The 57,671-nt window shown below is 71.5% G+C and carries 47 protein-coding genes (2 of these 47 only partly in view); 20 read left to right on the top strand and 27 right to left on the bottom strand.

Features of this window, described 5'->3' with window-relative positions:
- Positions 1-471, top strand: the 3' end of a protein-coding gene (locus tag OG552_RS34125; RefSeq protein ID WP_329139684.1) for a sensor histidine kinase. The gene continues 1,152 nt to the left of window position 1, outside the view; only the last 471 of its 1,623 coding nucleotides appear in the window; the start codon falls outside the window, past its left edge; it ends in the stop codon at positions 469-471.
- 265 nt (positions 472-736) lie between these two features.
- Positions 737-4,105, top strand: a complete 3,369-nt coding sequence (locus tag OG552_RS34120) for a lectin (protein WP_329139682.1) — start codon at positions 737-739, stop codon at positions 4,103-4,105.
- A gap of 112 nt (positions 4,106-4,217) precedes the next feature.
- Here OG552_RS34120 and OG552_RS34115 read toward each other — a convergent pair whose 3' ends face one another.
- From OG552_RS34115 to OG552_RS34095, 5 genes are read right to left on the bottom strand one after another with little or no spacing between them, the layout of a single operon-like run.
- On the bottom strand, positions 4,218-5,141 hold the full coding sequence (locus OG552_RS34115; protein ID WP_329139680.1) for a Gfo/Idh/MocA family protein: 924 nt from the start codon (positions 5,139-5,141) through the stop codon (positions 4,218-4,220).
- A gap of 36 nt (positions 5,142-5,177) precedes the next feature.
- Positions 5,178-6,386, bottom strand: coding sequence for an ROK family transcriptional regulator (locus OG552_RS34110; protein ID WP_329139678.1), 1,209 nt, complete (start codon positions 6,384-6,386; stop codon positions 5,178-5,180).
- A 22-nt stretch (positions 6,387-6,408) separates the two neighbouring features.
- The gene (locus OG552_RS34105) at positions 6,409-7,275 is read right to left on the bottom strand and encodes a carbohydrate ABC transporter permease (protein WP_329139677.1); all 867 of its coding nucleotides are present in this window, start codon (positions 7,273-7,275) and stop codon (positions 6,409-6,411) included.
- The gene (locus tag OG552_RS34100; protein ID WP_329139675.1) at positions 7,272-8,243 is read right to left on the bottom strand and encodes a carbohydrate ABC transporter permease; all 972 of its coding nucleotides are present in this window, start codon (positions 8,241-8,243) and stop codon (positions 7,272-7,274) included. Before OG552_RS34100 ends, OG552_RS34105 begins: the two co-directional genes overlap by 4 nt.
- A gap of 53 nt (positions 8,244-8,296) precedes the next feature.
- Positions 8,297-9,712: an ABC transporter substrate-binding protein gene (locus tag OG552_RS34095; protein ID WP_329139673.1), complete on the bottom strand. Its 1,416-nt coding sequence runs from the start codon at positions 9,710-9,712 to the stop codon at positions 8,297-8,299.
- A 152-nt stretch (positions 9,713-9,864) separates the two neighbouring features.
- Between OG552_RS34095 and OG552_RS34090 the strand changes: the two genes are divergently transcribed.
- The 4 genes from OG552_RS34090 to OG552_RS34075 all read left to right on the top strand — a co-directional run bounded on the left by OG552_RS34090 (position 9,865) and on the right by OG552_RS34075 (position 15,098).
- On the top strand, positions 9,865-10,911 hold the full coding sequence (locus tag OG552_RS34090) for a zinc-dependent alcohol dehydrogenase (RefSeq protein ID WP_329139671.1): 1,047 nt from the start codon (positions 9,865-9,867) through the stop codon (positions 10,909-10,911).
- Between the two features lie 64 nt (positions 10,912-10,975).
- On the top strand, positions 10,976-11,776 hold the full coding sequence (locus OG552_RS34085) for a sugar phosphate isomerase/epimerase family protein (RefSeq protein WP_329139669.1): 801 nt from the start codon (positions 10,976-10,978) through the stop codon (positions 11,774-11,776).
- Entirely contained in the window at positions 11,773-13,125 is a 1,353-nt protein-coding gene (locus OG552_RS34080; RefSeq protein WP_329139668.1) for an MGH1-like glycoside hydrolase domain-containing protein, read from the top strand. Before OG552_RS34085 ends, OG552_RS34080 begins: the two co-directional genes overlap by 4 nt.
- Complete coding sequence (locus OG552_RS34075) at positions 13,122-15,098, top strand: amylo-alpha-1,6-glucosidase (protein WP_329139665.1); 1,977 nt, start codon at positions 13,122-13,124, stop codon at positions 15,096-15,098. The genes OG552_RS34080 and OG552_RS34075 overlap by 4 nt, the downstream gene beginning before the upstream one ends.
- A gap of 13 nt (positions 15,099-15,111) precedes the next feature.
- On the opposite strand, the gene OG552_RS34070 is transcribed toward OG552_RS34075, so the two are convergent.
- The 6 genes from OG552_RS34070 to OG552_RS34045 form a co-directional block, all read right to left on the bottom strand.
- On the bottom strand, positions 15,112-16,131 hold the full coding sequence (locus OG552_RS34070) for a LacI family DNA-binding transcriptional regulator (RefSeq protein WP_329139663.1): 1,020 nt from the start codon (positions 16,129-16,131) through the stop codon (positions 15,112-15,114).
- A gap of 207 nt (positions 16,132-16,338) precedes the next feature.
- Positions 16,339-16,659, bottom strand: coding sequence for an L-rhamnose mutarotase (locus OG552_RS34065; protein WP_329139661.1), 321 nt, complete (start codon positions 16,657-16,659; stop codon positions 16,339-16,341).
- Between the two features lie 109 nt (positions 16,660-16,768).
- Entirely contained in the window at positions 16,769-17,863 is a 1,095-nt protein-coding gene (rhaS, locus tag OG552_RS34060; RefSeq protein ID WP_443071107.1) for a rhamnose ABC transporter substrate-binding protein, read from the bottom strand.
- A gap of 118 nt (positions 17,864-17,981) precedes the next feature.
- Positions 17,982-19,013: an ABC transporter permease gene (locus OG552_RS34055; protein ID WP_329141345.1), complete on the bottom strand. Its 1,032-nt coding sequence runs from the start codon at positions 19,011-19,013 to the stop codon at positions 17,982-17,984.
- A gap of 1 nt (position 19,014) precedes the next feature.
- Positions 19,015-20,064 (bottom strand): ABC transporter permease, encoded by a 1,050-nt coding sequence (locus OG552_RS34050; RefSeq protein ID WP_443071227.1) that lies wholly within the window; start codon positions 20,062-20,064, stop codon positions 19,015-19,017.
- Positions 20,065-20,066: 2 nt separating this feature from the next.
- Entirely contained in the window at positions 20,067-21,587 is a 1,521-nt protein-coding gene (locus OG552_RS34045; protein ID WP_329139658.1) for a sugar ABC transporter ATP-binding protein, read from the bottom strand.
- A 509-nt stretch (positions 21,588-22,096) separates the two neighbouring features.
- Here OG552_RS34045 and rhaI point away from each other — a divergent pair.
- The 6 genes from rhaI to OG552_RS34015 all read left to right on the top strand — a co-directional run bounded on the left by rhaI (position 22,097) and on the right by OG552_RS34015 (position 30,376).
- A complete protein-coding gene (gene rhaI, locus OG552_RS34040) occupies positions 22,097-23,263 on the top strand; it encodes an L-rhamnose isomerase (protein WP_329139656.1) in 1,167 nt (388 codons plus the stop codon).
- 203 nt (positions 23,264-23,466) lie between these two features.
- On the top strand, positions 23,467-25,521 hold the full coding sequence (locus OG552_RS34035) for a bifunctional aldolase/short-chain dehydrogenase (protein ID WP_329139653.1): 2,055 nt from the start codon (positions 23,467-23,469) through the stop codon (positions 25,519-25,521).
- 157 nt (positions 25,522-25,678) lie between these two features.
- A complete protein-coding gene (locus tag OG552_RS34030) occupies positions 25,679-27,205 on the top strand; it encodes a rhamnulokinase (RefSeq protein ID WP_329139652.1) in 1,527 nt (508 codons plus the stop codon).
- Positions 27,206-27,255: 50 nt separating this feature from the next.
- Positions 27,256-28,068 carry a (Fe-S)-binding protein gene (locus OG552_RS34025; RefSeq protein ID WP_329139650.1) on the top strand — a complete coding sequence of 271 codons (813 nt, stop codon included), beginning with the start codon at positions 27,256-27,258 and terminating at the stop codon, positions 28,066-28,068.
- Positions 28,065-29,675: a lactate utilization protein B gene (locus tag OG552_RS34020; RefSeq protein ID WP_329139648.1), complete on the top strand. Its 1,611-nt coding sequence runs from the start codon at positions 28,065-28,067 to the stop codon at positions 29,673-29,675. The genes OG552_RS34025 and OG552_RS34020 overlap by 4 nt, the downstream gene beginning before the upstream one ends.
- The gene (locus OG552_RS34015) at positions 29,672-30,376 is read left to right on the top strand and encodes a LutC/YkgG family protein (RefSeq protein WP_329139646.1); all 705 of its coding nucleotides are present in this window, start codon (positions 29,672-29,674) and stop codon (positions 30,374-30,376) included. The genes OG552_RS34020 and OG552_RS34015 overlap by 4 nt, the downstream gene beginning before the upstream one ends.
- On the opposite strand, the gene OG552_RS34010 is transcribed toward OG552_RS34015, so the two are convergent.
- Together OG552_RS34010 and OG552_RS34005 are read right to left on the bottom strand one after the other, a co-directional pair.
- Positions 30,368-30,742, bottom strand: coding sequence for a DoxX family protein (locus OG552_RS34010; RefSeq protein WP_329139644.1), 375 nt, complete (start codon positions 30,740-30,742; stop codon positions 30,368-30,370). The genes OG552_RS34015 and OG552_RS34010 overlap by 9 nt on opposite strands.
- A gap of 101 nt (positions 30,743-30,843) precedes the next feature.
- Positions 30,844-32,658, bottom strand: coding sequence for an ABC transporter ATP-binding protein (locus tag OG552_RS34005; RefSeq protein ID WP_443071106.1), 1,815 nt, complete (start codon positions 32,656-32,658; stop codon positions 30,844-30,846).
- Between the two features lie 192 nt (positions 32,659-32,850).
- Between OG552_RS34005 and OG552_RS34000 the strand changes: the two genes are divergently transcribed.
- Complete coding sequence (locus OG552_RS34000; protein ID WP_329141341.1) at positions 32,851-33,351, top strand: MarR family winged helix-turn-helix transcriptional regulator; 501 nt, start codon at positions 32,851-32,853, stop codon at positions 33,349-33,351.
- Between the two features lie 7 nt (positions 33,352-33,358).
- Here OG552_RS34000 and mscL read toward each other — a convergent pair whose 3' ends face one another.
- From mscL to OG552_RS33985, 3 genes are all read right to left on the bottom strand, one after another.
- On the bottom strand, positions 33,359-33,811 hold the full coding sequence (mscL, locus tag OG552_RS33995; protein WP_329139642.1) for a large conductance mechanosensitive channel protein MscL: 453 nt from the start codon (positions 33,809-33,811) through the stop codon (positions 33,359-33,361).
- Between the two features lie 169 nt (positions 33,812-33,980).
- Entirely contained in the window at positions 33,981-35,714 is a 1,734-nt protein-coding gene (locus OG552_RS33990) for a carbohydrate-binding module family 20 domain-containing protein (protein WP_329139640.1), read from the bottom strand.
- A gap of 237 nt (positions 35,715-35,951) precedes the next feature.
- Positions 35,952-36,698, bottom strand: coding sequence for a hypothetical protein (locus OG552_RS33985; RefSeq protein ID WP_329139638.1), 747 nt, complete (start codon positions 36,696-36,698; stop codon positions 35,952-35,954).
- A gap of 197 nt (positions 36,699-36,895) precedes the next feature.
- Here OG552_RS33985 and OG552_RS33980 point away from each other — a divergent pair, with 197 nt between their 5' ends.
- The gene (locus OG552_RS33980; RefSeq protein ID WP_329139636.1) at positions 36,896-38,731 is read left to right on the top strand and encodes an ABC transporter ATP-binding protein; all 1,836 of its coding nucleotides are present in this window, start codon (positions 36,896-36,898) and stop codon (positions 38,729-38,731) included.
- A complete protein-coding gene (locus OG552_RS33975) occupies positions 38,728-40,509 on the top strand; it encodes an ABC transporter ATP-binding protein (RefSeq protein ID WP_329139634.1) in 1,782 nt (593 codons plus the stop codon). The genes OG552_RS33980 and OG552_RS33975 overlap by 4 nt, the downstream gene beginning before the upstream one ends.
- A 47-nt stretch (positions 40,510-40,556) precedes the next feature.
- On the opposite strand, the gene OG552_RS33970 is transcribed toward OG552_RS33975, so the two are convergent.
- Positions 40,557-41,351, bottom strand: coding sequence for a metal-dependent hydrolase (locus OG552_RS33970; protein WP_329139632.1), 795 nt, complete (start codon positions 41,349-41,351; stop codon positions 40,557-40,559).
- A 135-nt stretch (positions 41,352-41,486) separates the two neighbouring features.
- Here OG552_RS33970 and OG552_RS33965 point away from each other — a divergent pair, with 135 nt between their 5' ends.
- The gene (locus OG552_RS33965; protein WP_329139631.1) at positions 41,487-44,000 is read left to right on the top strand and encodes a DEAD/DEAH box helicase; all 2,514 of its coding nucleotides are present in this window, start codon (positions 41,487-41,489) and stop codon (positions 43,998-44,000) included.
- A gap of 136 nt (positions 44,001-44,136) precedes the next feature.
- Positions 44,137-45,003: an acyl-CoA thioesterase gene (locus tag OG552_RS33960; protein WP_329139629.1), complete on the top strand. Its 867-nt coding sequence runs from the start codon at positions 44,137-44,139 to the stop codon at positions 45,001-45,003.
- Here OG552_RS33960 and OG552_RS33955 read toward each other — a convergent pair.
- From OG552_RS33955 to OG552_RS33945, 3 genes are all read right to left on the bottom strand, one after another.
- The gene (locus OG552_RS33955; protein WP_329139627.1) at positions 44,890-46,080 is read right to left on the bottom strand and encodes a DUF6397 family protein; all 1,191 of its coding nucleotides are present in this window, start codon (positions 46,078-46,080) and stop codon (positions 44,890-44,892) included. The genes OG552_RS33960 and OG552_RS33955 overlap by 114 nt on opposite strands.
- 337 nt (positions 46,081-46,417) lie before the next feature.
- A complete protein-coding gene (locus OG552_RS33950) occupies positions 46,418-46,819 on the bottom strand; it encodes a roadblock/LC7 domain-containing protein (protein ID WP_329139625.1) in 402 nt (133 codons plus the stop codon).
- Between the two features lie 163 nt (positions 46,820-46,982).
- Positions 46,983-47,318 (bottom strand): YnfA family protein, encoded by a 336-nt coding sequence (locus tag OG552_RS33945; protein ID WP_329139623.1) that lies wholly within the window; start codon positions 47,316-47,318, stop codon positions 46,983-46,985.
- Positions 47,319-47,331: 13 nt separating this feature from the next.
- Here OG552_RS33945 and OG552_RS33940 point away from each other — a divergent pair, with 13 nt between their 5' ends.
- Together OG552_RS33940 and OG552_RS33935 are read left to right on the top strand one after the other, a co-directional pair.
- Positions 47,332-47,967 carry a class I SAM-dependent methyltransferase gene (locus OG552_RS33940; protein WP_329139621.1) on the top strand — a complete coding sequence of 212 codons (636 nt, stop codon included), beginning with the start codon at positions 47,332-47,334 and terminating at the stop codon, positions 47,965-47,967.
- Between the two features lie 156 nt (positions 47,968-48,123).
- Positions 48,124-49,137 (top strand): hypothetical protein, encoded by a 1,014-nt coding sequence (locus tag OG552_RS33935; RefSeq protein ID WP_443071105.1) that lies wholly within the window; start codon positions 48,124-48,126, stop codon positions 49,135-49,137.
- On the opposite strand, the gene OG552_RS33930 is transcribed toward OG552_RS33935, so the two are convergent.
- The 7 genes from OG552_RS33930 to OG552_RS33900 form a co-directional block, all read right to left on the bottom strand.
- Positions 49,124-50,503 (bottom strand): FAD-dependent oxidoreductase, encoded by a 1,380-nt coding sequence (locus tag OG552_RS33930; RefSeq protein WP_329139617.1) that lies wholly within the window; start codon positions 50,501-50,503, stop codon positions 49,124-49,126. The genes OG552_RS33935 and OG552_RS33930 overlap by 14 nt on opposite strands.
- 43 nt (positions 50,504-50,546) lie before the next feature.
- Positions 50,547-51,149 carry an NADAR family protein gene (locus OG552_RS33925; protein ID WP_329139615.1) on the bottom strand — a complete coding sequence of 201 codons (603 nt, stop codon included), beginning with the start codon at positions 51,147-51,149 and terminating at the stop codon, positions 50,547-50,549.
- A 6-nt stretch (positions 51,150-51,155) separates the two neighbouring features.
- Entirely contained in the window at positions 51,156-51,701 is a 546-nt protein-coding gene (locus tag OG552_RS33920) for an MOSC domain-containing protein (protein ID WP_329139613.1), read from the bottom strand.
- A 68-nt stretch (positions 51,702-51,769) separates the two neighbouring features.
- Positions 51,770-51,952, bottom strand: a complete 183-nt coding sequence (locus OG552_RS33915) for a hypothetical protein (RefSeq protein WP_329139611.1) — start codon at positions 51,950-51,952, stop codon at positions 51,770-51,772.
- A gap of 89 nt (positions 51,953-52,041) precedes the next feature.
- Positions 52,042-54,021: a Xaa-Pro dipeptidyl-peptidase gene (locus tag OG552_RS33910; protein ID WP_329139609.1), complete on the bottom strand. Its 1,980-nt coding sequence runs from the start codon at positions 54,019-54,021 to the stop codon at positions 52,042-52,044.
- A gap of 59 nt (positions 54,022-54,080) precedes the next feature.
- Complete coding sequence (locus OG552_RS33905) at positions 54,081-56,492, bottom strand: Tex family protein (protein ID WP_329139606.1); 2,412 nt, start codon at positions 56,490-56,492, stop codon at positions 54,081-54,083.
- Between the two features lie 39 nt (positions 56,493-56,531).
- A complete protein-coding gene (locus OG552_RS33900) occupies positions 56,532-57,062 on the bottom strand; it encodes a GNAT family N-acetyltransferase (RefSeq protein WP_329139604.1) in 531 nt (176 codons plus the stop codon).
- A 232-nt stretch (positions 57,063-57,294) separates the two neighbouring features.
- On the opposite strand from OG552_RS33900, the gene OG552_RS33895 reads away from it, so the two are divergent.
- A protein-coding gene (locus OG552_RS33895; protein ID WP_329139602.1) for a fatty acid desaturase family protein crosses the window boundary here: on the top strand, positions 57,295-57,671 show its 5' portion. The gene runs 685 nt beyond the window's last position; 377 of the gene's 1,062 nt are visible here — the first part of the coding sequence; its start codon is at positions 57,295-57,297; its stop codon lies off the right edge, out of view.

The raw sequence follows: 57,671 nt of genomic DNA, 5'->3' as shown, positions 1-57,671 counted from the left end.
GCGGGCGAACAGCCGCAGCCGGCCGAGGTCGACCTGGCCGCGCTCGTCGCCGAGGAGATCGCGGAGCGCACCGACGACCGGCTGCGCATCGTCCCCGGCGCCCCCGGCGACGGCCGCGGGCTCGTCATGGGGTCCCGCGTCCAGTTGTCCCGGGTGTTCGGCAACCTCCTCGACAACGCGCAGCGCCACGCCCGGAGCGCGGTCGCCGTTTCCCTGACGTACGACGCAGGCGCCGGTGAGGTCGTCCTCGCGGTGCAGGACGACGGCGCGGGTGTCCCGGCGGCGGAACGCGAGCGGATCTTCGAGCGGTTCGTGCGGCTGGACGAGGCCCGCAGCAGCGACGACGGCGGGGCGGGACTCGGCCTGGCCATCGCCCGTGACGTGGCCGAACGGCACGGCGGCCGGCTGATCCTGGCCCCGGCCGCACACGGGGGCGCGAGGTTCGAACTGCGCCTGCCGCCGCTGCCCTGACCAGGCGGGACACCGGCCCCGGCGGGCAACCGGAGCCACCAACTCCGGTTCCGGCTGGGGCAGATGAGCCTGGACGGACCGACGGTAAAGAGAACACCAGTCCCGGTCGGACGCATTGACATGCCCTCACGGTCCGCGTTCTACTCATCCATCGTGCAGATTGGCAACGTTGTCAGACTGTCTCGTCGCACGGCGCCGATGCCGATCGAGGACGCCACCCGTCCCTGGCACACCTTCTGCGAAGCATGAACTGCGGAGGCAACCGATGGTTGGACCACGGCGCCTGCGAGCGCCCCGTATCAGCAGCAGATTCCGCCGACGCCTGGCCGTGGTGTCGGTGCTGGGCATGGTCGTCCTGCCACTCCAGTCCCTCGCCGGTGCGAACGCGGCGTCCGGCCCGAAACCCGTGGCGGACCCCGCGGCCCTGGTCAACCCGCTCATCGGCACCTCAGGCGCCGTCAACACCTTTCCCGGGCCCGACATGCCCTTCGGCATGATGCAGTGGGGTCCTGACACGACTCCCAGCCGGACCCAGGGCGGCGGCTACGAGTACAACAGCACCAAGATCTCCGGCTACAGCCTGACCCATGTCTCCGGTCCCGGCTGCGACGTCGCAGGTGACGTACCGATCCTGCCGGTCACCGGCGCGCTCACCGGGAACCTCTCCGACCTGTCGTCGCAGTTCAGCCACGACAACGAGCAGACCGGAGTCGGGTACTACGGCGTCAAGGACGCCAAGGGCATCACCACCGAACTCACCGACACCACCCGGGCGGGCCTGGGCCGGTTCACCTTCCCGGCCGGCGCGCAGTCCAGCCTGCTGCTCAAGCTGAGCGGCGGCGCCACCCAGGTGGACGGCACCCGGGTGCGGGTGGTCAGCGACCGCGAGGTGAGCGGCTCGGTCGACAGCGGGCACTTCTGCGGCGCGGGCAACCGCTACACGCTGCACTTCGACATCAAGTTCAGCCGGCCGTTCACCGGCAGCGGCACCTGGGTCGGCAGCACCATCAACCCGGACGCGACCGCGCTCAGCCTCGGCCGGCCGCAGCAGAAGCTGGCCACCCACCCCGGCACCGCGCTGCACGAGCCGCACTTCACCGTGCCGGCCGCGCCGTCGCCGAAGGTCCACCCGAGCGGCACCGCCGCGGGCAAGGCCGCCACCAACACCCCCGCGGCGAGCAGTCCGCCGGTCACCGGCGCCAACGGGATGTACCTGACCTTCGACACCTCCGCGAACGCCGCGGTGACGGCAGCCGTCGGCATCTCCTACACCAGCGACGACAACGCTGCCGCGAACCTGTCGACCGAGGTCAAGGGCTTCAACTTCGACGCCATGGAGAAGGCCAACCACACCGCCTGGAACGACATCCTGGGCAAGGTGCAGATCGGCGGCGGCAGCCAGGACCAGCAGGTGCAGTTCTACACCGCGCTCTACCACTCGCTGCTGCACCCCAACGTCTTCTCCGACGACAACGGCCAGTACATGGGCATGGACAACCAGGTCCACAAGCTCACCAAGGGCCAGAAGGCGCAGTACGCCAACTACTCGGCCTGGGACACCTACCGCTCCCAGACCCAGCTGATCGCCATGGTCGCGCCCCAGCAGACCGGTGACATCGTCACCTCGATGCTCAACGGCTACGACCAGACCGGCCTGCTGCCCAAGTGGGCTTCCAACAACGGCGAGAGCTACGTCATGGTCGGCGACCCGGCCGCCGCGATCATCGCTGACGCCTACGCCTTCGGTGTCCGGAACTTCGACGCGGCGCACGCCCTGGAGGCGGTCGAGCACGAGGCGACGGTGCCCAACCAGGACCGCCCCGGCGAGGCCGTGCGCGACGCCAAGGGTTACCTCCCGCTGGACGGGACGTACGGCTGCTGCAACTTCTACGGCCCGGTCTCGACCCAGCTGGAGTACGACAGCGCCGACTACGCGGTGGCGTCCTTCGCCAAGTCGCTCGGCAAGACCGCGGACTACACCACGTTCGCCACCCGCGCCCAGGACTGGATGAACGTCTTCAACCCGCAGACCGGATACATCCAGGGCAAGAACTCCGACGGGCAGTTCGCCGGCGGCTTCACCCCGGGCACCTCCAACGGCTTCGTGGAGGGCACGTCCGCCCAGTACACGCCGATGGTCCCGTTCAACCTCCAGGAGCTGATCACCGCCCGCGGCGGCCCGGCGGCCTACGCGTCGTACCTGGACAGCCTGCTGAGCAACATCACCGATCCGTCGGACACCAACGCCAACCTGAGCAACGAGCCCAGTCTGGAGATCCCCTGGGAGTACGACTACCTCGGGCAGCCGTGGAAGACCCAGGCCGCCGTCCGCCAGGCGCAGCAGAAGCTGTACTTCAACGCGCCGGTCGGCTCGTTCGGCAACGACGACCTGGGGGCGATGAGTTCCTGGTACGTCTGGTCGGCGCTGGGGATGTACCCGGAGACCCCCGGCACCGACACGCTGGTGCTGGGCAGCCCGGTGTTCCCGCTGGCGAAGGTCACCCTCGGCAACGGCAAGCAGGTCGCGATCAACGCCCCCGGTGCCGCCGTCGACGCCCCCTACGTGCAGGCCCTGGACGTCAAGGGCAAGGCGTGGAAGACCTCCTGGCTGACCTTCGCGCAGTTCGAGAAGGCCGGCACCCTCGACTACAGCCTCAACACCGTGCCGAACACGTCGTGGGCCACCTCCCCCGACGCGGCTCCCCCGTCGGACTCCACCGGCGGCGGGCGGGTGCTCGCGGCGACCGGCCCGACCAGCGACGGACTGATCGTCGCGCCGGGCGCCTCCGGTGACGCCACCTTGCGGGTGACCAACCTGGGTGCCAAGGCCGTCACCGTGGACTGGACCGCCACCGCGCCCACCGGAGTGACACTCGGCACCTCCTCGGGTTCCCTGACCGTGCCGCCGTCGGGCAGCGCGCAGGCCACGGTGCCCGTCACGGCGGGCGACACCGAGGGCTCCTACGCGGTGACCTTCGCCCTCACCGACCACGACAGCGGCGCCGCGCTGACCGGAGCGACCCTCCGGGTGGCCGTCGCGCAGCCCGGCGAGCTGTGGCCGTACGAGTCGAACGAGGGGATCTACCCCGACGGGACCCACTTCGGCGGCGGGTTCGACGACGGCGGCTGGGCGTACTCGCAGAACGCGATGACCGCCGCGGGGATCACCAGCGGCGCGAAGGTCAGCGCGGACGGCATCGACTACACCTGGCCCACCATCGCCGCGGGACGGCCCGACAACCTGGAGGTGGCGGGCCAGACGATCCCGCAGCCCGCGGGCACCTCAGGTGCCTTCCTCGGGCTGCTCGGCTCGGCGACCAACGCGCCGACCGACGGCAGCGGCGTGCCGGGGGCGGTCACCGCCACGTACACCGACGGCACCACCGCCAAGGCGACGGTCACCTTCTCGGACTGGACGCTCAACGGCGGTTCCAGCAAGCCGGTGGCGGGCAACACCACGGCGGTCACCACCGGTTACCGCAACACCTCCAGTGGCGGGACGGACAACGTGAAGGCGTATGTCTTCGCCGTCAAGGTGCCGCTGGATCCCACCAGGACCGTGGCCTCGGTGACCTTGCCGGTCACCGGCGCGACCGGGACGGTCCACCTCTTCGCGATCGGCATCGGCGGATGAGGCCGGCTGCCGGCCGCTGAGACCGGTGACACCTCCGGGCTTCCTTCCCCGCCCACGAGCGGGGAAGGAAGCCCGGAGCCAGTTGGGTGGGACCGGTGGACATAACGCGAGGCTAATCACCTGATCCCATCGCGATGAGTTCCTGGAGACGGAGCCCGCGCGCGGCGTCCAGCGGGCCGCCGACGCCGGTGCGCACCGCCGCGGCGAACTCCGCCCGCAGCAGTGGCCAGCTCTCCCGGTGGCTCGCGCCGGCGCTGTCCCAGGTCAGTTCTCCGGCGGGGCCGAAGAGTTCGATACGGGTACGGGCCCTGGGCAGCCGGACCGCGCCGGACAGCGACGCCTGGCTCACCGCGCCGTTCTCGTGCTCGCAGGTCAGCTCGACCCAGCGGCGGGGGTCACCGGTGGCGCGCAGGGCGGTGATCGGGCCGACCGCGGTGTCGAGCAGGTCCAGCAGGTGGGGGCCGAGGTCGAGCAACGCGCCCTCGGTCAGCCGCCAGCCGGTCGCCATCTCCCCGCCGAGGAAGGCGCCGTGGAGGTAGCAGGACCGGGCGCCGGTCACCTCGGTGCCGCGGGCGGCGGCCAGGAAGTCCCGGGTCGCCGGGTGGTAGCGCTTCGTCAGCACCAGTTGCGACACGACACCGGCCTCAGCGACGGCCGCGGCCACCTCGCGGGCCGCGGCCAGATCGGCGCCCAGCGGCTTGTCCAGCAGCAGGGCCTTTCCGGCCCGGGCGGCGCGTACGGCAAGAGGTGCCTGGACGGCGGGCGGTACGGCGAAGGCCACCGCCTCGCAGGCGTCGAAGAGCTCCTCCGGGGAGGCGGCCACGGCGGCACCGTGCTCGTGGGCGAGCGCCGCGGCGGCGTCCGGCCGCCGGGCCCAGACCGCTGTCAGGGTGGTCTCGGGTCCGGCGGCCAGCATGGGGGCGTGCATGTCCCGGGCCCAGGGCCCGGCGCCGATCAGACCGACGCGGACCGGGGCGGGACGGGGGGAACCCGCGGGGGCGGGAAGAGCGGATGACGCCGATGACGCGGATGACACGGTGGTACTCCTGTCGGGTGGGCCGGGCGGCCCTGATCAGGACGGGGTGAGTTCCCCCGCCGATGCGCCGAGCCGCGCGTCGGCCTGCTCCGGCGCGTAGAGGTGCTCGACGACCATGGCGGTGGCGCCGGTGAGTGCGGCCCGGTCGCCGAGCCGGGCGGTGACCACCTGCAGGCTGCGGGTGGAGCGCGGCAGGGCCCGCTGGTAGAGCAGTTCACGGATGCCGGTGAGGAAGTGGGTCTCCGCGAGGTCGCCGGCGATCATCAGCACGCCGGGGTTGAGCAGGGTGACGGCGGTGGCCAGGACCTCCCCGCAGCGCTGGCCGGCCTCGCGGGTGAGCCGGACCGCGTCGGGCTGGCCGTCGTCCAGGTGGGCGCGCACATCGGTGCCCGACTCGGCGGCGACCCCGAGCGCCGCGAGCTGCCCGGCGACCGCCCGTCCGCTGGCCACCGCGGCCAGGCAGCCGTAGGAGCCGCACATGCAGCGGGCGTCGGGGCGGTCGTGCAGCCGGATGTGGCCGAGGTCGCCCGCGCCGCCGTCCACGCCGCGGAAGACCTCACCGTCGATCACGACGCCGGCGCCGATGCCGGTCGAGACCTTCACCAGGACGAAGGTCGAGCACTCCGGCCAGCCCGCGCGCTGCTCGCCGAGCGCCATCAGGTTGGCGTCGTTGTCGGTCAGCACCGGCAGCTCGGGGCTGGTTCCGGCCTGCTCGGCCAGCGTCCGCCGCAGCCGCTCCCGGATCGGGTAACCGTCCCAGCCGGGCATGATCGGCGGCCGGATGACCAGGCCGGAGTCGAACTCGACCGGGCCCGGTACCGACAGTCCGACCCCGCACACCGCGTGTGCGGCGCGGCCGGTGCGCGCGAGCAGGTCGGCGAACCAGCCGGCCAGCCGGTCCAGCACCTCCTCCGGGCCGTCGGACACCCGCAGCACGCCCCGGTGTTCGGCCAGCACCGTGCCGGCGAGGTCGAGGACGGCGGCATGGCCGTGGGTGGTGTCCAGGTCGGCGGCCAGCACCACGGCGTGGCCAGGGTCGAACGTCAGCCGGACGGACGGCCGTCCGCCGGTGGACAGCCGGCCGGGTGCCTCGGCGAGCCAGCCGGCCGCGAAGAGCTGGTCCAGGCGGTGGCCGACGGTGGAGCGGGACAGCCCGGTGAGACGCTGCAGTTCGCCCCGTGTGCCGGCCTGTCCGGTACGGATCAGGTCCAGCAGATGTCCGGCGGTGCTCCGGGGCGATGCCATCGCGTGCGGCCTCCTCATGTGTTCAGCTCTTGTCCGCGCCGGTGGTCAGACCCTCGGTGAGGAACCGTTCCGCGACGTAGAACAGGATTATCACGGGGATGGTGAGGACCACCGAGCCCGCCATGAGGACCGTGGTCGGCACTTCGATGGCGTTGTTCATCTGCGAAAGTCCCAGCGAGACGGTCCACTTGGACGGGGTCGCGGCCAGGAACAGCAGGGCGAAGAGGAACTCGTTCCAGGCGATCATGAAGACATACAGACCGGTCGCCATCAAGGACGGAGCGGCCAGCGGCAGGACGACGCGGCGCAGGATCTGCCACCGCGAGCAGCCGTCGAGTGCGGCGGCCTCCTCGATGCTCACCGGGACGGTGGTGAAGTAGTTCTTCAGCATATAGATCGACACCGGCACGGTCTGCGCGATGTAGACCACCGCCAGGCCCACCAGGCTGCCCTGGAGTCCGATCCGGGCGAACATCACGAACAGCGGCACCGCGAGCAGCGTCGCGGGGAAGAGATAGACGGCCAGGAACATGGCGCTGATCTGGCGGCTGCCGATGAACTTCAGCCGGCTGATCGCCCATGAGCCCGGTATGGCCGCGGCCAGGGTCAGCACCACGGTGCCGAGCGAGACCAGTGCGGAGTTGCGCAGCATCCCCAGCAGGCCCTGGCCGCCCTTGGAGGTCGGCTCCAGGATGGTCTTGTAGGTGCTCAGTGTCAGGTCGTGCGCGTCGATCCACAACGACCCCGGGTGCAGGAGCAGTTGACCGGTGGGCCGGAAGGAGAGCATCACCATGTAGTAGAAGGGGAACACGGTGGCTATCAGCAGCGCGGCGATGACCACGTACCGCAGGCCGCCGAAGAGGCGGTCCTCGAACTGTGCCCGGCTCATGCCTCTTCCTCCTGGACACGCTTGGCGAAGAATGCGAAGTAGATGCCCAGCAGCACGACGAGGATGGCGGCCAGGACCAGGGCCTGGGCGGCCGCGGCGCCGACGTCGTAGCTGGCGGTCAGGAAGTTGTAGACCCGCACCGAGACCACTTCGGTGCCGGAGTTCCCGCCGGTGAGCAGGTAGATGTCGTCGAACTTGTTGAACGTCATGATGAAACGCAGCACCGAGAGCAGGGCGATCACCGGCATGAGCTGCGGCAGCAGGATGTGGCGGAAGCGCTGGGTGAGAGTGGCGCCGTCCACGGTGGCCGCCTCCTCGATCCCGGCCGGTACGGCCTGCAGCCGTGCCAGCAGGAACAGGAAGGCGAACGGGAAGTAGCGCCAGATCTCGAAGGCCACCACGGTCATCAGGGCGAGCGGCAGATGGACGTGGACGCCCAGCAGGTCCACCGGGTACGAACTGGTGGACAGGAACGCGATGGGCTTGTGCCAGCCCAGGACGTGCGCGCCCCAGTTGTTGATGATGCCGGTCTGCGGGCTGAGCGCGGTCTCCCAGACGAAGGTGACCGCGACGACCGGGGCCACGTAGGGAAGCAGCATGGTGCTGCGGACCAGGCCGCGGCCCCGGAACGGACGGCGCAGGGCGAGTGCGGCGATCAGGCCGAGCACGATCGACCCGACGGTGCCTCCGATCGTGTAGACGAGGGTCGTCCACAGCGAGCTCCAGAAGCCCGGGGCGGTGAAGACCTGGTCGAAGTTGCGCCAGGTCCAGTGGCCGAACAGGCCCATGCCCTGCAGGTCGATCAGTTTGGCCTGCTGGAAGGCGAGCAGCACGGTCCAGGCGATCGGCAGGATGACGATCACCAGGACCACGAGCAGAGTCGGCGTGACGAAGGCCAGACCGGCTCTGTTCTGCCGGCGTTCCATGGGCGAGAGCCGGCGGCGTTTCCCGGCGGTGGGTGTGCTCATCGGTGTTTCCTCATCGGGCGGCTCGGTGCGGCTCAAGGCGGCGGCGGTGGACATCAAAGGAGCGTCTTCTTCAGGGCCCCGACGGCGTCTTTGGCCTGACGGGCGGCGTCCGAGGGGGACAGGTTGTCGCCGCCGGCCATCGACCCGATGGCCTTGGGCACCGGCAGGGTGCCTTCGGTGGCGCCGACCAGGGCGCCCTGGCCCTGGGTGATGCCCCAGCGCTGCATCCGGCCGACCCCGGCCAGCAACTGGTCCAGGAGAGCGGCGGGGAAGAGCTTGTTCATCGGCTCGACGGTGTCGACGCCGATCTTCATGCCACGCCAGTCGGTGACGTACTTCTGGGGATCGGCGGTGGTGCCGGAACGGACCGGGATCTTTCCTTCGGGTTCCATGCCGAGCCAGCCCTCGTAGCCGGCGCCCATCATGAACTGCACGAACTTCTCGGCGGCCGGGGCGTTGGCGTACTTGGTGATGGTCCACGAGGAGATCTCGCCGAACTGCGCGGGTTCGGTGCCGTCCGGCCCCTTGATGGCGGTGACGATGCCCGAGTTCTTCGTCAGGAAGGATGTGTCGGCCTTGCACTGCGGGCAGTTCGGCAGGACGTCGTTGCGCAGGCCGGCCAGTGAGTTGAGCAGGTAGGTCGACCACACGACCATCGCGGACTGGCCGGCCTGGTACGTCGCCCGGGTGGTGTCGACGGTCTGGGTGCCGGCCGGCCCGGTGGCCGCGAGCTGCCGGTAGGCCGCGAAGGTGCGCCGGCACTGCGGGCTGTCCAGGGTGACCTTGCCGGCGCTGTCGACCAGCCCGCAGTTGTTGGCGACCGCGAAGTCCTCGAAGCTCTGCTGGGTGAAGACGTCGGTGGGGTCGTCGGCCACCGAGATCCCGGACATGGAGCCCTTGTCGAGGGTCTGGGCCGCCTTGAGGATGTTGGCGTAGGTGTCGGGGACCGGCAGGTGGGCCTTGGCGAAGAGGTCCTTGCGGTAGACCAGGATCTGCTGCCAGGAGTCGCTGGGCACGGACAGTGCCTTGCTCCCGTCGCTGGTCAGGTTGAGCGCGTTGGGGCTGAAGGTGGAGCGGCCCAGGCTGTCGAGCACCTTCGCGGTGGCGTCGGTGTTGATCAGGCCGTTGCTGTACATCTGCCAGACCGGGGCGAGCGGGATGCCGCCCATCACGTCAGGCAGTTTGCCCGCGGCGGCGGCCGACTCGACGAGCTGCGGGAGCTGGCTCTCGTCGACCCCCACCAGGTGGACCTTGAGGCCGGTCTGCTTCTCGAAGGTGTTGATCAGTTTCTGGGTCACGGCCATCCGGGGCGGGAGGTTCTCCTCGCTCCAGACCGTGATCGTGTTCCCCGTACGCGGTGTCGAGCCCTGCGTGGAGCAGCCGGCCAGCAACCCGATCCCGAGTGCCGCCGCCGTGCCCACCGCCAGACCCCGGCTTCTCGACGTGCCGCTGAGCGACCACATGCGCATGAACCGTCCTCACTTGCCGGCCTGTGTAAACAACGTGTTGCATAACACCACCACTTTTGCGTGTTGACAAGACCTAAGTCTCGGATATCTTCGACGTAAGCCAGGTGCATATGGCTGATCACAGCAGGTTTCCCGCAGGGTTCGGAGTCATCGTGGAACGCATCGTCCAGTTCACCGGTCCTCGTCAGGTCGAGGTCGCGACCGTCGCCTCCGAGCCGCTGCCGCCGGGCCATCTCCGCGTCCGCACCCGCTACTCCGGCATCTCGGCGGGCACCGAACTGACCGCGTACCGCGGCACCAACCCGTATCTGACGCGCACCTGGGACCCGCAGGTCAGGCTCTTCCGCGACGATGTGGCCGGGATCACCTACCCGGTGGCCGGCTGGGGCTACTCCGAGGTCGGCGAGGTCACCGAGGTCTCCCCCGAACTCGACGGCACCCCCGGACTGCCCGGTCCCGGGGACCTGGTCTGGGGCATCTGGGGCCACCGCAGCGAGGGCGTCGTACCGGTTGAGCGGATGATCGGCCACCGCCTCCCGGCCGGCCTCGAACCCCTGGCCGGCGCCTTCGCCCGGGTCGGCGCGATCGCGTACAACGCGGTGCTGGCCGGCGACATCCACCTCGGCGAGGACGTTGCCGTCTTCGGGCAGGGGGTCATCGGGCTGCTCACCACCCGCCTGGCACAGCTCAACGGCGCGGTGGTCACGGCGGTGGACGCCCTCGACGCCCGCCTGGACGCCGCCCGCCGCTTCGGCGCGCGCCATACGCTCAACGCCCGTGCGGGCGGGGTGGCCGAAGCGGTCCGCCAGACCACCGACGGCCGCGGTGCCGACCTCGCCATCGAGATCAGCGGCGCCTACCCGGCCCTGCACGAAGCCCTGCGCACGGTCACCGCCGGCGGCCGGGTGGTGGCCTCCGGCTTCTACCAGGGCGACGGCACCGGTCTGCGGCTCGGCGACGAATTCCACCACAACCGCGTCCAGTTGATCTGCTCCCAGATCGGCGGCGTCCCCCCGCACCTCGCGCACCGCTGGACGGTGGAACGCCTCCAGCAGACCTTCCTGCGCCTGGTCGCCGCCGGACAGGTGGACACCGCGTCACTGGTCAGCCACCTCGTGCCGGCCGACGACGCGGCCGACGCCTACACCCTGATCGACGAGCGCCCCGCCGAGACGCTCCAAGTCGTCCTGGAATTCTGACAGTTCGCGGATTTCCAGCGTTCCGAAGTCCCAGCCCCCCGCGGATCCCGAAAGGCCCATCTCCATGTTCAGACTTGCCTGCCAGGAGCAGTTGCTGCCCGGCGAGACCCTCCAGGCGAAGTGGGACTTCGCCCAGGCTGCGGGTTACGACGCCATCGAACTGCGCGGCAAGGGGGACTTCCACTTCCGCGACCGGCTGCCGGAACTGCGCGCGGCGCTGGCCGACGGTGTGGTCATGCCGACCGTCTGCGTCGACATGCTGCACTTCCTCGGAGCCTTCGACGAGGACCTGCGCCGCGACGCGGTCGAGCAGATGAAGTCCCAGCTCTCCGTCATCGCCGAACTCGGCGGCCTCGGCGCCCAGACCCCGGCGTCGTACGGCATGTTCTCCCGGCGGCTGCCCCCCTTCGAACCGCCGCGCACCGAGGCCGAGGACCGCGAGGTGCTCCTCGCCGGGCTCACCGAACTCGGCGAGCACGCCAGGGCCGAGGGCGTCAGCCTCTTCCTCGAACCGCTCAACCGGTACGAGGACCACATGGTCAACCGGCTGGAGCAGGCGGTCGACCTGATCCGCACGGTGGGTCTCGACTCGGTCCGGATCGGCATCGACAGCTACCACATGAACATCGAGGAGGCCGATCCGCCGGCCGCCATCCTCGCCGCCGCCCCGTACATCGGGCACGCCCAGGTCAGCGACTCCAACCGGTTCCAGCCCGGGGCCGGTCACCTGGACTGGCCGGCCTGGCTCGGCGCCCTGGAGTCGATCGGCTACGACGGCTACCTCGCCGCGGAGTGCCGGCTGACCGGCGACCCGCTCCAGGCGGTCCGTTCGGTGCCCGCGTTCCTGCGACGGGCGGCGGGATGACGGCCGTACTCGAAGCCGGCCGGCAGGACACCTCCTGTGATCACCGGCGGCTGCGGGCCGCCGCGATCCGGGTCCTGCTCGACAACTGGACCGGCACCGGCACGGTGCCGTCCCAGTCCCTCTACCCCCACCAGTGGAGCTGGGACTCGGCCTTCATCGCCATCGGGCTGCGCCACCTGTCGCCGCGCCGCGCCCAGCAGGAGCTGGAGTCGCTGCTCAGCGCCCAGTGGCGCGACGGCCGGATCCCGCACATCGTCTTCAACCCCGCGGTCCCGCCGCAGGCCTACTTCCCCAGCCCCGACTTCTGGCGGTCCTCGACCGCCGGGCGCGGCAGCGGGGCACCCGCCGCGCCGGAGACCTCCGGCATCGTGCAGCCCCCGGTGCACGCCCTGGCCGCCTGGCTGGCGCACCTCGCCGACCCGCACGAGTCCGAGCGGCGCGGCTTCCTGCGCCGGGTACACCGCAAACTCGACGCCTGGCACCGCTATCTCGCCGCACACCGCGACCTCGGCGGCCACGGCCTGGCCGCGATCGTGCACCCGTGGGAGCCGGGGCTCGACAACAGCCCCTGCTGGGACGTGCCCCTGCACCGGGTCTCCCCCGCGCCGGGCGGCTCCTTCCGCCGCGCCGACCTCAAGCACAGCGCCGCCGCCGACCGGCCGACCGACCTGGATTACGCGCGGTACGTCGAACTGGCCCGCACCTACCGCGATCACGGCTACGACGACGCCCGCACCGCGCACGTCTTCCGGGTGGAGGACCCCGGCTTCAACGCGCTGCTCATCGCCTCGGAGTACGCCCTCGCCGACATCGCCGAGGCGGTCGGCGCCGATCCCGGCCCCGGGCGGGCCCGCGCAGAACGCCTCACCCGCGCACTGCTCGACCGGCTGTGGGACAAGGAGCGGAGCGTCTTCGCCGCACGGGACCTCCACGACGACCGGCTGCTGCCGGTGATCGCGGTCAACGGCCTGCTGCCGCTGGTGGTGCCCGGTCTCCCCGCACCGGTGGTCACCGCGCTGACGGCCACCGCCACCGGGGAACACTTCGGGCTGGGCACCTCGCACATGGTGCCCAGCTACGACCTGGAGGGCCCCGAGTTCGACGCCAAGCGCTACTGGCGCGGCCCCAGCTGGTTCAACACCGCCTGGCTGATCCACCACGGGCTGCGGGCGGTCGGCGCCACCGAACGGGCCGCCCGGTTGCTCGACGGCTTTCTCGACGACGCCCGCGCCACCGGCTTCGCGGAGTACGTCGACCCTCACTCGGGTGCCGGCCGCGGCATCCGGAACTTCAGCTGGACCGCGGCACTCACCTTGGACCTGCTCGCCGACCGGGAGGCCGGGCGATGACGACCGCCACCAGGATTCTCGTCCACCAGGGCACCTTCGCCGTGATCGGCACCGAAGGGGACATCACCGGCAGCCGCGGCGCCGCACCGGACGGTCTCTTCCTGCGCGACGCACGCCACCTCAGCCGCTGGCAGCTGACCGCCGGCGGCCGGCGCCTCGCCGTGCTCACCGGTGACGACCAGCGGATCGTGCTGGTCCCGCCGGGCACCAGGGACCAGCCGCCGGTCTACACCGTGCTGCGCGAGCAGGCGGTCGGTGCAGGCGTGCTGGTCGAGCGCGTCACGCTGCTCAACAACCTGCCGCGGACCGCCCGGGCCGACCTCACCCTGACCGTCGACGCGGACTTCGCGGACCAGTTCGAACTCCGCTCGGACCAACGCCGCTATCCGAAACCCGGCGCCGAGCGGGAGAGCGTGGACGCGGCGGACGGCGTGACCTTCCACTACCGGCGCGGCGCCGACTGGTCGTCGTCCACCACGGTCACCGCGGACCCGGCGCCGGACACGATCGCCCCGGCGGACGGCGCTCCGCCCGGCGCCGCCCGGACGCTGACCTGGCGGCTGTCGCTGCCGGCCCACGGAAGCTACGAACTCACCCTCGCGGTACGGGCGTTCCCCGCACACGGCCCGGCTCCCGCCGGGGTGCGCGATGCGCACGGCATCGCCGGCCCCGGCGCCCTGCTCGCCCGGCAGCGCCAGGCCGAAGGCGACTTCGTGGACGCGGCGCCGCACCCCGAGCAGTTGACGCGGTGGCCTGAGCTGGCGCGGACGGCCCGCCAGGGTCTGCTCGACCTCGCGGGGCTGCAGGTGCCCGCCACCGGCGTGGACGGCGAGAGCGTCCAGGTGCCGGGCGCCGGCACCCCGTGGTTCCTCACCCTCTTCGGCCGCGACTCGCTGCTCACCTCGCTCTTCGCCCTTCCGTACCGGCCCGGCACCGCCGCCGCCGCGCTCACCGCACTCGCGGCGGCCCAGGGCACCGGCTACGAGCAGTCGCGTCTTGAGCAGCCCGGGCGCATCCCCCACGAGTTGCGGTACGGCGAGCTGGCGCACTTCCACCAGGTGCCCTACGGCCGCTACTACGGATCGGTCGACGCCACCCCGCTCTTCCTGGTGCTGCTGCACTCCTACACCGAAGCCACCGGGGACACCGCACTCGCCCGCCGGCTGGAGTCCCATGCCCGGGCGGCGGTGGAGTGGATGTTCCGCGACGGGGGCCTGGACCGGGGCGGCTGGCTCGTCTACACCTCGGACGAGGCGGCCGGCGGCCTCGCCAACCAGAACTGGAAGGACTCGGCCGGCGCGATCTGCTTCGCCGACGGCACCCAGGCGACCGGCGCCATCGCGGTCGCCGAAGCCCAGGGGTACGCGTACGACGCCCTGCGCCGCACCGCGCGCCTGGCTGCCGAAGTGTGGCGGGACAAAACACTCGCCCATCGGCTCGACACCGCCGCGGCTTCGATGCGGCAGCGCTTCCCGCAGGAGTTCTGGCTCGCCGAGGCGGACTTCCCGGCCCTCGCCCTGGACGGGGAGCAGCGCCGGGTCGACGCCCTGGGGTCCGACGCCGGGCATCTGCTCTGGTCCGGGATCCTGGACCAGGGCCGGGCGGAACGTGTGGCCCGGCGCCTGCTGCAGCCGGACTTCTTCTCCGGCTGGGGCGTGCGCACACTCGCCGCCGGCCAGGACCCGTACCACCCGCTCTCCTATCACCGCGGCGGTATCTGGCCGCACGACAACGCGGTGATCGCGCTCGGGATGGCCCGGCACGGACTGGTGGCCGAGGCGCGGACGGTCGCCACCGGGCTGCTGGACGCCGCGCGGCACTACGACTGGCGGCTGCCGGAGGTCATCGCCGGCTACGGCCGCGACCGCTACCCCGAGCCGGTCCCGTACCCGCACGCCTGCTCCCCGCAGGCGTGGGCGGCGGCGACACCGCTGGCGCTGCTGACCGCGCTGGGCGACCGCCCGCAGGGGTGAACGCGACGCGGACTCAGCGGCTGGGCAGGCTGGAGCCGCGGACGACCAGTTCGGGCTGGAGGACGGTCTGACGGTGCTGGTGGTGCGCCGTGTCGCCAACCGTCTCCTCCATCAGCATCTCGGCCGCGAGCCGGCCCATGGAGACGGCCGGCTGGCGGACCGAGGTGAGCGGGACGGCGGCGGCAGCGGCGAACTCGATGTCGTCGTAGCCGACGATCGCCATCTCCTCGGGGACGCTGATCCGGGCCGCGAACATCGACTGCAGAACGCCGAGCGCCAGCAGGTCGTTGGCGCAGAAGACCGCGGTGGGCCGGTGGCCGAGGCCCAGCAGCCGCGACCCCGCGTCGCGCCCGGCGGCGACATCGAGCCGCTCGGCGGAGACCTCGGTCAGCGACTCCGGCGGCAGGCCGGCCTCGGCCAGCGCGGCGAGCGCCCCCGCCTTGCGGTCCAGGACCTGGGGCACCTCCGGCGGACCGCCGACATAGACGATGGCGCGATGGCCGGCCGCGATGAGGTGCTGCACGGCGAGCCGGCCACCGGCCACGTCGTCCACCGAGACCGAGCAGACGGACGGGTCCGCCGAGACGCGGTCGACGAGCACGAACGGGATGCCCTGGCTGCGCAGGCCGTCGAGGCTGCGGCCGCTGGGGTCGGCGGGTGTCACCAGCACGCCGCGGACCCGCTGTTCGGCGAAGAGCGAGAGGTATTCGAGCTCCTCGCTGACGCTCTGCGCGCTGTTGCAGACCATCACCCCGAGACCGGACGAGCGCGCGGTCCGCTCGGCGCCGCTGGCGACCGCCACGAAGAACGGGTTGCCCATGTCCAGGACCAGCAGCGCCATGATGCGGCTGGCGCCGGCCCGCAGCTGACGGGCGGACTCGCTGCGCACGTAACCGAGCCTGGCGATCACCGACTGCACGCGTGTCCTGGTCTCTTCCGCCACCAGGTCGGGCCGGTTGATCACGTTGGAGACGGTGCCCACCGAGACGCCTGCCTGCCGCGCCACATCCTTGATCCCCACCATGGATCCCACGCTCCGTCCCGCTTCCACAGCCGGGTTCGTCGTGCCCGGACCGACGCTCTGCGGGGTCTCCCCCGAATCCGCGATTGAACCTATTCAATCACACAAACCCGGCCCCGGAACGTGAATGATGATGCTACTTACCTACTGCGTAACACCGATGAAATGAATCGCTTCAGGGGGCCGATCCGGGGCACGCCCCAGCGTTTCGCGGGTGGTTCAGGCGAGGTGGAAAATCTCGCTGAGCGGAACCATAGCCGCATCGGGTGCGACGCCGTCCAATTCTTCGAAGAAGCCGGACATCTCCGCCTGCCAGCGGGAGTTGACGCCGGTGCGGTCCATCGCGGCCCGCGCCCTGTCGAAATCCGCGGTCTCCAGATAGCCCACGAGGAGGCCGTCGTCCCGCACGAAGAGCGAGTAATTGTGCCAGCCGGCCGCGGTCAGCGCCGCCCGCATCTCCGGCCACACCTCGGCATGCCGTTCGCGGTACTCGGCAAGGCGTTCGGCACGTACTTTCAGCAGAAAGCAGACGCGCTGCATCCGCGCTCCTTTCCCGGCCGCCGGCCCGCACGGGGCGGGCCGGCTGTTCACCGGTCGGGCCGGCCGGGCCCGGTGCCGGGGCAGGCCGGCCCCGGCACCCGGCCGGTGATCAGAAGTTGAACTGGGCGATGTTGGCCTTGTCGAAGACGGTCGGCTTGCCGAGCACCACCGTGCTGTCCTGGCCGATCGTGAAGCTGCCCATGTCGCCGGCCGTGTAGGTCTGGCCGGGCGCGCCGCTGATCTGGCCGGAGGCCAGCGCGATGGCGGTGTAGCCGGCCAGCGCGCCGAGCTTGGCCGGGTCCCACAGCTCGAAGGACTGCACGGTGCCGTTGTTGACGTAGGCGCGCATGTCGTTGGGCGTGCCGAGGCCGGTGAGCTGGACCTTGCCCTTGTACTTGGAACCGCTCAGGTACTGGGCGGCGGCCTTGATACCGACCGTGGTCGGGGAGATGATCCCCTTCAGGTTCGGGTACTGCTGGAGCAGGCCCTGGGTCTGCTGGAACGACTGCTGCGCGTCGTCGTTGCCGTAGGCGACCTTGACCAGCTGGATGTCCTTGTACTCGGGCTTCTTCAGCTCGTCCTTCATGAAGCCGATCCAGGCGTTCTGGTTGGTGGCGGTCTGGGCCGCCGACAGGATCGCGATCTGGCCCTTGTTGCCGATCTGCTTGGCCATCAGCTGGACCTCGGTGCGGCCGAGGTCCTCGGAGCTGGCCTGCGAGATGAAGACGTCCCGGCAGGTGGGGTTGGTGTCCGAGTCGTAGGTGACGACCTTGACGCCGTTCTTACGGGCCTGGTTGAGCGCGGTGCACAGCGCGCCCGGGTCCTGCGCGGACACCGCGATGGCGCTGACCTGCTGCTGGGTGAGGGTGTTGACGTAGGAGACCTGGCCGGCGGTGTCGGTGCCGCTGCTGGTGCCGACCTCCTTGTAGGTCGAACCCGCCGCCTCGACCGCCTTCTTGCCGCCGTTGTCGGAGGTGGTGAAGTACGGGTTGTTGACCTGCTTGGGCAGGTAGGCGATCGTCAGGCCCTTCTTGACCGGGGCGTTGGGGTCGACCGACGCCGTCGAGCCGGCGGAGGGCGCGGAGGAGCTGCCGGAGCTGGAGTCCTTGGTGGTCCCGCCGCAGGCGGCGGCACCCAGCGCGACAACACTGACGACGGCGACCGCGGCCGCGATGCGACGGGCGGGGGCGGTTCTGATGGACATGCGGGATTCCTTTCGCTGCCGCAGCACGGCAGGGGTGACCTGGTGACCTGGTGGCCGGGGACATGGTCGGGCTGGACGGGTCGGTCGAGGACGTACGGGCTGCCGGACGCGGGCGGGATCAGGTGGTGGCGAGGACCGCCGGTGGCGGCGCCTCGGCCGACTTGCGCCGGGCGCGCGCCCGGCCGGCCTGGCGGGCCACCCGCGGGGCGAGGACCGAGATCACCAGCAGCACACCGGTGATCAGGGTCTGGGACTGGGCGGAGACATTGACCAGGCTCATCACGTTCTGCAGCGCGCCGAGCAGGAAGACACCGGCGATGGCGCCGCCGAGGGTGCCCTTTCCGCCGTCGAAGTCGATGCCGCCGAGCAGCACGCCCGCGATGACGGACAGTTCGAGGCCGGTGGCGTTGTCGTAGCGGGCGCTGGCGTAGTGCAGCGCCCAGAACACACCGGTCAGGGCGGAGACGGTACCGGTGGCGACGAACATCGACAGCTTCAGCCGCTTGACCCGCACACCGGCGAACCGGGCGGCCTCCTGGGAGGCGCCGACCGCGAAGAGCGAGCGGCCGACCGGTGTGGCGTGCAGCACCACCACCGCGATGACCAGCAGCACCGCCCACGGCACGGCGGCCTGCGGGATGAAGGTGCCGCCGATCCGGCCGGAGCTGAAGTCAAGGTACTGCTGCGGGAAGTCGGTGACCGAGTTGGAGCCGAGCACGATCTGGGCGATGCCCCGGTACGCGGCGAGGGTGCCGATGGTGACGGCGAGCGAGGGCAGTCCGAGCCGGGTCACCAGAAGGCCGTTGACCAGCCCGCAGACGACGCCGAGCAGCACGCAGATCGGGATGATCGTCTCGATCGCCATCCCCTCGTTCCACAGCTTGCCCATCACCGCGCCGGAGAGCCCGACCGTGGAGCCGACCGACAGGTCGATCTCGCCGGAGACCACGAGCATCGTCATGGGGAGCGCGATGAGCGCGATCGGCAGGGTGTTGCCGATCAGGAACGACAGGTTGAGCGCGTTGCCGAAGTTGTCCACGAAGGAGAAGGAGAGGACCAGCAGGACGACCAGCAGGGCTCCTACGACGGTGTCCCAGCGCAGGGCGTCGCGTCCCCAGGTACGGGGGGCGGGCTTGGCGAGGTCGGTCAGGTCAGTCACTGTGGGCACTCCTTGTCTGTGCGGCCCGCTTGCGCAGCATCGCGGCGACCCGCAGCGCGACCACCCGGTCCACGGCGATGGCGAGCAGCAGGAGGATGCCGTCGATGGCCTGGACCCACACCGAGCTGACGCCGATCGAGGGCAGGACGCTGTTGATGGACGTCAGCAGCAGGGCGCCGAGGGCGGCGCCGTAGAGGCTGCCGGAGCCGCCGGTGAAGGCGACGCCGCCGACCACGACCGCGCTGACCACGGTCAGTTCGTAGCCGGTGCCGGTACCGGAGTCGACATTGCCGAACCGCGCGAGGTACAGCGCGCCGGCCAGACCGGCCAGGGCGCCGCAGAGGATGTAGGCGCTGAGGATGCGCTTGCGCACCGGCACACCGGCGAGCCGGGCGGCTTCCGGGCTGGAGCCGAGCGCGTACATGTCCCGGCCGCTGCGGTAGCTGCGCAGGTAGTAGGCGGCGGCGACGAGCACCACCGCGGTGAGGACGGCCAGGTACGGGACCGCGCCCAGCCCGTCGTGGCCGAAGCTGACGAAGCCGGAGGGAAGGTCGGCGGCGGTGATCTGCCGGGACCCGAACCAGATGGAGTCAAGGCCGCGGATGATGTAGAGGGTGCCGAGGGTGACCACCAGGGCCGGCACCTGGCCGAGGCTGACCAGCAGGCCGTTGACGATGCCGAATCCGGCGCCGAGGGCGACCGCGATCACCACCGCCAGCAACGGGTTGCCGCCGCCGCGCAGGAACTCACCGGCCGCGAAGGCGGTGATGCCGAGCGTGGAGCCGACCGAGAGGTCGACGTTCCGGGTGATCACCACGGTGGCCTGGCCCACCCCGACGAGCACCAGGATCGTCGCGTTGAGCAGCAGGTCCTTGATGCCCTGTTCGGAGAGGAAGGCGCTGTTGTCCAGCTGGGTGGCCAGCAGCATCAGGACCAGGACGACCAGGATGGCCAGTTCCCTGACCTTCAGCACCCGGTCGAGGAGGCCGCCGGTGGAGGGAGCCTCCGAGGGCGCCGCGGCAGGCGCGGGTTTCGCGGTCATGGTCATGCTGCGCTCCTCTTGCGGCCGGTGGCGGCCGCCATCACCGACTCCTCGGTGGCGTCCTCGCGGGGGATGTCGGCGACCAGCCGGCCCTCGTGCATGACCAGCACGCGGTCGGCCATGCCGAGGATCTCGGGCAGGTCCGAGGAGATCATCAGCACCGCCACACCGTCGGCGGCGAGCTGCGAGAGCAGCCGGTGCACCTCGGCCTTGGTGCCGACGTCGATCCCGCGGGTCGGCTCGTCCACGATGAGCACCCGCGGGCCGGTGGCCAGCCACTTCGCCAGCACGACCTTCTGCTGGTTGCCACCGGAGAGCGTGCCGACCACATCGGCGAGCCGGGCGTACTTCACCTGGAGCCGCACCGCCCAGTCGACCGCGCGGCTGCGTTCGGCGCCGCGGTTCATCAGCCCGGCCCGGCTGGTGCGGTCCAGTCCGGTCAGATTGATGTTGCGCTCGATGGACATCTCCATCACCAGGCCCTGGGCGCGGCGGTCCTCTGGCACCAGTGCCAGTCCGGCGCTCATCGCCAGGCTCGGGGCGCCCGACTTGAGCGACTTGCCCTCGATCTCGACCTGGCCGGCGTCCCACCGGTCGACCCCGAACACCGCCCGGGCGACCTCGCTGCGGCCCGCCCCGACCAGTCCGGCCAGGCCGACGATCTCCCCGTGGCGCACGTCGAAGGAGATGTCGGTGAAAACGCCCTCGCGGGTCAGCCGCCGGACGCTGAGGGCGACTTCGCCGACGGTCGCGTCCTGCTTGGGGTAGAGCTCGTCGAGATCGCGGCCGACCATCCGGCGCACCAGGTCGTCCTCGGTGAGTCCGTCGACCGGTTCGCTGGCTATCCAGGCACCGTCCCGCAGGGTGGTGACGTGCTGGCAGAGCGCGAAGATCTCCTCCAGCCGGTGGGAGATGAACAAGATGGCGGCGCCGCCCTCGCGCAGCGCCTTGACCACACCGAAGAGCCGGGCCACTTCACTGCCGGTCAGGGCCGCGGTGGGCTCGTCCATGATGAGCACCCGGGCGTCGAAGGAGAGCGCCTTGGCGATCTCCACCAGCTGCTGGTCGGCGATGGACAGGCCGCGGGCCGGCTGATCGGGGTCGAGGTCGACGCCGAGCCGCTGGAACAGGCCGGCGGCGGCCTTCTTGACGGCCTTGTGGTCGACCCGCCCGAAGGAGCGGTGCGGCTGACGGCCGACAAAGATGTTCTCGGCGACCGAGAGGTCGGGGAAGAGAGTGGGTTCCTGGTAAATGACGGCCACACCCGCGTCACGGGCGTCCGCCGGTCCGTGGAAGACCACGGGAGCGCCGTCGAGCAGCACGGTCCCGGTGTCCGGCCGGTGGACTCCGGCGAGGGCCTTGATAAGAGTGGACTTGCCGGCGCCGTTCTCGCCCGCGAGGGCGTGTGCTTCCCCGGCGTACAACTCCAGCGACACATCGCGCAGCGCCCGTACGGCTCCGAAGGACTTGCTCACCCCCTCCAGTGCGAGGACCGGAGTCCGTTCCGGTGCGGGGTCGGTCATGGTGTCTCCTGGGTCTCCCGATCGATGGCAACGGGGTGAAATGTTTCAATGGAGTTGCCGGGACGTTAGCCCCGCCCGGTGGGGCAGTCAAGGGTTTCCGGGCCGATTGCACCATGACCTGCCGCTCAAGGGCTCCCAGCAAGAAGCGTGAAGTCGGCAGCGAGCAGCGCATATCGCCCAATGACACGATTCAATAACGCCTCCGTCCGCCGGGGTGCGTACCAGCGGCGGGGAACGAGCCTCGGCGCTGCCCGGGCAGCCCCAACCCCACTGGTCACCCCGCGTTCGGCGGCCCCGCGCACCGGCTCCCGCGCCCCCCGGAACCGGTGCGCCGTACACCGGCCGGAGACGATCTCGCCCCACCGGGGCCGGCGGCCGCTCGCGGACCGCGGAAATCCACCCCCGACCCCCGACATCATCTGAACCTTTTCATCACTCCGCGAGTCATTGACAGAACTTGTCGTCACCACTACGGTGAGCGGCAAATGAAACGATTCACAGAGGTTGCCATGACAGATCTGTCGGCCGTGAGGGCGGCGCTGAAGTCCCAGCGGATCGAGACCCCGTCGTGGGCGTACGGCAACTCCGGTACCCGCTTCAAGGTGTTCCGGCAGGAAGGCGTGCCCCGCGATCCGTACGAGAAGCTGGACGACGCCGCCCAGGTGCAGGCGGCGACCGGCGTGGCCCCGGTGGTGTCCCTGCACATACCGTGGGACCGGGTCGACGACTACGTGGCACTGGGCTCGTACGCCAAGGAGCGCGGCCTGACGCTGGGTGCGATCAACTCCAACGTCTTCCAGGACGACGACTACAAGCTCGGCTCGGTCACCAACCCCGACCCGGCCGTCCGCCGCAAGGCGCTCGGCCATCTGCTCGAGTGCGTCGACATCATGGACGCCACCGGATCGCGCGACCTGAAGCTGTGGTTCTCCGACGGCACCAACTACCCCGGCCAGGACGACATCACCGCCCGCCAGGACCGCCTGGCCGAGGCGCTGGCCGCGGTGTACGAGCGTCTCGGGGACGACCAGCGGATGCTGCTGGAGTACAAGCTCTTCGAGCCCGCCTTCTACACCACCGACGTCCCGGACTGGGGCACCTCTTACGCGCACTGCCTCAAGCTCGGCCCCAAGGCGCAGGTCGTGGTGGACACCGGCCACCACGCGCCCGGCACCAACATCGAGTTCATCGTGGCCTTCCTGCTGCGCGAGGGGAAGCTCGGCGGCTTCGACTTCAACTCGCGCTTCTACGCCGACGACGACCTGATGGTGGGGTCCGCCGACCCGTTCCAGCTCTTCCGGATCCTGCACGAGGTGGTCAAGAACGGCGGCCTCAAGCCCGAGACGGGCGTGGCCTTCATGCTCGACCAGTGCCACAACATCGAGGCGAAGATCCCCGCGATCATCCGCTCGGTGATGAACGTCCAGGAGGCCACCGCCAAGGCGCTGCTGGTCGACACCGACGCGCTGACCGCCGCCCAGCAGTCCGGTGACGTGCTGGAAGCCAACGCCGTCCTGATGGACGCGTACAACACCGACGTACGTCCGCTGCTCGCCTCGGTGCGCGAGGAACAGGGTCTGAACCCCGACCCGATGGCCGCCTACCGCGCCTCCGGCTGGCAGCAGCAGATCGTGACCGGCCGGGTCGGCGGCGAACAGGCGGGCTGGGGCGCCTGAACCGGGTACGGGCCGCGGGCCGCGCCGCCCGCCGCGTGACGGCGGTGCGGCCCGGCGTCCCACCGCCCGCTGTCCGCCTGCGAGTTGTCGCACTGCCCGGTGTTTCCGCCGTGCACCTCCGCCCCACCGCCAGGGCCCGTGAGCCCGGCACGATCCACCCGACTGGTCAGAGCCGCACACCAGGACCGTAAAGGACTACCGACATGGCTTCCGTCCCCCACCCCGACCAGAGCACGGTCAGCGAGCTGCTGGAGCGCTCGAACCGGCTGGGCTCGGACCCGCGCAACACCAACTACGCCGGCGGCAACACCTCCGCCAAGGGCACCGCGTCCGACCCGGTCACCGGTGCCGACACCGAGCTGATGTGGGTCAAGGGCTCCGGCGGCGACCTGGGTACCCTCACGGCGCCCGGACTGGCCGTCCTGCGCCTTGACCGGCTGCGCGCGCTCACCGAGGTCTACCCGGGCGTGGACCGCGAGGACGAGATGGTCGCCGCGTTCGACTACTGCCTGCACGGCAAGGGCGGGGCGGCGCCCTCCATCGACACCGCGATGCACGGCCTGGTCGATGCCGCGCACGTGGACCACCTGCACCCCGACTCCGGCATCGCGCTCGCCTGCGCGGCCGACGGCGAGAAGCTCACCGCGGAGTGCTTCGGCGACACCGTGGTCTGGGTGCCCTGGCGGCGCCCGGGCTTCCAGCTCGGCCTGGACATCGCCGCCGTCAAGCGGGAGAACCCGCAGGCGATCGGCTGCGTACTGGGCGGCCACGGCATCACCGCCTGGGGCGCGACCTCCGAGGAGTGCGAGCGCAACTCGCTGCACATCATCCGCACCGCCGAGACCTTCCTCGCCGAGCACGGCCGGCCGGAGCCGTTCGGACCGGTGCTCGACGGTTACCAGCCGCTCCCCGAGGCGGACCGCCGGGCGCGGGCCGCGGCGCTCGCCCCGCTGGTGCGCGCCCTGGCGTCCGCCGACCGCCCGCAGGTGGGCCACTTCACCGACGCCCCCGAGGTGCTGGACTTCCTCGCCCGCGCCGAGCACCCGCGGCTGGCGGCGCTGGGCACCTCCTGCCCCGACCACTTCCTGCGCACCAAGGTCCGTCCGCTCGTCCTCGACCTGCCGGCCGGCGCCCCGCTGGACGAGGCCGCGGCCCGGCTGAGGGTGCTGCACGAGGAGTACCGCACCGAGTACGCCGCCTACTACGAGCGCCACGCGTCGCCCGACTCCCCCGCGATGCGCGGCGCGGACCCGGCGATCGTGCTGATCCCCGGCGTCGGCATGTTCAGCTACGGCAAGGACAAGCAGACCGCCCGGGTGGCGGGCGAGTTCTACCTCAACGCCATCAATGTGATGCGCGGCGCCGAGGCGGTCTCCAGCTACCGGCCGATCGAGGAGTCGGAGAAGTTCCGGATCGAGTACTGGGAGCTGGAGGAGGCCAAGCTGCGGCGGATGCCGAAGCCGAAGCCGCTGGCCACCCGGATCGCCCTGGTCACCGGCGCCGGTTCCGGCATCGGCAAGGCCATCGCGCACCGGCTCGTCGCCGAAGGCGCGTGCGTGGTCGTCGCCGACGTCAACAGTGCGAACGCCGAGGCCGTCGCGGACGAGCTGGGCGGCCCGGACAAGGCGGTCGCGGTGACCGTGGACGTCACCTCGGAGGAGCAGATCGCCGCCGGGTTCACGCAGGCGCTGCTGGCGTTCGGCGGTGTCGACCTGGTGGTCAACAACGCGGGCATCTCCATCTCCAAGCCGCTGCTGGAGACCACCGCCAAGGACTGGGACCTGCAGCACGACATCATGGCCCGCGGCTCCTTCCTGGTCTCCCGGGAGGCGGCCCGCGTCATGATCGAGCAGAAGCTCGGCGGCGACATCGTCTACATCGCCTCCAAGAACGCGGTCTTCGCCGGCCCCAACAACATCGCCTACTCCGCCACCAAGGCCGACCAGGCCCACCAGGTCCGGCTGCTCGCCGCCGAGCTGGGCGAGTACGGCATCCGGGTCAACGGCATCAACCCCGACGGTGTGGTCCGCGGCTCCGGCATCTTCGCCGGCGGCTGGGGCGCCAAGCGCGCCGCCGTCTACGGCGTGGAGGAGGCGAAGCTCGGCGAGTTCTACGCCCAGCGCACCCTGCTCAAGCGGGAGGTGCTGCCCGACCATGTCGCCAACGCGGTCTTCGCGCTGACCGGCGGGGACCTCACCCACACCACCGGGCTGCACGTCCCGGTGGACGCCGGGGTCGCCGCGGCGTTCCTGCGCTGAGCGACGCCACGGTCTCCTGCCCGCCGGTCCCGCCTTCCAAAGGGGCCGCCGGGCAGGTACCACCGCCGCGGGCCACGGTGCCGGCCGGACCGCGGGGGCGGCGCCCGGCCCGTCCGACCCCGGCCGCCCTCCCTGTCCGCAGACCAAGGAAAACTCCGTGACCACGACCGCACCGTCCTCCGCCTTCCCGTCCGCGTTCGCCGCGGTGGACCTCGGCGCGACCAGCGGCCGGGTGATCATCGGCAGGGTGGGGCGGGGCAACCTCGACCTCACCGAGACGCGCCGGTTCCCCAACACCGCGCTGCGGCTGCCCACCGGGCTGCACTGGAATCTGCCCGGCCTCTTCCAGGGTGTCCTCGACGGGCTCGGGGAAGCCGCCAAGGCCGGCGCGGTGGCGTCGGTCGGCATCGACACCTGGGCGGTCGACTACGGCCTGCTGGACGCGGACGGCGCTCTGCTGGGCCTGCCCCACCACTACCGTGACGACCGCACCCGGGGCCTGGCCGAGCGGGTGCGTGACGAGGCCGGGGCGCAGCGGCTCTACGGCATCACCGGCCTGCAGCACCTCCCGTTCAACACCGTCTTCCAGCTCGCCGCGGCCCGCGGCTCCGTCCAGCTCGGCGTCGCCAACACCCTGCTGCTCATCCCCGATCTGCTGGCGTACTGGCTGACCGGCTCGGTCGGCGCGGAGATCACCAACGCCTCCACCACCGGGCTGCTCGACGCGCGCACCGGCGCCTGGTCGCGGGAGATCGCCGCGGCGACCGGGCTCGACCCGGACCTGCTGCCGCCCCTGCGGGAGCCGGGCACGACATACGGCACCCTCCTGCCGCATGTCGCCGCCGCCACCGGTCTGCCGGCCGCCACCCCGGTCGTCGCGGTCGCCTCGCACGACACGGCCTCCGCGGTGGTCGCGGTGCCCGCCACCGAACCCGGCGCCGCGTACATCTCCTGCGGTACGTGGTCGCTGGCCGGCCTGGAACTGGACAGGCCCGTGCTCAGCGAGGAGTCCCGGGCGGCGAACTTCACCAATGAGCGCGGGGTCGACGGCACCATCCGCTATCTGCGCAACATCATGGGCATGTGGCTGCTGGAGGAGTGCCGGCGCAGCTGGGCGGCCCGCGGGCTGCCCGCCGAACTCGTACCGCTGCTCGCGGAGGCGGCCAGGGCCGAACCGTTCGCCGCGCTGATCGATCCGGACGCCCCGGAGTTCCTCGCGCCGGACGACATGCCCGCGGCCATCGCCGAGCACTGCGCCCGCACCGGCCAGCGCCCACCGGCGGAACCCGGCGCGCTGGTCCGCTGTGTTCTGGAGAGCCTGGCCCTCGCCCACCGCCGGGTACTGCGCCAGGCCGCGGAACTCGCCGGCCGCGAGGTCACCCACGTCCACCTGGTCGGCGGCGGCAGCCGCAACGACCTGCTCTGCCAACTGACCGCCGACGCGACCGGGTTGCCGGTCATCGCCGGCCCCACCGAGGCCACCGCGATCGGCAACATCCTGGTGCAGGCCCGCGCCCACGGCCTGGTCGGCGACCTGACGGAGATGCGGCGGCTGGTCGCCGGCACCCAGCACCTGCGCCGGTACCGCCCGCAGGGCGACCGCCGCGCGTGGGAGGCGGCCGACGCCCGGCTCGAAGCCCGGACGGCAGCCGACCGGGTACTCACCTCCGGGGCCGGCCAGTGAAATCCGGGCCGCCCTCACCTGTCCCAGCCGAACGAACCGAGGGAGCCCCGATGCGGGTCGCCTTGTTCCTCACCTGCGTCAACGACCTGCTCTACCCGGACACCGGGCGGGCGGTCGTCACCCTGCTGGAACGGCTCGGCGTGGAAGTGGACTTCCCGCTGGACCAGACCTGTTGCGGCCAGGCGCACTACAACACCGGTTACCGCCACGAGACCGAGCCGCTGGCCCGCCGGCACGCCAGGGTCTTCGCCGGCTACGACTACGTGGTGACGCCGTCGGGTTCGTGCGCCGCGATGGTCCGCGACAACTACCCGCGGCTCGGCGCACGGGCCAGGGACGAGGGACGGGGGGACGAACTCGCCAAGGCGCTGGCCGGGGTGCCGAAGACGTACGAACTCACCGAGTTCCTGGTGGATGTGCTCAAGGTGACCGATGTGGGGGCCTATTTCCCGCACACGGTCACCTACCACCCGACCTGCCACGGGCTGCGGATGCTGCGTCTGGGCGACCGGCCCCGGCGGCTGCTGGAAGCGGTCAAGGGCATCGAACTGCGTGAACTGGAGGGCGCGGAGGAGTGCTGCGGCTTCGGCGGCACGTTCTCGGTGAAGAATCCCGATGTGTCGGCGGCGATGGGTGACGACAAGGTCCGCAATGCCGAGTCCACCGGCGCCGAGGTGCTGTGCGCCGCCGACAACTCCTGCCTGATGCACCTCGGCGGCATGATGTCCCGGCAGAAGAGCCGCGTCCGCCCGGTGCACCTGGCGGAGATCCTGGCCAGTACGGAGCAGCGTCCGCTGGAACTGCCCGATCAGGCCGGGCCCGTCCATGTGACCACCGGAAGCACCGTAGGAGAACAGCGATGAGCGGTACGTATCTGGGGTTGCCGTCGTTCCCGAAAGCCGCTCACGACTCCACCCGCGACACCCAACTCCGCGCGAACCTCACCCACGCCACCCACACCATCCGCACCAAACGCGCCACCGCCATCAACGAACTCACCGACTGGCCCCAACTCCGCGCCGCCGGCGCCGCCATCAAAGACCACACCCTCCACCACCTCGACCACTACCTCCTCCAACTCGAAGCAGCCGTCACCGCAGCCGGCGGCACCGTCCACTGGGCCCTCGACGCCAACGAAGCCAACACCATCGCCACCCAGATCATCAAAAACACCGGCGAAACCGAAGTCGTCAAAATCAAATCCATGACCACCCAGGAAACCGGCCTCAACCACGCCCTCGAAACCGCCGGCATCCACGCCTACGAAACCGACCTCGCCGAACTCATCGTCCAACTCGCCAACGACAAACCCTCACACATCCTCGTCCCCGCCATCCACAAAAACCGCACCGAAATCCGCGACATCTTCACCACCCACATGACCCACTGGGGACGCCCCGCACCCGACAACCTCACCGACAACCCCACCGACCTCGCCGAAGCCGCCCGCCTCCACCTCCGCGAAAAATTCCTCAACACAAAAATCGGCATCTCCGGCGCCAACTTCATGATCGCCGAAACCGGCACCATGGTCATCCTCGAATCCGAAGGCAACGGCCGCATGTGCCTCACCCTCCCCGACACCCTCATCACCATCGCCGGCATCGAAAAAATCATCCCCACCTACCAAGACCTCGAAGTCTTCCTCCAAACCCTCCCCCGCTCCTCCACCGCCGAACGCATGAACCCCTACACCTCCCTGTGGACCGGCACCACCCCCCACGACGGCCCCCACACCTTCCACCTCATCCTCCTCGACAACGGCCGCACCGACACCCTCGCCGACACCACCGGCCAACAAGCCCTCCGCTGCATCCGCTGCTCCGCCTGCCTCAACGTCTGCCCCGTCTACGAACGCGCCGGCGGCCACGCCTACGGCTCCCCCTACCCCGGCCCCATCGGCGCCATCCTCACCCCCCAACTCCGCGGCACCACCACCCCCCTCGACACCTCACTCCCCTACGCCTCCACCCTCTGCGGCGCCTGCTACGACGTCTGCCCCGTCGCCATCAACATCCCCCAAGTCCTCGTCCACCTCCGCGAACGCATCACCCAAGGCGGACCCACCACCACCCACGGCACCCGCACCACCATCCAACCCGCCAAAGGCCACCGCCTCGAACGCACCACCATGCGCGCCACCCGCTGGACCCTCAACCACCCCACCGCACTCCAACACGCCCACAACCTCGCCACCCACACCCGCCACCTCCACCCCCAACACCTCCCCGGCCCCGCCCACCACTGGACCGACACCCGCAACCTCCCCCCACTCCCCCCACACACCTTCCGCCACTGGTGGCAACACCACCACCAAACACCCCCCACCACCAACACCGGAAAAGGAACAGACACCAGATCAGAAACAGCAACAGACACCGGCACAGACACCGGCACAGCAGGCACCGACACCGGCACCGGCACCGGCACCGGCACCAACACGCAAACCGACGGGGGACCTCAGCAATGACCACCAACACCAGCCGCGACGAAATCCTCCGCCGCATCCGCCAAGCCCTCGGCACCCCCACCCCCACCACCCCACCCGACCCCACCACCATCCCCCGCAACTACCTCACCACCCACGCCCACCGCACCCCCCAACAAACCACCAACCTCCTCGCCGACAACCTCACCGACTACCGCGCCACCGTCCACCGCACCACCGAAACCCACCTCCCCCACACCATCGCCAACCTCCTCACCCACCACGGCACCCAACGAGCCATCACACCCCCCGGCCTCCCCCCACACTGGCTCACCCACATCACCACCCCCCTCACCACAACCACCACCGACACCCACCCCGACCCCCACACCCTCGACACCATCGACACCGTCATCACCCACAGCGCCCTCGCCATCGCCGAAACCGGCACCATCATCCTCGACGCCTCACCCGACCAAGGCCACCGCGCCATCACCCTCATCCCCGACCACCACATCTGCATCATCACCCCCGACCACATCGTCGAATCCCTCCCCCAAGCCCTCCCCCGCCTCAACCCCACCCGCCCCCAAACCTGGATCTCCGGCCCCTCCGCCACCAGCGACATCGAACTCACCCGCATCGAAGGCGTCCACGGCCCCCGCACCCTCGACGTCATCATCGTCACGGCGGAGCCATCGACCGCGCCGGCCGAGACCGTCAGCGACGAGCCGTCAGCGTGAGGACCCCGCAGACCGGCTGACCTTCAGCGCCCACAGGACGAGCGGGACCTGGACGGGCAGCCGCCCGTAGGCGGCGGCGCGGTACGGGGTGGGGCGGTGCCGCCAGTCGTAGGCCATCTTGACGTTGGCCGGGAAGACCGCCGTGAAGAAACCGGCGGTGAGCAGGGCGCCGCTGCGGCGGGTGGCGGGGACGGCGACCACCGCGGCCAGGGCGAGTTCCACGACACCGCTGCCTCTGGTCCAGGCGCGGGCGCTGCCGGGCAGGGCGCCCGGCACGATGGCGTCGTACGGCTCGGGCCGGGCGAAATGGGTGACGCCGGCGGTCGCGAGCAGGCCGGCGAGCAGCAGGGCGGAGCGTGCGGGCACCGAGGACCTCCCAGTTCCGGGCGGGCGGTTCCCGCCGGACCCTCACCCTACCGACGGGTAATGTCCTGGCGGCAGGTCACGGCTCCGGTTCCCCCTTTCGGCTACGGCGCCGTGGTCGCGAGCTGCGTGTCGCGGCGCAGCAGGGCGGCGTAACGGCCGCCCTGGGCGACCAGTTCGTCGTGGGTGCCGCGTTCCACGATGCGGCCGTCGTCGAGAACCGCGATCTGGTCGGCGTCCCGCACGGTGGAGAGCCGGTGCGCGATGGTGATGGTCGTACGGCCCGCGGAGAGCGAGTCGATGGCGTCCTGCACGGCCCCCTCGGTCCTGGTGTCGAGCGCGCTGGTGGCCTCGTCCAGGATGAGGATCGGCGGGTCGCGCAGGATCGTCCTGGCGATGGCCAGGCGCTGTTTCTCGCCGCCGGAGAAGCGGTAGCCGCGTTCGCCGACGAGCGTGTCGTAGCCGTCCGGCAGGCCCGCGATGTGGTCGTGGATCTGCGCCGCCCGGGCGGCGGCCCGGATCTCCTCGTCGGTGGCGTCCGGCTTGGCGAACCGCAGGTTATCGGCGACGGAGGCGTGGAAGAGGTAGGTCTCCTGGGAGACGACGCCGACCGCCGAGGCCAGCGTGTCGAAGCTCAGGTCGCGGACGTCGGTACCGTCGATGGTCACCCGGCCGCCGGTCACGTCGTAGAGGCGGGGCACCAGGTAGCTGAGGGTGCTCTTGCCGGAGCCGGTGGCGCCGACCACGGCGAGGCTGCCGCCGGCCGGGATGGTGAGGTCGATGCGGTGCAAGGTCGCCTCGCCGCTCTCCGGCTCGTAGGCGAAGTCGACGTTCTCGAAGCGGACGTCGCCGCGTACCCGGTCGATGTGCACCGCGTCCGGCCGCTCGGTGATGTCCACCGGCAGGTCGAGGTACTCGAAGATGCGCTGGAAGAGCGCCAGCGAGGTCTGCACCTGCACTCCGGTGGCGAGCAGAGATACTGTCGGCCGGAACATGCCCTGCTGGAGCGAGACGAAGGCGACCAGGGTGCCGATGGAGATGGCCGGGCCGCCGTGGCCCGCGGTGAGTCCCGCCGCCCAGTAGAGGAGGGCGGGCATCGCCGACATCACGATGCCGATCACCGCCATCCGCCAGCGGCCCTGCATGTTGGAGCGCACTTCGAGGTCGACCAGCCGGTCGGACTCGGTGGCGAAGTCACGGGTCAGGGAGGCACCGCGGCCCATGGTGCGGCCGAGCAGGATGCCGCTGACCGACAGCGACTCGGTGACGATCGCCGACATCGCGGCCATCTGCTTCTGCCGGTCGGTGGCGATCTTCTTGCGTTCCCGGCCGACCTTGCGGGCCACCCAGACGAAGACCGGGAGCAGCAGCAGCGACACCACGGTCAGCCGCCAGTCCAGGGCGACCATGGCGACGACCGAGGCGATCACGGCGGTGAGGTTGGAGACCAGGGAGGTCGCGGTGGAGGTGACGGTGGCCTGCATGCCGCCGATGTCGTTGGCGATCCTGGACTGCACCTCACCGGTGCGGGTGCGGGTGAAGAAGGCGAGCGACATGCGCTGCAGCCGCTCGTACACCGAGGTGCGCAGGTCGTGCATGACGCGCTGGCCGACGGTGGTGGAGATCAGGGTCTGGATGACGCCGAAGACGCCGTTGGCGATCGCGGTGGCGATCATGCCGAGGGCGAGCAGGGCGAGCAGCCCGGTGCGGCCCTGCGGGATGGCGGTGTCCAGGATCGCGCGCAGCAGGAAGGGCGAGGCGACCGACACCAGGGAGGACAGACCGACCAGCGCGCCGACGAAGGCGAGGCGGCCGCGGTAGGGGCGGAAGAGCCGCAGGATGCGGCGGACGTCGGTGGGGGCACCGGGTTTCTTCTTCGGTGGCGTCCACCGGTTCACGAGATCGTTTTCGGGGCGCAAACGGGCTCCTTGAAGGTTCAGGTACATGCTGACACAGGGAGTATAGGTCATTGTTACCTATACTCACAATGAACCATGCCCTGCTACTCTGGAGCCATGGAATCGCGCACCGCCACCCGCGTCACGCCGGAGCCGACCGAGCCCCCGGGCCAGGTGGGGGCACCGGCGCCCGGGGAGACCGCGCCGGGCGGGATCCCGCCCGGTGAGATCACCGCGCGCCTCGCCGACCAGCTGCTCACGCTGAGCCGGCGGCTGCACCGCTCCCAGCGGGAGCTGATGGAGCCGCTGGGCATCACCCCCGCCCAGGCCCGGCTGCTGCGGGTGCTGGCGCACTGCGAGGAGCCGCCGCGGATGGCGGACCTGGCCCGGCGGCTGGATGTCGTGCCGCGGGCTATCACCACGCTGGTCGACGCGCTGGAGGAACGGGAGCTGGTCCGGCGGGTGCCCGATCCGCACAACCGCCGGGTGATCCGGATCGAGCTGCGGGAGGCCGGCGAACAGGCCCTGCAGCACCTGCGGCAGGCCCGCCGGACGGCGGCCGCCGACCTGCTGGGGCCGCTGAGCGACGAGCAGCGGGCATCGCTGACCGCGCTGCTGGCCGTACTGGACGAGGCGGAGCCCGGCCGGCGCGGCGGACACCACAAGGCCCCCGCCGCCGGTGGCACCGGCGGGCGGGGGCCGGAAGCCTCCTAGGCGACGGCTACTTGCCGGAGCCGCTCCCGGCGACACCGCCGCCGGGCTGCTCCACGATGGTCGGGCCTATCTGCGCGGTGCAGGAGTTGCAGCGCCGGGCGGCGGCCGGGACCGGGGTCAGGCATTCCGGGCACTCGCGCATCGGGGCCGAGGCGGCCTTCGGGAAGAACCGGTCCTGCAGGCGGTTCATCGGCAGCACGACCAGGAAGTAGATCACCGCGGCGACGATCACGAAGCTGATCACCGCGTCGATGAACAGGCCGTACGGGAACTGTACTCCGGACGCCTTGAACGTCTTGGCGCTGAAGTTGCCGGTCGAGCCGGAGACCAGGCCGACGATCGGGGTCAGGAAGGCCTTCACGAAGCCGTTGACGAGCGAGGTGAAGGCGGCGCCGACGACGATGCCGACGGCCAGGTCGACGACGTTGCCGCGGAGCAAGAAGGCGCGGAAGCCCTTCATGGGTGGGGGTCCCCTCTGAGGTTCAGGTTCTGTGGTTCGGCGTTGCTTCGGGTTGCGAGGGACCACAGTGTGCCCGGGTTGCCGCCGAGGGGCCAACCGGTGTGTGCGCCAGGTCACCGACGGTGTGCGGTCCGGGCCGGAATCCCGGTCCGGACCGCGAACACACCGGTCAATTGCGCCAGTTGTCGTTGATGACGACTTTGCCCGAGGCGGGGACGGTGGCCGTGCGATTGGCGCCGGATTCCCAGGTGACGCCGCCGCTGCCGTCCTTGCGCAGGTACTTGTACTGGAAGGCGGTGCCCGCCGGCAGGCCGACGTCGAGCTTCCAGACCGGGTAGCTCGCCGAGGAGAGCGGCAGGGCCCTTGCCGGGTCCCATGAGCCGAGGGCGGAGTTGTCACCGACGACGTAGATGTTCTGGCCCCAGGTGGTGGTGGCGTTCACCGCGAAGGAGGCACCGGACGAGGCGGGGGCGGTGGTGCCGCCGGTCGTGGCGCCGCCCCCGGTGGCGCTGCCCTGGCACGGGGCTCCGGTGTAGAGGGCGACCGCGTCGTTGGCGCCGATGGTGGCGGTGAAGCGCCCGTCGGAGCCGACGGTGTAGGCCGCGCCGCCGTGCTGGACGTCGCAGTAGCTGCCGGCGGGCAGGGAGGTAGCGAAGGTCTGGGTGAGCGCGCTGTTCTCGTGGTTGATCGCGACATAGCCCTTGCTGCCGCGGCCGAAGGCGATGGCGTTGTTGCCGTTGCTCCACCAGTTGGTCACCGCGGTGCCGGAGACGGCGTTGCGGAAGCCCACCATGCCGGCGATCTGCGGCCAGGCGTGGGTGCACTTCCAGCCGTCGCTGTAGCAGGCGTTGACGGTGCCGCCGTTCGGCGGTCCTGCGTCGGTGTCGGAGAACTCGTAGCCGGAATACACATTGGGCGAGCCGTACGGCCACGCCAGCATGTACACGTTGGCCAGCGTGTAGGTGGCGCCGTTCTTGTAGTTGAGGGTGGAGCCGTTGCGCTCGGTGTCCCAGTTGTCGACGAAGGTGCGGGCATTGGCGCTGGGCAGGTAGCCGGCGCCCCAGGAGGCTCCCCAGCTGCTCAGCGAGGCGAGCTTGTCGCTGGTGAAGATGCGCTTGAGGTCGTAGGCGCCCTGGAAGGCGTCGACGTCACCGGTGCCGGTGTACTCGCCGGGCTGGACGGCCTCTCCGGCGCCGTAGATGACTTCCTGGGCCCAGAAGACGCCCGGGTTGGTGAGCTTGGACTTGATGGCCGCCAGGTCGGCGTCCGCCATGTGCTTGGCGGCGTCGATCCGGAAGCCGTCGACGCCTCTGGCGATCAGGCTGTTGAGGTAGGCGGCGATGGTGGAGCGTACGTAGTCGCTGCCGGTGTCGAGGTCCGCCAGGCCGGACAGCTCGCAGGTCTGGACATTGGTGCGGTCCGCATAGTTGGAGATGCTGGTCCGGCAGCTGTGGAAGTCCTGGTCCTGGTAGTAGCCGGGGTAGTTGTACTTGCTGTATCCGCTGCCGCCGGTGCCCGTGCCGGAACCGGCGGACATGTGGTTGATGACGGCGTCGGCGATCACCTTCACCCCCGCGGAGTGGCAGGCGTTGACCATGTTCTGGAACGCGGTGGCATCGCCGAGGCGGCCGGCGATCTTGTAGCTGACCGGCTGATAGGAGGTCCACCACTGCGGACCCTGGATGTGCTCCTCGGCGGGCGAGACCTCGACATAGCCGTATCCGGACGGGCCGAGGGTGCTGGTGCACGCCTGGGCGACCGAGTCGTACGTCCACTCGAAGAGTGTCGCGGTGACGTCCTTCGTGCCGGGCGGAGTTGCCTGCGCGGGGTGCTGCGACGCGACGGCGACGAGCGCGGTGGCGGCGACGGCGGCCAGCGCGCCGCTGAGGACACGGGATCTCATGGGCGGCTCCTTCGGGGAACGGGCAGAGTGATGCCCTCGAAGGCAGCCACGCGCCTGGCCGCCGGGTGGGGATGGGAGCCCCGTCCGCCGGGGTTCCGCCCAGGAGCTTCCCGCTGTGGGCGCGGACACGTCAAGACAGCGGACGGAAGAACTTTCGCTTCCTTGCTGCAAGTTGTTGCCGGCTCTGGTGCCGGCTCTGGTGCCGGCCCTGCGCGGGCCGGCTCCGCACGGCGCCGCTCAGGCGCCCAGGTGGGCCTTGTCCCCCATCACGATCACCGGGTGGTCGGCAGGGCTGAGGGTGCGCAGCAGATAGCGCATCGCGTCCTTGGAGACGGTCACGCACGCGGAGGTGCCCACGCCGTGGTCCATGTGCAGCCAGATCCCGCCGCCTTTGGACTCGCCCTGGGGGCGGGTCGGATCGGCGGGCGAGGTGCCGACCACCCGGTTGTAGTCGATGGCGATCACATAGTCGAAGTCGTGGTGGTAACCGGCCGGCCAGGACGCGGGCGTGGTGAAGGCCGTCGACTGGTGGTACGGCATTTTCGCCCCGGGGTCGGCGAGCAGACCGCCGGCGTCGTGCAGGGAGAACACCCCGATCGGGCTCTTCAGGTCGCCCTCGTGGTGCTGCGCGGTCCAGCCGTGGATCGCGTTGTGCGACGGCCAGCTGGGTCCGGGCCGCCACCGGCCGGCGGCGTCCTTCGTGAAGAGCGCGACGCTGGACTTCGAGGTGGTCGGACCGGCTCCGTAGACCACGATCGCCTGCCGCGCCGAGGCGGGCACCTTCGCGGACATCGCGGGGCCGACGCCGGGCAGGGTGCGGCCGGGCGTCGCGGTGGCCGGCGCGGGGTGCTTCGCGGCGGGCGCGCCGGAGGCGGGGCTGTCGGCGGCCCGGCCGCCGGCGTGGCCGCCGCAGGCCGTGAGCAGCAGCGCGGCCGTCGCGGCTGCCACCGGCAGCGCGGTACGGATCGTCGCAGTTCGTCGCATGGCTTCCCAACCTTTCACTCACAGAGCCGGACGTCCAACCGGCGCCTGCCCGTTCCCGCCGGCCGACGGAAAACCGGTTGACCCGGCGCGGGCCGTGAGGCGACCCTTGCACGGCTCCTGACCGCTCCCGGCACGATTCCTCCCGATTGGCCCGACCGGTCCCGGCTCCACCACCTTCGTACCGACCCCAGGACATCATGCCGTCCCTACGCAGCCTTCCCCTTCCCGACCCCGGCGTGCCCGACGTCCGCTCGGGTTTCCGTTTCCTGCTCTGGCTCGAAGTCCGCCAGTGGCGCGGCCAGTTGGCAGCGGCAGCCTGGGGCACCCTCCATATGGCCGCGGTGGCCTCCTTCCCGGTGGCGGTCGGCATGGCGGTGCAGGCCGTCGTGGACCGCTCGGGGGACCGCCTGGCGCTGGCCGGCGCTCTGATGTTCGCTCTCGGGCTGCTGACCGCGCTCGGCGACACCATGCTGCACCGCACCGCGGTCACCAACTGGATCGCCGCGGCTGCCCGGGTCCAGCAGTTGCTGGCCCGCAAGACGGTGGAACTGGGCTCGGTGCTGACCCGCCGGGTCGCCGCCGGCGAGGTGGTGGCCGTCAGTACCGGCGACGTGGAGAAGATCGGCTGGTTCGTGGAGGCGCTGGCCCGCTTCACCTCGGCGCTGCTGGCCACGATCGGCGTGGCCGTCGCCCTGGTGCTGTACCAGCCGGCGCTCGGCGTCCTGGTGGCCGCGTCCGTACCCGTGCTCGCGGTGGCGGTGCTGCCGCTGCTGCCGGCCGCCACCAAGCGGGCCGACCTCCAGCGCGAAAAGGCCGGAAAGGCCACCGAACTCGCCGCCGACACGGTGGCCGGGCTGCGGGTGCTGCGCGGCATCGGCGGCGAGGAACTCTTCCTCGACCGGTACCGGAAAGCCTCCCAGGAGGTACGGACCGCGGCTGTGCACAGCGCCCGGATGTGGGCGCTGATCTCCGCCGTCCAGGTGCTGCTCCCGGGCCTGCTGCTGGTGGGCGTGGCCTGGTACGGCGTCAGGCTCGCGCTCGACGGGCGGATCGCGGTCGGCGAACTGGTGACGGTGTACGGCTCGGTGGCCTTCCTGGTGTTCCCGCTGCAGAGCTTCGGGGAGATCGCGATGGCCTGGTCCTTCTCCCGCCCGTCCGCGAAACGGGCCGCCCGGGTGCTCGCACTGGCCCGGCCGGCGCAGCGACCGGTCGAGGCGGAGACCGGAGCGACGGCGGCGGGCGGGGCGACGGCGGCGGCCGGCGCCGCCGGGGAGCTGTACGACCCGGTGTCCGGGCTGCGGGCTCCGGCCGGGCTCTTCACCGCGGTGGTGTGCGGGGATCCGGACGAGGCGGGACGGCTGGCCGACCGGCTCGGCGGGCACAGCCCCGGCGCGGTCGACGGCGAGACCTCCGCGCTGCTGGGCGGACGTGCGCTGGACGCCCTGCCGCTGGCCGAGGCGCGCGCCGCCGTGCTCGTCCAGGACAAGGACCCGGTGCTGCTCTCCGGCACCCTGGCCGAACTGCTCGCCGTACCCTCGTCCGGTGCGGTCTCCCCGGCGGACGCGCTGAGCGCGGCGCAGTGCGACGACGTGCTGGAGGCCCTGGTGCAGTCACTGGCCGGACCGGACGCGGACTCCGGCGACCCGATGCGGGCCAGGATCACCGAACGCGGCCGGTCGCTCTCCGGCGGCCAGCGCCAGCGACTGGCTTTGGCGCGGTCGCTGGTCGCCGATCCGGAGGTGCTGGTGCTCGACGAGCCGACGTCGGCGGTGGACGCGCACACCGAGGCGCGGATCGCCGCCGGCCTCAAGGAGATCCGCACCGGCCGCACCACCGTCGTCCTCACCTCCAGCCCGCTGGTGCTGGACCGGGCCGACCGGGTGGTGTTCGTGGAAGACGGCACCGCCACGGCGGCCGGCCGCCACCACGATCTGCTGCACACCCACCCGCGGTACCGCGCGGTGGTCACCCGCGAGACCACGGACGTCCCGGAGGCCGCACCGGCCGCCCTGTCGATGGAGGAGTCCGCATGATCGGCGTGCGACCGCCGCAGTACGACCCCGGCGCGCCGCAGCAGAACGCGACCCTGCCGGTGGGCTCGCCCGCCACTGTCCGGGCCTACGTGCGGGAGCTGGCCGGACGGCACCGCGGCGCCTTCGTCGCGCTGCTGGCCGCCAACACGGTCGCGGTGCTGGCCTCGATGGTCGGCCCGTACCTGCTGGGCGGGCTGGTCCAGGACCTGTCCGACGGCGCCCGGCATGTCCCGCTCGGCCGGACCGCGGCCTTCTTCCTGGCCGCGCTGCTGGTGCAGGCGTTCTTCGTGCGGATGGAGCGGCTGCGTGCGGCGGTGCTCGGTGAGCGGATGCTGGCCGACCTGCGCGAGGACTTCCTGGTGCGCTCGGTGGCGCTGCCGCCGGGGGTACTGGAACGGGCCGGCACCGGTGATCTGCTGTCCCGGATCACCACCGACATCGACCGGCTGTCCAACGCGATGCGCGAGGCCGTGCCGGAGCTGACCATCGCGGTGATGTGGGCGCTGCTGCTGATCGGCGCGCTCACCGTGACCTCCCCGCCGCTGGCCCTGTCGGTGCTGGTGGCGGTGCCGCTGCTGCTGACCGGCTGCCGCTGGTACTTCAAGCGCGCCCCGCGGGCGTACCGGTCGGAGGCGGCGGGCTACGCGGCCGTCGCCGCGGTGCTCGCCGAGTCGGTGGACGCCGGCCGCACCATCGAGGCGCACGGCCTGGGCGACCGCCGGGAGGACCTCTCCCGGCTGCGCATCAAGCAGTGGGTGGCCTGGGAGCGCTACACGATGTGGCTGCGCACCGTGCTTTTCCCGGTGATCAACCTGACGCACGCGCTGATCCTCACCTCGGTGCTGATGATCGGCGGTGTCTTCGCGCTGCACGGCTGGGTGACCCCCGGCGAGCTGACCACCGGCGCTCTCTACGCCCAGATGCTCGTCGACCCGGTCAACCTGATCCTGCGCTGGTACGACGAGCTGCAGGTCGCCCAGGTGTCGCTGGCCCGTCTGGTCGGGGTGCGGGAGGTCGCCGAGGCGGAGGGCGACGAGCGGATCTCGCCGGAGGGCCGGGAGATGGCGGCCGACCGGGTGCGCTTCGGCTACCGGGAGGGCACCGACGTGCTGCACGAGGTGACGCTGAGCGTCCCGCCCGGCACCCGGCTGGCGCTGGTCGGGCCGTCGGGCGCGGGCAAGTCCACGCTGGGCCGGCTGCTGGCCGGGATCTACGCGCCCCGCACCGGCGAGATCACCCTCGGCGGCGCCGAGCTGGCCCGGATGCCCGCCGAGCGGGTCCGCGAGCATGTGGCGCTGGTCAACCAGGAACACCACGTCTTCGTCGGCAGCCTGCGCGACAATCTGCGGCTGGCCCGGGCCCGGTCGGACGACGAGGAACTGTGGGGCGCGCTGCGCACGGTGGACGCCGAGGAGTGGGCCCAGGCGCTGGCCGGCGGCCTGGACACCGAGGTCGGGTCGGGCGGTGCGGTGCTCACCCCGGCGCAGGCCCAGCAGCTCGCGCTGGCCCGGCTGGTCCTGGCCGACCCGCACACCCTGGTGCTGGACGAGGCCACCTCGCTGCTGGACCCGCGGGCGGCCCGTCACCTGGAACGCTCGCTGTCCCGGGTACTGGAGGGGCGCACGGTCGTGGCCATCGCCCACCGGCTGCACACCGCGCACGACGCCGATGTGATCGCGGTGGTCGAGAACGGCCGGATCAGCGAGCTGGGCAGCCATCACGAGCTGGTCGCCGCCGACGGTGCCTACGCGGCGCTGTGGCGGTCCTGGCACGGCTAGCAGGGCCGGCGCGGCGGCCGGGGGGTGTGCCCCGGCCGCCGGGCGGGTCAGCCGAAGACGCCGAGGGCGGCCAGCGCGCTCGCGCCGCCGACCACGAAGAAGGCCGGGGTGAGTACCTTGATCTCCACGCGGCTGCCGGCCCGGAAGCGCATGAACTTCGGCGGACCCAGCGGGTACCAGCGCTTGCGGCCTATCGGTATCGGCCACAGGATCGGGCACCCGGAGACGGTCAGCGCGTCGCCGACACAGTGCACCAGGGCGCCCAGGATGATCGGCAGACCGATCCACATGTAGTGCTGGCCCGACTCGTTGAAGAGCCATTCCTTGCCGTTGCCCGGGTCGTCCAGGATGTCGGCGAGCACCCAGGCGCTGGTGGCGCCGAGCAGCCAGACCAGGACGTCGCTTGACACCCTCGCCTGCCGCCACAGCAGGCCCTCCACGGCCAGCACCATGTGCACGAAGAGGATCGCCAGTACCGCCCAGCGCCCGCCGAAGACCGCGGCGGCCGAGCACCCGACGCCCAGCAGCACGGCCCACGGCCAGGTGTGGGTCAGGGTGCGGTGCCCGCCGTTGCGCCGGGGGTCGCCCTTCTTCCTGGTCGCCGTGTAGGTGGCGTGCGCGATGGAGTCGATGATCTTGCACAGGGCGCGCGACACGGGTCCGAAGGCGCGCGAGATGGTGGCTGCCTGGTGGTCGAGGTCGGGGGCGAGGGCCGCACCCGCACAGATGAGCGCACCGACCACGACGGTCGGCCATGGCATGGGGTTGCCGAGGCCATCGGCGATGGCCCCCACCGCCAGCCAGGCCGCCGCTCCGGACAGTGAGTGCGCAGGTCCCATCATGGTGGTGCTCGTCCCCCCTTTTCGGCCGCCCGCAGGCGGAGTTGACGCTCAGTCGAGGGCACACCCTACCGGTGATGATCACTGCCTCCTCCCCGTGGCTGCGCCCTGGGCCCCCGGGACGGGCAAGATGGTGGGGTGACACTTATCGATCAGCTCCCTCCCGACGCCGACCCCGACGCTCTCTTCGAGGCTTTCTCGACGTGGGCCGAGGGGCAGGGCATCTCCCTCTACCCCGCCCAGGAGGAGGCGCTCATCGAGGTGGTCTCCGGTGCGAACGTGATCCTCTCCACCCCCACCGGCTCCGGAAAGAGCCTGGTCGCGGCGGGTGCGCACTTCGCCGCGCTGGCCCGTGACGAGGTGACTTTCTACACCGCGCCGATCAAGGCACTGGTCTCGGAGAAGTTCTTCGACCTGTGCAAACTCTTCGGCACCGAGAACGTGGGGATGCTGACCGGCGACGCCTCGGTCAACCCCGACGCCCCGGTGATCTGCTGCACCGCCGAGGTGCTGGCGTCCATCGCGCTGCGGGACGGCAAGGACGCGGACGTCGGCCAGGTGGTGATGGACGAGTTCCATTTCTACGCGGAGCCGGACCGCGGCTGGGCGTGGCAGATTCCGCTGCTGGAACTGCCGCAGGCGCAATTCCTGCTGATGTCGGCGACGCTCGGTGACGTCTCCCGGTTCGAGGAGGACCTGACCCGGCGTACCGGGCGGCCGACCGCGGTGGTGCGCTCGGCGACCCGGCCGGTGCCGCTCAGCTACGAGTACCGCACCACACCGATGACCGAGACGATCACCGAACTGCTGGAGACCCGTCAGTCCCCGGTCTACATCGTGCACTTCACGCAGGCCGCGGCCGTGGAGCGGGCGCAGGCGCTGATGAGCATCAACATGTGCACCCGGGCGGAGAAGGACGCCATCGCCGAGCTGATCGGCAACTTCCGCTTCACCACGGCCTTCGGCCGGAACCTCTCGCGCTACGTCCGGCACGGCATCGGCGTGCACCACGCCGGCATGCTGCCCAAGTACCGGCGGCTGGTGGAGAAGCTGGCCCAGGCCGGACTGCTGAAGGTCATCTGCGGCACCGACACCCTCGGGGTCGGCGTCAACGTCCCGATCCGCACGGTGCTCTTCACCGCGCTGGCGAAGTACGACGGCCAGCGGGTTCGGGTGCTGCGGGCCCGGGAGTTCCACCAGATCGCCGGCCGCGCCGGGCGGGCCGGCTTCGACACCGCCGGCTTCGTGGTGGCACAGGCGCCCGAGCACGTCATCGAGAACGAGAAGGCGCTGGCGAAGGCCGGCGACGACCCGAAGAAGCGGCGCAAGGTGGTGCGCAAAAAGGCGCCCGAGGGCTTCGTCGGGTGGTCGGAAGCCACCTTCGAGAAGCTGATCGCCGCCGATCCGGAGCCGCTGACCTCCCGCTTCCGGGTGACGCACACCATGCTGCTGTCGGTGATCGCCCGGCCGGGCAACGCCTTCGAGGCGATGCGCCGGCTGCTGGAGGACAACCACGAGGACCGGCGGTCGCAGCTGCGGCACATCCGACGGGCGATCGCGATCTACCGTTCGCTGCTGGACGGCGGTGTCGTGGAGCGGCTCGACAAGCCGGACGCCGAGGGCCGTATCGTCCGGCTCACCGTCGACCTCCAGCAGGACTTCGCGCTCAACCAGCCGCTGTCCACCTTCGCGCTGGCCTCCTTCGAACTCCTCGACCCCGACTCCCCCTCCTACGCGCTGGACATGGTCTCGGTGGTGGAGTCCACCCTGGACGACCCCCGGCAGATCCTCGCCGCCCAGCAGAACAAGGCGCGCGGCGACGCGATCGGGGCGATGAAGGCCGACGGGGTGGAGTACGAGGAGCGGATGGAGCGCATCCAGGAGGTCAGCTACCCCAAACCGCTCGAAGAGCTGCTGCTGCACGCCTACGGGGTCTACCGCAAGAGCCACCCGTGGGTCGGCGACCACCCGCTGTCGCCCAAGTCGGTGGTCCGGGACATGTACGAACGGGCCATGACCTTCTCGGAGTTCGTCTCCTACTACGAGCTCTCCAGGACCGAGGGCATCGTGCTGCGCTACCTGGCCGGTGCGTACAAGGCGCTGGAGCACACCGTGCCCGACGACCTGAAGTCGGAGGACTTCCAGGACCTGACGGCGTGGCTCGGCGAACTCGTCCGGCAGGTGGACTCCAGCCTCCTCGACGAGTGGGAACAGCTCGCCAACCCCGAGGTGGAGACCGCCGAGCAGGCCGCCGAGCGCGCCGACCAGGTCAAGCCGGTCACCGCGAACGCCCGTGCTTTCCGGGTGCTGGTGCGCAACGCCCTCTTCCGCCGGGTGGAGCTGGCCGCACTGGAGAAGTACGAACAGCTCGGCGAACTCGACGCGGAAGCCGGCTGGGACACCGACGCCTGGGCCGAGGCCATGGACGCCTACTGGGACGAGTACGACGACCTCGGGACCGGCCCCGACGCCCGCGGCCCCAAGCTGCTGCAGATCGAGGAGCAGCCGCAGCACGGCCTGTGGCGGGTGCGGCAGACCTTCGCCGACCCGAACGGCGACCACGGCTGGGGGATCTCCGCCGAGGTGGACCTGGCGGCCTCCGACGAGGAGGGCCGGGCGGTGATCCGGCTCACGGACGTCGGGGAGCTGTGACCCGGGTGCGACCGGGGACACCGGCGTGACCGGAAGGACGGCCCATGACCGGACGGGCCGGACGGCTGGGCCGGGGACTACGGACCGGCCGGAACGTGCGGAGAGAGCGGAAAGTGCGGCGGAGAGAGGCAGTGCGATGAGCAACGCGGCCGAGGGGCTGGTGGAACTGCTCGACCTGGAACGGATCGAGCAGGACATCTTCCGCGGTCTGAGCCCCGACGAGCGGCTGCAGCGGGTCTTCGGCGGGCAGGTCGCCGGGCAGGCGCTGGTCGCGGCGGGCCGCACCACCGACGGGGACCGGCCGGTGCACTCGCTGCACGCGTACTTCCTGCGGCCGGGCCGCCCCGGGGTGCCGATCGTGTACCAGGTCGAACGGGTCAGGGACGGCCGGACCTTCACCACCCGCCGGGTGGTGGCCATCCAGCAGGGTCGGACGATCTTCAATCTGACAGCCTCCTTCCATCAGCCGGAACCGGGTTTCGAGCACCAGTTGCCGATGCCCGAGGTGCCGGGCCCGGAGGATCTGCCGAAACTCGGCGACGAACTCCGTGCCCATCTGGGAGAAATGCCGGAGGCGCTGCAGCGGATGGGCCGCCGGGTCGCGTTCGACATCCGGTATGTGGAGCGGCTGCGCTGGACGCCCGAGGAGATCGAGGGCGCCGAGCCACGCAGCGCGGTGTGGATGCGCGCGGTGGGGCCGCTCGGCGACGACCCGCTCGTCCACACCTGCGCGCTCACCTACGCCAGCGACATGATGCTGCTGGACGCGGTGCGGGTGCCGGTCGAACCCCTGTGGGGCCCGCGCGGCTTCGACACGGCGTCACTGGATCACGCCATGTGGTTCCACCGGCCCTTCCGGACCGACGAGTGGTTCCTCTACCAGCAGGAGTCACCCGTCGCGACCGGCGCCCTGGGCCTGGCCCGCGGCCAGATCTTCGACCGCCAGGGCAGGTTGCTGGTGTCCGTGATGCAGGAAGGGCTCTTCCGGAAGATCGGCGGCTGACCGCCGGCCGAGCAGCAGCCGCCGCAGCCCCCGCCGCCCGCCCGACCCTGCAGTGAGCCGGCGCGGTCCGGCGGACTCGGGCGGCACCGCTTGCGCGGGCAGTCCGGCAGGCACAGGCACCCCGGCTTGCGCAGGCAGTCCGGCAGGCACAGGCACCCCGGCTTGCGCAGGCAGTGCGCGCCGCCGCTCCGACAGGATAAACCGTTCAGGTTCGAGGGACCGTTCCGCCGGAGGGGACGGTTCCCGTGACAGGAACGGATCCGGTGCCGGGCGAGGGGCCGGACGCAAGGCCCGCGCCCTGCCGAGGGCGTCGGACAGGGCGAGCAGGCCCCGGGCGATCTCGTCCGGGTCGTCCGCCACCGTCAGTTCCCTGATCTGCTCGGCGGTGGCGCGGCCGACCCGGCCCGGCGGCAACTCCGCACGCAGTCTGCGCAGATGACCGCGCTCATAGGCGTCGGGCACGGCGTCGGTGACGATCTCCGGGCCGAGCAGCGCGGCCCAGACAGCGGCCTCTTCCCACGCGTCATAGGCGTCCCGCACGAGCTGGGCGGCGCGGCGGGCCCGCCAGCCGCGGGGACGCTCGTCCTCGCCGGCCGCCACCGCTTCTCGGAGCCCCGCGGGCAGCGGCCCGTGCAGGAGCGCCGGGTCCCGGTCGGCGAACTCCTGGATCTCCCGGGCGAGGTACAACCACACCACGGCCCGGTACTGATTGACGTACCAGCGGACCGGGCGGAGGTGTCCGGCTCTGGCAAGCCGTACGAAGCGCTCCCGGCCGACCCCGAGCAGTCCGGCCGCGCCGTCGCTGCTCACCAGCCGCAGCCGGGCGAGCAGCGGCGCGGGGTGGTCCGGCGCCGAGCGGAGCCGGGCCACCACGTCGGCCGGCACCTTCCACTGGCCCGGTCCGCAGACCACGCAGGGCACTTCGCCGGTCTGCAGTGCCACGTCGAACTCGTCGTAGTCCAGGCCGAGTTCATCCCGGGCCTGCCCGAGGCTCAGCAACTCCCGGGTGTCCGGCCCGGTGCCGGGCGGCGGCGCGCCACCCGCCGTCCCCGCCCGCTCCCCCGAGGTCCTCTTCACCGCCGGAGCCCGCAGGACCGGCGGCTTCGTCCCTCCTGGTCCCCGCGACTCCCTGGCCGCCCGCACCGGCTTCACGCCCCGCGCCGCAGCCACTTTCCGAGTCGTCCCGGCCGTGCGGGCCCTCCCGCCGACACCGCCGACGCCACTCGCGCCACCCGCCCTGGCCGTCCCCACCGTCTTCACTGCCATCACTCCCCCACGCATCTCGATCACTGACAGTGACCAATCTAGCGCGAGGACCGAGCCCGCCGCCGAGCGCCTGTGGATAACTTCTCCGGCGGAGGACACCCGCCCACCGAACCGCTCCGGGAACCGTCCACCCACCGGCCCCAGAGGCTCAGAAAGGCGCCCCCGGCTGCCTCGGCGGCACCCCGAGGTGCTCTCCCACCCGGTGCACCAGCAGCGTCATCTCATAGGCGACCTGGCCGACGTCCGCCTCCATCCCGCTCAGCACGGACAGGCAGCTGCCGTCCCCCGCCGCGGTCACGAAGAGGAAGCCCTCATCGAATTCGATCATGGTCTGCCGGACGCCACCGGTCCCGAAGTGACGCCCCGCGCCCTTGGCGAGGCTGTGGAAGCCGGACGAGACAGCCGCCAGATGTTCGGCCGTCGGACGGTCGAGGTCGCCACTGGTGCCCGTGACCAGCCCGTCGTTGGACAGAACCATCGCGTGCTGCACATGCGGCACGCGCTGCGTCAGGTCATCCAGCAACCACGCGAGCCCGTTGCTCACCGTCATCGCCCACCTCCCGTCTCCACTGCGCTACGCAGCCTGGTACGGACTGCCCGCTACGGCAACCCCCTCTCTGCGGTTGACCATGATCAACTCCCGCACCCCTACGAGGCGGCTGGGAACAGAGTGGCCAAGGAGACGTCAAGCAACGAGAGCGACTCGTGCGTAGTCAATTTCCACGTGGCGCGTACATGATGATTCCCACCCCGAGCAGACAGATCACCGCGCCGATGACGTCGAACCGGTCCGGCCGGTAACCGTCCGCGACAGCCGCCCAGACCAGCGATCCGGCCACGAACACCCCGCCGTAGGCTGCCAGGATGCGTCCGAAGGCGGCGTCCGGCTGGAGCGTGGCCACGAAGCCGTAGAGACCGAGCGCGACCACTCCGGCGCCCATCCAGGCGAACCCGCGGTGCTCGCGCACTCCTTGCCAGATGAGCCAGGCGCCACCGATCTCCAGGATGGCGGCGAGGACGAAGAGAGCGACGGAACGCAGCGTGATCATGCCACCATGGTGCATGGCCACCAGCGACCCCATGGAGACAGGGCACCATCCCGGACGCGGCAACCGGGAACAGGTCAGAGGATTCTTCGGACCGAAGGCCGTCCGGTGGGAGAAGCGTTTCCCCGATGACGCCCCGGCCTACGCCGCCGCGGTCGGCGAACTCGGCCTGCGGCCGGGCGACCGGGCGCTCGACGCCGGATGCGGCACGGCCCGTGCGCTGCCGCCGCTGCGGACGGTGGTCGGACCGGCCGGCACGGTCGTCGGCGTCGACCTGACCCCGGAGATGCTGCGCGAGGCGACGGCCCTGGGACGGCACGGCTCGGGCGTGCTGATCGAGGCGGACAGCCGTCAACTGCCGTTCCGGGACAGCTGTTTCGACGCTGTCTTCGCCGCCGGACTGGTCAATCATCTGCCCGACCCGGCGGCGGGACTACGGGAGTTGGCCCGGGTGACCAGGCCCGGCGGGCGGCTTGCCCTCTTCCATCCGCTCGGCCGGGTCGCCCTCGCCGCCCGCCGCGGCCACACGCTGGACCCCGGCGACGTACGCGCGCAACCGCGGCTGGGGAGACTGCTCGGCGGCGCCGGCTGGGAGTTGGCGCTGCTCGACGACTCCGACCAGCGCTATCTGGCAGTGGCGGTCAGGGCATAGGGCGCTCCCCGCTTGCCGGTCGCGGACCGGACACCGCTCCGGGCAGCCCGAGCGGCCCGACCGTCCCGCCCGGAGCGATGTCCGGCCCGCGACCCCTCGACGCGGAGGTTACCCACTGGTTAGGGTGCGCGGACCGGAATGAGAGGGAGCGAGCGGATGGCCGCGGACGAGATCGCGCAGAACGACGACGCGCTGTTCGTACTGACCGCGGCGATGCTGACGCCAGGACAGTTCCCCGGTGTGCTGGGCGACGACTATCCGACCGCGTGCGCCGGGCTGGGCCTCGAACCGCTGGGCGCGGGTTACGGCCTGGTGTTCGGGCAGGACGGCACGGGCGCGCGCTGGACGGTGGCGACGACCGACGCGGCCATGGTGGCGTGCGCGCTGGCCGCCTGGGACTGCGGACTGGAGTACGACCTCTCGCCGGACGAGGAGAGCATGGCCGCTTCCCTGCCGGGGTGGCCGCTGCCGATCGCGGTCGCCGTGCCCGGCATACCCGAGCCGTTCGACCCGGACGAGGAGACCGCAGGCCGGCCCGCGCTCACACCACCGGACACCTCGGTGTGGGGGCCGGCCCAGCGGCGGCTGGGCGCCGACGAGATCGCGATCCACTGGCGGGAGTGGCGGGACCAGTTCGCCGCCCTGGAAGAGCCCGACGAGCCCTCCGGCGGCCGGGAGACCGCCCCCGAGGGCGGACCCGGGGCCGCGCCGGCGAAGTCCGCACCCGCGGAGGACCCAGCCGCGGAGGACCCAGCTGCGACGGACCGAGCCGCGGATGCCCCAGCCGCGACGGACCGGGCCGCAAAAGACGGACCCGGCAAGGACGAACCGGGCGACGACGAACCCGCCAAGGCCGCCGAAACCGAACCCGCACCTGATCCCCCCGCGGAGACCGGCTCCGAGCCGCGGACGCCGGTCCGCCGGGCACTGGCCGCCGCCGAGGCCTACCTGCGGGAGCCGCCGCCACCCGGCCGGGTGCGGACCACCTACGGCGCGGTCCGCGCCGACGGCCCCGGCTGGAGCCTGGTCGCGCGCACCGACGACATGGCCTTCCTGCTGCTGGACGCGATGCCAGGAGAGGTGCTGCCGGTCGGCCGGGGACCCTCGCTCCCACCGCTGCTGGAAGCCCTCGGCAGGCTCGCGGGCGCCGAGACCGTCACGAGTTCCTGATGTCCGCGGCCACCGTGTCCGCCGCCTTCCGCGCCGCGACCAGCACCGGGTCCCACACGGGGGAGAACGGCGGCGCGTAGCCGAGGTCGAGGTCGACCATCTGCCCGACCGTCATGCCCGCGGTGAGGGCGACCGCGGCGACGTCGACCCGCTTGGCCGCCCCCTCACGCCCTACGATCTGGACGCCGAGCAGCCGGCCGGTGCCGCGTTCGGCCAGCATCTTGACGGTCATCCTGGCCGTGTCCGGGTAGTAGCCGGCCCGGTTGGTGGACTCGATGACGGCGGTGACGAAGTCCAGTCCCGCCGCTCGTGCCTGCGACTCCTTCAGGCCGGTGCGGGCCAGTTCCACGTCGCAGACCTTGCTCACCGCGGTGCCGACCACCCCGGGGAAGGTGGCGTAGCCGCCGCCGATGTTGGTGCCGATGATCCGGCCGTGCTTGTTGGCGTGGGTGCCGAGCGGGATGTGCTGCAGGGTGCCGGAGACCAGATTGAGCACCTCCACACAGTCGCCGCCGGCCCAGATCCGCTCGGTGCCGCGGACCCGCATCGAGCGGTCGGTGAGCAGCCCGTCGTGCTCGCCGAGCGGCAGACCGGCCGCCCGGGCGAGGTCGGTGCCGGGGCGCACGCCGAGGCCGAGCACCACGATGTCCGCGGGGAACTCGCCTGCCTCGGTGACCACTGCCCGCACCCGCCCGTCGGCGCCGGTCAGCACCTCACGGACGGCGGCGCCGGAGACGACCCGTACGCCGAGCCCCTCCAGGGCTTCACGGACCAGCCGGCCCATGTCCGGGTCGAGAGTGCTCACCGGCTGCTCCGCGCGGTCCACGAGGGTGACGTCCAGGCCGTGCCGCAGCATCGCCTCGGCCATCTCGACCCCGATGTAGCCGCCCCCGACCACCACGGCCCGGCGCACCTCCGACCGGTCGAGGCCCAGCAGGACGGCCTCTCCGTCGTCGAGTGTCTGCACACCGTGCACACCGGGCGCGTCGATGCCGGGGACCGGCGGTCGTACGGGCACGGCTCCGGTGGCGATCACCAGGTGGTCGTAACCGGTCCACTCCTCACGGCCGTCGGCGTCCCGGGTACGCACCCGGCCGGCCGCGGGATCCAGTTCGGTGACCTCGGTCCCGAGGCGTACGTCGATGTCGCGGGCCCGGTGCTCGGCGGCGGTCCTGGCGGTGAGCTGATCGGGGCCCGTGGTGTCGCCGGCGATCCAGTACGGGATGCCGCAGGCGGAGTAGGAGGTGTAGCGGCCGCGTTCGAAGGCGACGATGTCGAGTTCGCCGGCGGATCTGCGGCGGCGGGCCTGGGAGGCGGCGGACATCCCGGTGGCGTCGCCGCCGACCACGACCATGCGTTCGGTCATTCTTCCCCGGTCCCCATCTCTCGGTGCTCCGCGCGCGCTTCGGTCACGCGTGTTCGCCGTCGGCGGCTGCCAGGCGGCTTCTCGCCTCCATCAGGGCGAAACCCAGCAGGTTCAGTCCGCGCCACTGGGAAGGGCTGGTGGCACGTTCGTCGTCCGCGGCCAGACCGATGCCCCAGATCCGGTCGACGGGGCTGGCCTCCACCAGGACGCGGCTGCCGGTGCCGAGCAGAAAGGCACGCAGGTCAGGGTGGGCGGCGAACTTGTGGAAGCTGCCCTCGGTGACGAGGGCGAAGCGTTCGCGGACCCACACCGCCTCGTCGAAGCTGCGGACGGTGCGGCCCGCGTCCTTGGCGGCCTTGGGGTGGACGGCGGCGACGGCACGCCGCTCGGCATCCCGGTCGCCGAAGAGACGGGCCTTCGCGGCCATCATCCAGTGCTCGGCGGTGGGGTAGGTGGTGCCGTCCACGGTGAAGGGAGCGGGCCACCACTGGCTGAGGCAGCCCGGGCCGATCGTGCCGTCGCGCTGGGGCCGGTGGCCCCAGAAGGGGAGGTATTTCACGCGGGCACCGGTCGCGGTGTGCGCGCGCAGTTCTGCCACGCTGCGGACGTCGGCGGCGGTTCTCGACGCCGGGCTGCCGGGACTCATCTCAGGTCAGACCCTTTCCAGCGGGCGGTGCGGGGCCGCGGGGAGCCGGATGTGGATCCGGTCACCGGGGCGGATCTCGCCCTCCGCCAGGACGATGCCCATGACCCCTGCCTTGCGGACGAGTTCGCCGGCCTCGTTGTGGCCGAGGACCCGCTTGAGCAGGCCGCTGCGGAAGCGGTCGATCTGGAGGCAGGGGTTGCGCAGTCCGGTGATCTCCACCGCCGCCTTGGGCCCGATGCGCAGCACGGTGCCCACCGGGAGGCCGAGGAGGTCCAGGCCGCGGGTGGTGATGTTCTCGCCGAGGTCGCCGGGGGTGATCTCGTAACCGGCGGTGCGCAGCTCGTCGAAGAGTTCGGCGTGGATGAGGTGCACCTGGCGCAGATTGGGCTGGGTGGGGTCCTGCGCCACCCGGCTCCGGTGCTGGACGGTGACGCCGAGATGCGCGTCGCCCTCCACGCCGAGGCCGGTGAGCAGCCTGATGCTGCCCTGGTTGATCTTGCTGAAGCGGTGTTCGCCGTCGCGGCTCACCGCGACGACTGTGCCGATGCTCATGGAGCGTCGTTTCCCCTCACAACGGATGCCCTGACCGCATTGGGCAGCCTAGCGGGGGTATCGGCAGGTCAGCGACCGATTTGCCGGCGGCTCACCCGGCGCAGCCGACGCCGCTGCGAGGAGTCGAGGGTCAGGTACGCCGCCACCGGGACACCGACGATGATCAGGAAAGTCACCCACCACGGCACCCAGATGAGCAGGATCAGACCCACCACCACGCCACCGACTGCGAGCTTCGCTCGTCCTGACATCTCCCCTGCCTCCGTCCCGCGGCGGCCGGCGCCGCGCCCGCACTGTAAGCCTACTCAGTGGAACGCGCCGCCGGCCGCCTCGGTTCCCGTCAGCCCAGGTCGGCCGCCGCGGTGAAGGACGGCGCCGGGGCCGCCGGCCGCGGTACGGACAGGGCGTGCGGCGCCGTGGCAGCCGGCACGGTGCGCAGCGCGCCCGCCCCGCCGACCAGCGGCAGCCGTACGACGGAACGCTTGAGGTCCACACTCACCTTCGGCGTGGTGTCGGGCGGCAGGATCAGCCCGCCGTCCGTTCCGGCGACGATGAGGGCCAGCCGGTGACCGGCGGGCACCACGTGGTCGGTGGCGGCCAGCTGGATGGTCATGGTGTACGGCTTGCCGGGGGTGAGCCGCACCCCGTGGGCGAGTGACTTGTAGTGGCCGAGGTCGGCCCAGCCACGGCTGAAGACGTTGTGGTCGACGGATTCGGTGTCGGCCGCGGTGTCCAGATAGCAGGCGCTGTCGCCGGCCGTGCTCTCGCCGTAGCAGGAGCGGGTGCCGAGGGTGGTGATGCCCTCACCACCGCCGAGGTAGTCGCGGATGGTTTCCGGGCCGAGGTCGACCAGGACCGCGGAGAGGTGGGCGCTGGTGGTGGAGGAGGCGGCGGTCACCGTGACCGTGCCGCCGCCCGCGACCCGCAGGTCCTTGGCGAGCACCCCGGTGGTGAAGACGGCCTTGTCCGGTGTCGCGGTGTCGGCCGTGGCGGCCCAGTCCTCCTCCCACAGGCCGGGGTCGTCGGTGAAGGACTCGGTGCCTGTCCCGGCCCGGCCGGTGCCCAGGGTGCCGAGGCCGCCGGTGGCGGTCGGGCCGAGGGTCAGCGCGGTGTCGCGGGTGCCGGGGGCGGGCCACACCGGGTCGGTGGTCCAGTGGTCGACGGACCGTTCGATGTCGGCCATCGGCTCGTGCTGGATGCCGTTGTTCACGCCCAGCAGGTAGTGGTCGAACCAGCGCTGGAGGGTGGGCACCCAGGCGGCGCGGCGGTAGTCGAAGGGGTCGACGTGACCGGTCTGGGAGAGCCACACCTTGCGCTCGACGCCCTGCGCGGACAGGGCCTGCCACCACTGGCCGAAGTTCTTGGTGCGGACGTTGAGGTCCTGCATGCCCTGCACCGCGAAGACGCTGGCCTTCACCTTCCCCGCGTCCTTGACGTAGTCGCGCGCGGTCCAGAAGGGCGTCCAGTCACCGGTCCGCGGCGACCCGTCGATGATCTTCTGCTGCTCGGCGGCGCAGTTCGCGTGCGCGCTGTCGCTCTCGACGTAGTCGGAGAGCCACTCCGGGCCGTCCTGCAGCGGGGCTCCCTGGTGGAAGTAGTAGTCGTACCAGGAGGAGATGGAGCTGATCGGCACGATGGTCTTCAGGCCGCGCACTCCGGTGGCGGCGACGCCGTTGGCTATGGTGCCGTCCCAGCTCTTGCCGATCATGCCGACATTGCCGGTGGTCCAGTCGGCCTTGACGCGCTGCCCGCCGGCCCGGGCGCTCCAGCCCTTGGCCCGGCCGCCCAGCCAGTCCACCACGGCCTTGGCGGACTGGACGTCGGAGGGACCGCCGATGTCCACGCAGCCGTCGGAGCGGTCGGTGCCCGCCAGGTCCACCAGGACGGTCGCGTAGCCGCGGGGCACGAAGTAGTTGTCGTAGAAGAGCGGCGCCTGGACGATGTCACCGGCCGCGTCGTAGGTCTTGATCTGGTTCTCGTTGCCGCGCCCGCAGCAGGAGTAGTACGGGCTGGCGTCCATGATGACCGGGACCTTGCGGCCCGCCTTGGCGGGCTCGCTGGGCCGGACGATGTCGACGGCGACCCGGTCGGTACGGCCGTCGCCGTCGCCGTCGAGCCCGGTGTCCACCCAGACGGCTTCGCGGATGGCGTCGGCGTAGGAGTAGTCGGGTTGGCTGAGGCCGTGCCGCACGGTGCCGCCCCCGGGTCCGGCCGCGTGGGCGGCGGAACCGGGGGCGGTGAGGACAGCGGCCAGGGCGGCAACTACCGCCACCAGCAAGGAGATCCACGGATTGCGGGATGCCCGCGTCTTAGAGATCACCCCGGGGAGGCTAGCGCCTGTCCGGGCCACGTCAACAGAGGGCCCAGGGGTGGCGTGGGCTACTTGCCGCCCGTCAGTCCCGCCCGTCGCAGCGCGTCCGCCATCGCGCCGCCGGGCGCGGGCTGTCCGCCGCCGGAGCCGCCGGAGCCCGGGCCGCCGCGCCGGCCGCCCTGGCCGGCGTTCCGGCCGCCGCCCTGACCGCTCTGGCCGCCGCGACCGCCCTGCCGTGGCGGGGTGCCGCCGGGCCGCTCACCGCCGGCGCCACCGCGCTGCCGGCCGCCGCCGGCGCCCACCTCGTCGTTCAGCCGCAGCGTCAGCGAGATCCGCTTGCGCGGCAGGTCCACGTCCATCACCTTCACCCGCACGATGTCGCCGGGCTTGACGACCTCCCGCGGGTCGGACACATAGGACTCGGACAGAGCCGAGACGTGCACCAGGCCGTCCTGGTGGACGCCCACGTCCACGAAGGCGCCGAAGGCGGCCACATTGGTGACCACGCCCTCCAGCAGCATGCCGGGCCGCAGGTCCTTCATCTCCTCCACGCCTTCCTTGAAGGTCGCGGTCTTGAAGGCGGGCCGGGGGTCGCGGCCGGGCTTCTCCAGCTCGGCGAGGATGTCGGTGACCGTCGGCAGACCGAATGTCTCGTCCACGAAGTCCTGCGGGCGCAGGGTACGCAGCACGCTGCCGTTGCCGACCAGGCCCGCGATCCCGGTGCCCGCGGCCGAACTCATCCGGCGCACCACCGGGTACGCCTCCGGGTGCACGCTGGAGGCGTCGAGGGGGTCGTCGCCGCCCTGGATCCGCAGGAAGCCGGCGCACTGCTCATAAGCCTTGGGGCCGAGCCTCGCCACCTCCTTGAGGTCCTTGCGGGTGCGGAAGGGACCGTTGGCGTCGCGGTGGGCGACGATGTTGGCGGCCAGGCCCTCGGTGATGCCGGAGACCCGGCGCAGCAGTGGCACCGACGCGGTGTTGACGTCCACGCCGACGCCGTTCACACAGTCCTCGACCACGGCGTCGAGCGAGCGGGAGAGCTTCACCTCGGAGAGGTCGTGCTGGTACTGGCCGACGCCGATCGAGCGCGGGTCGATCTTGACCAGTTCGGCCAGCGGGTCCTGCAGACGGCGGGCGATGGAGACCGCGCCGCGCAGCGAGACGTCCATGCCCGGGAGTTCGGCCGAGGCGTAGGCGGAGGCGGAGTAGACCGAGGCGCCGGCCTCGGAGACCACCGCCTTGGTGAGTTTCAGGTCGGGGTGCGCCTTGATCAGGTCGGCGGCGAGCTTGTCGGTCTCGCGGGACGCGGTGCCGTTGCCGATGGCGATCAGGTCCACCCGGTGGGCGGCGGCGAGCCGGGCGAGGGTGGCCAGCGAGTCGTCCCAGCGGTTGCGGGGGGCATGCGGGTAGATGGTGTCGGTGGCCACCACCTTGCCGGTGTCGTCCACCACCGCGACCTTCACACCGGTGCGCAGCCCCGGGTCGAGGCCCATGGTGGCGCGGGTGCCGGCCGGCGCGGCCAGCAGCAGGTCGCGCAGGTTCGCGGCGAAGACCCGTACCGCCTCGTCCTCGGCCTCCTGTCGCAGTCGTACCCGCAGGTCGATGCCGAGCCGGACCAGGAAGCGGGTACGCCACGCCCAGCGGACGGTGTCGGCGAGCCACTTGTCGGCGGGGCGCCCGCGGTCGGTGACGCCGAAGCGCTGCGCGATGGCGCGCTCGAAGCTGCTGGGCCCCTCGGTGGGCTCCTCCGGCTCCATGGTGAGGTCGAGGACCTCCTCCTTCTCCCCGCGGAGCATGGCAAGCACCCGGTGGGAGGGGAGCTTGGTGAACGGCTCGGCGAAGTCGAAGTAGTCGGAGAACTTCGCGCCGCTCTCCTCCTTGCCGTCGCGTACCTTCGCCACCAGCCGGCCGCGGGCCCACATCCGGGTGCGCAACTCGCCGACCAGGTCGGCGTCCTCGGAGAAGCGCTCGGTGAGGATGGACCGCGCGCCGTCCAGCGCGGCGGCCGGGTCGGCGACCCCCTTGCCGGCGTCGACGTACGCGGCGGCCTGCTCCTGCGGGTCGAGGCCGGGGTCGGCGAGCAGCGCGTCGGCCAGCGGCTCCAGGCCGGCCTCGCGGGCGATCTGTGCCTTGGTGCGGCGCTTGGGCTTGTACGGCAGGTAGATGTCCTCAAGGCGCGCTTTGGAGTCGGCGGCCATGATCTGTGCCTTGAGCGCGTCGTCGAGCTTTCCCTGAGACTCGATCGACTCCAGTACGGCGGCCCGCCGCTCGTCCAGCTCCCGCAGATAGCGCAGCCGTTCCTCCAGATTGCGCAGCTGCTCGTCGTCGAGGGTGCCGGTGGCCTCCTTGCGGTAGCGGGCGATGAAGGGCACCGTGGCACCGCCGTCGAGCAGGTCGACGGCCGCGTGCACCTGCCCCTCGCGTACGCCGAGCTCCTCGGCGATCCTGGCCTCCACCGACCGCACTACCGACGTCGTCACGATGCTGAACCCGCTCTCTTCGCTGGACTCCTGCCCGCATTATCCAGGTCGGCCCAGCTTCTTCTCGAACCAGTGGTCGGCGAGCGCGTTGCCGTTGTAGGGCGCGATCTCGTCGTATCCGTGCTTGGCGTACAGCCCGCGGGCCTCCACCAGGTCCTTGCGGGTGTCGAGCCGGATGAGTGCGGCCCCGAAGTCGTCCACCGCGACCCGCTCCAGAGCGGCGATCAGCAGACCCGCGATGCCCTGGCCGCGCACCTCGGGGGCGACGTACATCCGGCTCATCTCGACGGTCGTCGCGTCCAGCACCCGCAGGCCGATGCAGCCGACGGGGACGCCGGCGCGGCGGCCGACGAGGAAGTCGCCGGTGGGCGGCGCCAGATCGTCGCTGGGCATCTCCGCCATGACCGCGGTGACCTCCTCATCGGTGGTGGGGCGGTCGTAGTAGCGGGCGATCAGTTCGGTGTAGTAGCGGCGCAGCAAGGCGTCGGATTCGGGGGCGGTCACCGGATGGCGGGCCACGGTCCAGCCTGCCACGCCGCGGTCCTTGGTCATCGCGTCGTCGGTCGTCACACGGGTCATCCTGGCAGGGGGCGGGTGGGGTTATCCCCCGGTTTTCCGCCGGGCCGGCCCCCCGGGAAGCGGGGTGATGGCGCCATGGCCGCGGGCGGTACCGGTCCCTAGCGTCTTAAGGGCGGCCGGTAAGGCCGTTCGCCGCGGTCACCAGCGGCGATCCGAGCCGTATGCCGTGTCCGGCGCCCAGCCGTACGCGGGAGCAATCCGCCGCCGCTTCCGAGGAGCGCCCATGCCCGCCGCCAGCAGCACACTCGCCGTCACCTCCTCCCCGCCGGACGGGGATCCCGGCGCGGCGGGCGGAGGGAGCGAATTCGCGCCGCTGCTGCGGCAGATCAAGGACGCCGGTCTGCTGCGCCGCAGGCCCGGCCACTACACGCTGATGATCGGTGCCAATCTGCTGGCCCTGGCGGCGGTGTGGACGGCGGTGGCCCTGGTCGGCGGCAGCGGCTCGTGGTGGGTGCTGGCGCTCGCGGTGCCCGCCGCGGTGTTCTCCGGGCGCAGCGGGTTCGTCGGGCACGACGCGGGACACCAGCAGATCGCGGCGAGCCGGACGGTCAACCGGGCGCTGGCGCTCTTCCACGGCAATCTGCTGCTGGGCATGGGCGC

The sequence above is a fragment of the Streptomyces sp. NBC_01476 genome (assembly GCF_036227265.1).
In the GTDB taxonomy this organism is placed as follows: domain Bacteria; phylum Actinomycetota; class Actinomycetes; order Streptomycetales; family Streptomycetaceae; genus Actinacidiphila.
The sequence above is the reverse complement of the archived record's forward strand: the minus strand, read 5'-3'. Positions and strand labels throughout refer to the sequence as shown.

Coding starts and splice junctions, on each gene's coding strand:
- OG552_RS34095 (WP_329139673.1), bottom strand. CDS start 9,712: ATGCGCATGTGGTCGCTCAGCGGCACGTCGAGAAGCCGGGGTCTGGCG.
- OG552_RS33935 (WP_443071105.1), top strand. CDS start 48,124: ATGGCCGCGGACGAGATCGCGCAGAACGACGACGCGCTGTTCGTACTG.
- OG552_RS34080 (WP_329139668.1), top strand. CDS start 11,773: ATGACGGCCGTACTCGAAGCCGGCCGGCAGGACACCTCCTGTGATCAC.
- OG552_RS33945 (WP_329139623.1), bottom strand. CDS start 47,318: ATGATCACGCTGCGTTCCGTCGCTCTCTTCGTCCTCGCCGCCATCCTG.
- OG552_RS34085 (WP_329139669.1), top strand. CDS start 10,976: ATGTTCAGACTTGCCTGCCAGGAGCAGTTGCTGCCCGGCGAGACCCTC.
- OG552_RS34025 (WP_329139650.1), top strand. CDS start 27,256: ATGCGGGTCGCCTTGTTCCTCACCTGCGTCAACGACCTGCTCTACCCG.
- OG552_RS33960 (WP_329139629.1), top strand. CDS start 44,137: ATGAGCAACGCGGCCGAGGGGCTGGTGGAACTGCTCGACCTGGAACGG.
- OG552_RS33970 (WP_329139632.1), bottom strand. CDS start 41,351: ATGATGGGACCTGCGCACTCACTGTCCGGAGCGGCGGCCTGGCTGGCG.
- OG552_RS33975 (WP_329139634.1), top strand. CDS start 38,728: ATGATCGGCGTGCGACCGCCGCAGTACGACCCCGGCGCGCCGCAGCAG.
- mscL (WP_329139642.1), bottom strand. CDS start 33,811: ATGAAGGGCTTCCGCGCCTTCTTGCTCCGCGGCAACGTCGTCGACCTG.
- OG552_RS33940 (WP_329139621.1), top strand. CDS start 47,332: ATGGCCACCAGCGACCCCATGGAGACAGGGCACCATCCCGGACGCGGC.
- OG552_RS34015 (WP_329139646.1), top strand. CDS start 29,672: ATGACCACCAACACCAGCCGCGACGAAATCCTCCGCCGCATCCGCCAA.
- OG552_RS33985 (WP_329139638.1), bottom strand. CDS start 36,698: ATGCGACGAACTGCGACGATCCGTACCGCGCTGCCGGTGGCAGCCGCG.
- OG552_RS34100 (WP_329139675.1), bottom strand. CDS start 8,243: ATGAGCACACCCACCGCCGGGAAACGCCGCCGGCTCTCGCCCATGGAA.
- OG552_RS34020 (WP_329139648.1), top strand. CDS start 28,065: ATGAGCGGTACGTATCTGGGGTTGCCGTCGTTCCCGAAAGCCGCTCAC.
- OG552_RS33920 (WP_329139613.1), bottom strand. CDS start 51,701: ATGAGCATCGGCACAGTCGTCGCGGTGAGCCGCGACGGCGAACACCGC.
- OG552_RS34105 (WP_329139677.1), bottom strand. CDS start 7,275: ATGAGCCGGGCACAGTTCGAGGACCGCCTCTTCGGCGGCCTGCGGTAC.
- OG552_RS34075 (WP_329139665.1), top strand. CDS start 13,122: ATGACGACCGCCACCAGGATTCTCGTCCACCAGGGCACCTTCGCCGTG.
- OG552_RS33980 (WP_329139636.1), top strand. CDS start 36,896: ATGCCGTCCCTACGCAGCCTTCCCCTTCCCGACCCCGGCGTGCCCGAC.
- OG552_RS33915 (WP_329139611.1), bottom strand. CDS start 51,952: ATGTCAGGACGAGCGAAGCTCGCAGTCGGTGGCGTGGTGGTGGGTCTG.
- rhaS (WP_443071107.1), bottom strand. CDS start 17,863: ATGTCCATCAGAACCGCCCCCGCCCGTCGCATCGCGGCCGCGGTCGCC.
- OG552_RS34065 (WP_329139661.1), bottom strand. CDS start 16,659: ATGCAGCGCGTCTGCTTTCTGCTGAAAGTACGTGCCGAACGCCTTGCC.
- OG552_RS33930 (WP_329139617.1), bottom strand. CDS start 50,503: ATGACCGAACGCATGGTCGTGGTCGGCGGCGACGCCACCGGGATGTCC.
- OG552_RS33990 (WP_329139640.1), bottom strand. CDS start 35,714: ATGAGATCCCGTGTCCTCAGCGGCGCGCTGGCCGCCGTCGCCGCCACC.
- OG552_RS34050 (WP_443071227.1), bottom strand. CDS start 20,064: ATGACCGCGAAACCCGCGCCTGCCGCGGCGCCCTCGGAGGCTCCCTCC.
- OG552_RS33925 (WP_329139615.1), bottom strand. CDS start 51,149: ATGAGTCCCGGCAGCCCGGCGTCGAGAACCGCCGCCGACGTCCGCAGC.
- OG552_RS34120 (WP_329139682.1), top strand. CDS start 737: ATGGTTGGACCACGGCGCCTGCGAGCGCCCCGTATCAGCAGCAGATTC.
- OG552_RS33950 (WP_329139625.1), bottom strand. CDS start 46,819: ATGACGGTGAGCAACGGGCTCGCGTGGTTGCTGGATGACCTGACGCAG.
- rhaI (WP_329139656.1), top strand. CDS start 22,097: ATGACAGATCTGTCGGCCGTGAGGGCGGCGCTGAAGTCCCAGCGGATC.
- OG552_RS34035 (WP_329139653.1), top strand. CDS start 23,467: ATGGCTTCCGTCCCCCACCCCGACCAGAGCACGGTCAGCGAGCTGCTG.
- OG552_RS34045 (WP_329139658.1), bottom strand. CDS start 21,587: ATGACCGACCCCGCACCGGAACGGACTCCGGTCCTCGCACTGGAGGGG.
- OG552_RS34110 (WP_329139678.1), bottom strand. CDS start 6,386: ATGGCATCGCCCCGGAGCACCGCCGGACATCTGCTGGACCTGATCCGT.